This window comes from Streptomyces sp. NPDC047117 (assembly GCF_040643545.1).
Classification (GTDB): Bacteria; Actinomycetota; Actinomycetes; order Streptomycetales; family Streptomycetaceae; genus Streptomyces.
The window spans coordinates 114,077-168,389 of the sequence record NZ_JBEYUN010000020.1 but is presented as its reverse complement, the minus strand read 5'-3'; the positions used below and the strand labels follow the sequence as shown (position 1 = coordinate 168,389).

Here is a 54,313-nt window from a genome sequence, read left to right as displayed (position 1 = left end):
ACCGGCGTCGAGCGCCGTGGGGCCGTCCTCGCGCACCTCGACTTCGTAACCCTCACGGCGGAGTACCGGACTGCTTCGCTTTACGTCCGGTACCCCACCCGCTGCGGCCCGTCCCCTCCCGTCGGTGGTGGGTGGAAAGACAAAAGCCGGGGCCGTCGGGGTGCAGCCCCCGTTTCAGTCTCGGGCCAGGCCCCACCGGGCCCGCAGCCCCACGCGCTCGTCCGTGTCCACGGCTGCCGCGCCGTCCGCCACCGTTTCGTACACCGCGAGGATGTCCGCGCCGACCGTCGACCAGTCGAAGCGGCGTACGTGGCGGCTGCCGCGTTCGCGGAGCTCCGCGAGCCGCGCCGGGTCACGCAGCAGCCGTACGGCCGAAGCGGCGAGCGCCCCCGCGTCCTCGTTGGTGAAGAGTTCGCCAGCCTCGCCCTGGTCGAGGACCTGCGCGAAGGCGTCGAGGTCGGACGCCAGGACGGGGGCCGCCGCCGACATCGCCTCTACGAGGATGATGCCGAAGGACTCGCCGCCGGTGTTGGGGGCGACGTACAGGTCGACGCTGCGGAGCAGGCGGGCCTTGTCCTCGTCGGTGACCATGCCGAGGAATTCGACGCGGTCGCGGAGTTCGGCGGGGAGGTTCGCCACCGCTTCCTTTTCGTCGCCGCGGCCGGCGACGAGGAGGCGCGCGTCGGGGACCTGGGCGAGGATCTCGGGGAGGGCCTTCATGAGGACGGGGAGGCCCTTGCGGGGCTCGTCGATGCGGCCTATGAAGCCGATGGTCCGGCCCTGCCACTCCTCCTTCGGCTCGGCGCGGGCGAAGAAGTCGACGTCGACGCCGTTGGGGATGACGACCGCGTCGCCGCCGAGGTGTTCGACGAGGGTGCGGCGGGCGTATTCGCTCACCGCGATGCGGGCGCTGATCTTCTCCAGGGCCGGCTGGAGGATCGGGTACGCGGCGATCATGGCGCGGGAGCGCGGGTTGGAGGTGTGGAAGGTCGCCACGATGGGGCCCTGCGCCGCCCAGCAGGCCAGGAGGCCGAGCGAGGGGGAGGCCGGTTCGTGGATGTGGATGACCTCGAACGCGCCGTCGTGGAGCCAGCGCCGTACCCGCGCGGCGGAGAGGAAGCCGAAGTTGAGCCGCGCGACCGAACCGTTGTACGGGACGGGTACGGCACGTCCGGCGGAGACGACGTACGGCGGGAGCGGGGTCTCGTCGTCGGCCGGGGCGAGTACGGAGACCTCGTGGCCGAGCCGGATGAGGTGCTCGGCGAGGTCGCGGATGTGGAACTGGACGCCGCCGGGGACGTCCCACGAGTAGGGGCAGACGATGCCGATCCTCACGAGGTCTCCGTCCCGCGGTCGCCGGCACCGCGCGGCTCCAGGTCGTCGAGCCACAGACGCTGCAGCATGTGCCAGTCCTCCGGGTGCTCGGCGATGCCCGAGGCAAAGGCGTCTGCCAACTCCTGGGTCATCGCGGCGGCCTTCTCCGTACGCGTACCGGTCTCGGGTACCTCGATCCCGGGGTGCACACGGGCCCGCATGACGGGCGTACCGTCGTACCACAGGGTGACCGGCAGCAGTACCGCGCCGGTCTGGAGCGCGAGCATGGCCGGTCCTGCGGGCATCTTGGCGGCCTCGCCGAAGAACTTCACCTCGATGCCGGAGGCGGACAGGTCGCGGTCGGCGACCAGGCAGATCAGGCCGCCGGCGCGCAGCCGCCGGGCGAGTATCCCGAAGGCCGCGCCGCCGGTGTGCGGCAGGACCTCCATGCCCAGGCTCTCGCGGTACGCGACGAACCGGTCGTAGAGGGACTCGGGCTTCAGGCGCTCGGCGACGGTGGTGAAGGGGACGCCGAGGGCGCGGGTGACCCAGACGCCGGCGAGGTCGTAGTTGCCCATGTGGGGCAGGGCGAGGATGACGCCGCGGTCGCTGTCCAGGGCCTCGGTGAGGCGGTGGACCTCCTGGACGTCCACGCCGTCGCGGACCCGGTCCAGGCTCCAGGCCGGGAGACGGAAGGACTCCATCCAGTACCGCATGTACGAGCGCATGCCGGTCCGGGACAGGCGCGTGAGGGCCTGCGGGGTGGCGTCCGGGACGACGCGGGCGAGGTTGGACTCCAGGCGCTGTACGCCCTTGCCGCGCTTCTTCCAGACGGTGTCGGCGATGCGTTCGCCGAGCCGTACGGCGACCGGTTCGGGCAGTTTCCTGACCGTGGCCCAGCCCAGTCCGTACAGGGCGTCGGTGAGCCGTTCCCTGTTGATCACGCGCTCTCTCCCCCCACGGTGTCCGCCTCGGCGGACTCCCGGCGTACGGTGACCACCCGCTGCCCGAGGGTGACCGCGCTGCCGACGGCCACGATCCACAGGGCGATCGGGAGCAGGTTCTGGATCCAGGGCACGCCGAACTTGTGCAGGCCGGAGAAGCCGCAGGCCACCAGGGAGATGACCAGGCGTTCGGCGCGTTCGATGAGGCCGTTGACGTTCACCGGGAGGCCGATGCTCTCGCCGCGGGCCTTGGTGTACGAGACGACCTGGCCGGAGGCGAGGCAGAAGATCGTCACGGCGCAGAGCAGCAGGTCGTCGCCGCGGCCCGCGTACCAGAGGGCGAGCCCGCCGAAGATCGCCGCGTCGGCGACCCGGTCCAGGGTGGAGTCCAGGAACGCGCCCCAGCGGCTGGACCGGCCCAGCTGCCGTGCCATGTTGCCGTCGACCAGGTCCGAGAAGACGAACAGGGTGATGACGACGGTGCCCCAGAAGAACTCGCCGAGCGGATAGAAGACCAGGGCTCCGGCGACCACCCCGGCGGTGCCCAGGACGGTGACCACGTCGGGGCTGATGCCGAGACGGATGAGCAGGGCGGCGAACGGCGTGAGAACACGCGTGAAGAACGCACGCGCGTACTTGTTCAGCATGGCCTTCCCGGAGGTTGTGTGCGGGCCGCGCGGTCAATGGGGCCACCGGCTGGCCCATCGTAGCCAGGCGTCCACGTCGCTTTGCGAACGCACCACGGCTCGCGGACGACCCGCGCACCCGCCGGGGCCTCCCCCGCCACCCGCCCGGCGCAGTCGCCCGGGACCGCCTTGGGGGCCATGAGCACAGCCGGCGGCGGCAGTTGGCGGCCGCACACACATGCCCGGACCACCCGTTCGGGCTTGTCCGGCATGCTCCCCGGACACCCCCAAGATCCCTTATCGTCCCTTGTGCGATGTATGGACGCACCATGACCTCGGTGGAAAGCTCGGAGCACCGCAGAGTGTCGACCTGGAGGCGAGACACATGGGCGACAAGACGAGCACACATCCAGGAGCCGCCGGCAGGGCAGCGGCGGTCGACCACCCCTCCTCCGTACGGAACGTGGTGCTGGTCGGCCACAGCGGATCGGGGAAGACGACCCTGGTCGAAGCCCTCGCGCTGGCGTCGGGCGCGGTCAACAGGGCGGGCCGGGTGGAGGACGGCGGCTGCCTCTCCGACTACGACGAGATCGAGCACCGCCAGCAACGCTCGGTACAGCTCTCCCTGGTCCCTGTCGAATGGGACGGAATCAAAATCAATCTGTTGGACACCCCCGGATACGCCGACTTCGTCGGGGAGCTGAGGGCCGGTCTGCGGGCAGCGGACGCGGCCCTCTTCGTTGTCTCGGCGGCGGACGGCGTGGACGGCGCCACCCGCATGGTCTGGGACGAGTGCGCGGCGGTCGGCATGCCCCGCGCCATAGTGATCACCCACCTCGAAGCGGCCCGCGCCGACTTCGACAGCATGACCGGAACCTGCGGCACGTCCTTCGGCGGCGACGATCCCGACGCCGTACTGCCGCTGTACCTCCCGCTGTACGGCGAGGCCGGTGCCGACGGCCACGCCCCCGTGCACGGCCTGATCGGGCTGCTCACGCAGCGGGTGTACGACTACTCCACCGGCGTCCGGAAGGAGCGTGATCCCGAGCCCGAGGAGCTGCCCCTCATCGAGGAGGCCAGGAACCGCCTGATCGAGGGGATCATCGCCGAGAGCGAGGACGAGTCCCTGATGGACCGCTATCTCGGCGGCGAGGACATCGACATCAAGACGCTCATCGGCGATCTGGAGACCGCCGTGGCCCGCGGCAGCTTCCATCCGGTGCTCGCCGCCGCGCCCGCCGCCGAGGGCAGCAAGGAGGGGCTGGGCACCGTCGAGCTGCTGGAGCTGATCACCCGGGGGTTCCCCACCCCCGCCGAGCGGGAGGCCCCCGCCGTCACCACCCCCGAGGGCGCGCCCCGGCCCGCCCTCACCTGCGACCCCGAGGGCCCGCTGGTCGCCGAGGTCGTCAAGACCTCGTCCGACCCGTACGTCGGCCGGCTGTCGCTCGTACGGATCTTCTCCGGCACCCTCCACCCCGACCGGACCGTGCACGTCTCCGGGCACGGGCTCGCCGACCGCGGGCACGAGGACCACGACGTCGACGAACGCATCGGCGCGCTGTCCGCGCCCTTCGGCAAGCAGCAGCGCTCGCTCACCAAGGCCGTCGCCGGCGACCTGGCCTGCGTCGCCAAGCTCTCCCGCGCCGAGACCGGCGACACCCTCTCCGCCAAGGAGGCGCCGCTGCTCATGGCGCCCTGGGACATGCCCGACCCGCTGCTGCCGGTCGCCATCCAGGCACACAGCAAGGCGGACGAGGACAAGCTCTCCCAGGGCCTGGCACGGCTCGTCGCCGAGGACCCCACGATGCGCCTGGAACAGAACCAGGACACCCACCAGGTCGTCCTGTGGTGCCTGGGCGAGGCCCACGTGGACGTGGCGCTGGAGCGGCTGCGCTCCCGGTACGGGGTGCAGGTCGACGCCGTACCGCACAAGGTGTCGCTGCGGGAGACGTTCGGCGCCAAGGCCGCCGGGCGCGGCCGGCACGTCAAGCAGTCGGGCGGCCACGGCCAGTACGCGATCTGCGAGATCGAGGTGGAGCCGCTGCCCGGCGGCAGCGGCATCGAGTTCGTGGACAAGGTCGTGGGCGGCGCGGTGCCCCGCCAGTTCATCCCGTCCGTGGAGAAGGGCGTACGGGCCCAGGCGACGCGCGGCGTCGCGGCCGGGTACCCGCTCGTCGACGTACGGGTGACGCTGCTGGACGGCAAGGCGCACTCCGTCGACTCCTCCGACGCCGCGTTCCAGACCGCGGGCGCCCTCGCACTGCGCGAAGCCGCCGCCGAGGCCCGCATCCACCTCCTGGAGCCGGTCGCCGAGGTCACCGTCCTGGTCGCCGACGACTACGTGGGCCCGGTGATGAGCGACCTGTCCGGGCGGCGCGGCCGCGTCGTGGGCACCGAGCAGTCCGGCGCGGGCCGCACCGTAGTGCGCGCCGAGGTCCCGGAGTACGAAATCGGCCGCTACGCCGTCGATCTCCGGTCACTCTCGCACGGCACCGGCCGCTTCCAGCGCCGCTACGCCCGGCACGAACCGATGCCTCCGCAGCTCGCGGCCAGGATCCGGGACGAGCGCGAAAAGCAGGAGAACGGCGGCTAGTTCGCACGTCCGAGGCCGGCGGCACGGCCGGCGTCCTGCCCCGGGGCGTACGCTCAACTCCCTTGGGCAGCACGCCGGCTGTACGCTGAGGTCCAGCTCAGCAGGTGTGCCGGGGGCGGCCGGCGGGAAGGGCGCCTAGGGGCGTCCTCCGGGAAGCGCGCCCACGGCAGGGGCAGACGGCGGCGAGGGGGCCTTGGTGACGACGATGGACGGCTTCGATTTCAGTCCGGGGGCACAGGTACCGATCGCCGGCGGCGCGGGCCAGACCGCCGCGACCCAGGCGCTGGCCTCGGCGGCCTACCGGGACAGTCCGCTCTCGGACATCTCCAAGGCCGACTCCGACACCGCCACGTCCGACATCAAGAAACCCAAGCTCTCGCTCTTCGAACCGAACCTCGGCGAGGCGTTCTCGCGCGCCGTCCAGGTCCGCATGCTCGGCGGCGGCCGCAAGGCGCTGATCCAGTCCTTCGGCATAGAGCCGCAGACCGTCGTCGAGCACTGCCTCGCCGCCAGCCGCATCCGCAAGGAGCGGGACACCAAGCTGACCATCCTCATGGTCGTCTTCGGGCTGCTCTTCCTGCCCGGCGTGCTCCTCTGGCTCGGCCTCTTCCAGCTCAAGCGGATCCTGGACAAGGCCACCCACAAGGGCAAGAGCGCACTCGGCACGGTGCTGCTCGTCGCGCTCGGCGGCATCATCCTGATCTTCCTGATCAAGCTGCCCTTCGACAGCTTCTGGATGATCTACGTCCGGCTGATGCTCGTCGCCCCCGTCATAGGCTGGTGGTGGGCCAAGCGGATCTGCGAGCGCACCGCCGTCGACCTCCGCGAAGCCTGGAGCGGCATCCTGGGCGGCGGCGGCATCGGCGCGAAGATCCCCGAGGCGGTGCCCCAGGACCCCACCCAGACCGCCGCCGAACAGCTCCGCCAGAACCTCGCCAAGCTCAGCGCCGAGCAGAACAGCAACGTCGTCTTCTACGCCGGCCCCAAGGGCATACTCGGCATGGGCACCCGCTGGGGCAGCTGGCAGCTCGCCGAGGAACTGCGGCCCGCCGAAGAAGGCTCCGAGATCCACCCCTTCCGCAGCTGGGACGTCATCCGCGTCATCCACGACCGGCTCAAGCTCCTGGAGCGCAGCCCGCTGCACACCGGCGGCTTCGGCCAGGCCCCCTCCGTACGCCACTGGATCGTCGTCCCCGTCGCCGAGGGCGCCGACGCGGTCGCCCGCCCCGAGGGCACCGACACCGACGCGTACCAGATCCGCCCGCACGAGATAGAGCGGATCTGCAACGAGCAGCAGTTCGGCGCCGGCAACCGCCACTACCTCGGCGTGCAGTTCGTCCTCTGGGACGGCCAGCTCGTACTGACCCTGCTGATCACCGTCACCGTGCTGCACGAGACGCTGCGCATCGAGGTCACCGGCCACGCCCTCGGCCCGGTCAACGGCCTCTTCCTCGGCAAGCCCAGCCCCAAGACCGTCACGGTCAACAAGACGGTGAAGTTCTGGGAGACCAGGACCTCCACGCTGCCCCTCATCGACACGAGCGAGGTGGTCCGCCTCGCCGCCCGCGCCCCGCTGACCTGGTTCCCTCCGGTCCTGGACTTCCTCGGCGGCAAGCTCGCGCTCCCCGAGCCGTTCGGGCTGCGCCACGTCTGGGCCGACAAGCCCTGGCGGCACCGCTTCATGGCGGACGACGCGCTGCGCGCCGCCACGCCCGTGCTGCGCGTGGTGCACTCCGCGGCGATGAGCGTCCTGCAGGAGAACGGCGTGGACATCACCCGCTTCGACAACCGCTCGCTGGTGCTCAGCGGGGCGGTGCAGGACCCGATGCCGCGGAAGGCGGACGCGTACGACGCGTGAGCACGGCACACACGGCATGACGGTGGCCGGTACGGATTCCCGTACCGGCCACCCTCATGCTCGGTGGTGCCGCGTCAGGCCGCCGGCCAGGCGTCCGCCAGCATCGCGCGGGTGTCCGCCAGCAGCTGCGGCAGCACCTTGGTGTGCCCCACGACCGGCATGAAGTTGGTGTCGCCGCCCCAGCGCGGGACGACGTGCTGGTGCAGGTGCGCCGCGATGCCCGCACCGGCGACGCCGCCCTGGTTCATCCCGATGTTGAAGCCGTGCGCGCCCGACGCCGCACGCAGCGCCGCCATCGCCTGCTTCGTGAGCTTCGCCAGCTCCGCCGTCTCGGCGTCGTCCAGCTCGGTGTAGTCGGCGACGTGCCGGTAGGGCACGACCATCAGGTGGCCGCCGTTGTACGGGTAGAGGTTGAGCACCGCATAAACGCGCTCGCCGCGGGCGACGATCAGCCCGTCCTCGTCCGACTTCGCCGGGATCGTGCAGAACGGACAGCCGTCGTCGGCACCCGGGCCGGTCGGCTTGTTCTCACCCTGGATGTAGGCCATCCGGTGCGGCGTCCACAGGCGCTGGAAGGCGTCCTGGGTCCCGACTCCGATCTGCTGCTCCGGCTCAGTCGTCATGTTGAGCAGCATATGACTTCACCCGTCGACGTGACGTCGGCGGGTCCGGACAGCAGAAGGCCCCCGGAGGACGCGGGGCGCGCTCCGGGGGCCGTCGGCGGCGGTTGCGGATCAGACCTGGGCCCGCTCCTCGACCGCCTTGAGGATCTTGGCGATGGCCTCGTCCTTCGGGATGCCGTTCTCCTGCGAGCCGTCGCGGTACCGGAAGGAGACTGCACCGTTCGCGACGTCCTCGTCACCCGCGATGATCATGTACGGGACCTTGGACTTCTGCGCGTTGCGGATCTTCTTCTGCATCCGGTCCGAGGAGGAGTCGACCTCGACGCGCAGGCCCTTCTTCTTGGCCTCGGCCGCGAACTCCTCCAGGTACGGCACGTGCGCGTCGCCGATCGGGATGCCGGTCGCCTGCACCGGGGCCAGCCAGACCGGGAACGCACCCGCGTAGTGCTCCAGCAGGACCGCGAAGAACCGCTCGATGGAGCCGAACAGCGCCCGGTGGATCATGACGGGCCGCTGCTTGGAGCCGTCCGGCGCGGTGTACTCCAGGTCGAAGCGCTCCGGCAGGTTGAAGTCCAGCTGGACCGTGGACATCTGCCAGGTACGGCCAATGGCGTCCTTGGTCTGCACGGAGATCTTCGGGCCGTAGAACGCGGCGCCGCCCGGGTCCGGGACCAGCGGCAGGCCCTGCTTCTCGGCGACCTTGCGCAGCGTCTCGGTGGCCTCTTCCCAGACCTCGTCCGAGCCGACGAACTTCTCCGGGTCCTTGGTGGACAGCTCCAGGTAGAAGTCGGTCAGGCCGTAGTCGCGCAGCAGGTCCAGGACGAAGGTGAGCGTGGCGTCCAGCTCGTCCGCCATCTGCTCCTTGGTGCAGTAGATGTGCGCGTCGTCCTGGGTGAAGCCGCGGGCGCGGGTCAGGCCGTGCACCACGCCGGACTTCTCGTACCGGTACACCGTGCCGAACTCGAAGAGACGCAGCGGCAGTTCACGGTACGAGCGGCCGCGCGCGTCGAAGATCAGGTTGTGCATCGGGCAGTTCATGGGCTTGAGGTAGTAGTCAATGCCCTCGTCGAGCTGCATGGGCGGGTACATGCCGTCGGCGTACCAGTCCAGGTGGCCCGACTTCTCGAACAGCTTGCCCTTGGTGGCGTGCGGGCTGTAGACGAACTCGTAGTCCGCCTCCTCGTGGCGCCGCCGGGAGTAGTCCTCCATGACCCGGCGGATGATGCCGCCCTTGGGGTGGAAGACCGCCAGGCCCGAGCCGATCTCCTCCGGGATGGAGAACAGGTCCAGCTCCGCGCCGAGCTTGCGGTGGTCGCGCTTCTCGGCCTCGGCGAGGAACTCCAGGTACGCCTTGAGCTCGTCCTTGGTCGGCCAGGCGGTGCCGTAGATCCGCTGGAGCTGCTTGTTCTTCTCGCTGCCGCGCCAGTAGGCGGCGGCGGAGCGCATCAGCTTGAACGCCGGGATGTTCCGGGTGGTGGGCAGGTGCGGACCGCGGCAGAGGTCCTTCCAGCACAGCTCGCCGGTTTTGGCGTCGAGGTTGTCGTAGATGGTCAGCTCGCCGGCGCCGACCTCGACGTCGGCGCCGTCGTCCGAGGACGCGTTGCCCTTGAGACCGATCAGCTCCAGCTTGTACGGCTCGGCCGCCAGCTCCTCGCGGGCGTCCTCGTCGGTGGTGACCCGGCGCGAGAAGCGCTGGCCCCGCTTCTGGATCTCCTGCATCTTCTTCTCGATGCGCTTGAGGTCCTCGGGGGTGAACGGGGTCTCGACGTCGAAGTCGTAGTAGAAGCCGTCCTTGACCGGCGGGCCGATGCCGAGCTTGGCGTCCGGGAACAGCTCCTGCACGGCCTGCGCCATCACGTGCGCGGTGGAGTGCCGCAGGATGTTCATACCGTCCTCGGAGGTGATCTCCACGGGCTCGACGGTCTCGCCGTCGGCGACCTCGTACGCGAGGTCCTTGAGCTCTCCGGCCACCCGCGCCGCGACGATGCTGCGCTCGCCCTGGAAGAGGTCGGCGGCCGTAGTGCCCGTGGTCACCACGCGTTCTTCCCGCTCGGAATCGCGTTGGATGGTCACACGGACGTCTGACACCGGTCTCTCCTGACGTATGTCTGCTGGGCGGCAGCGATCGCTGCGCTCCCCGAATCGTACCGAGCCACCGGGCCGCCTCGCGAAACGGTATTCCGGCGGCGCCTCCCCCGCCCGGCGCGTTCCGCCGCGCGCCGGGCGAGACCGCCCCTACCGTCGGGCCATGACCATCCTCTGGAACGACAGGTTGACGGAGCAGCTCGACTGGCACTGGCGGCACCAGCTGCGCGGGCGCCTGGCGGGGCTGACCGACGAGGAGTACTTCTGGGAGCCGGTGGCGGACGCCTGGAACGTCCGGCCGCGCGGCACGGGCAGCGCGCCCGTCCAGGCGGGCGCCGGCGCGTTCACGGTCGACTTCGCCTTCCCCGAGCCGGTGCCCGCGCCGGTGACGACGATCGCCTGGCGGCTGGCCCACATCATCGTCGGGGTCTTCGGGATGCGCGTCGCGAACCACTTCGGCGGGCCGACGACGGACTACGAGAGCTTCGCGTACGCGGGCTCCGCGCAGGGCGCGCTGGAGCAGCTCGACGCGGCGTACGCGGCCTGGCTGGACGGCGTGCGCGGGCTGGGCGAGGAGGGGCTGGCACGGCCCTGCGGCCCGGCGGAGGGCGAGTTCGCCGAGTCGCCGATGGCCGAGCTGGTGCTGCACATCAACCGGGAGACGATCCACCACGGCGCGGAGATCGCCCTGCTGCGCGACCTGTACGCGCACCGCTGAGGGATTCCGGCGTACGAAAGCGGGGCGCGCCGCGGCCGAGGGCGGCGCGCCCCGCCGGCTCACTCCCCGCCGCACGCCTCCTCGAAGTGGTCCAGGTTCTCCTGGAGCGACTTCAGCAGCCGGTCCCGCTCGGCCTCGTCGACCTGGACGGGCGTGACGTCCCGGGCGCCCGTTATCCGGCGGAAGCCGCCGCGGCTCTCCAGCCGGCCGCTCACCCGGACCGGCAGCCCGAGGAGGTGCGCATGGCCCGCGATCCGGTAGTCCTCCTCGCCGAGCGCGACCCTGACCTGCGCCACGTCGGCCCCCGCCAGGACCCGCAGCCGTACCGCGCCCGGGCCGTCGGGCCGGTCGCGGCGCATCCGTACGACCGTGCCGGTCACCCGCACGGCCAGCGAGGGCTCGTCCCGTACGTACCGCTGGGCGGCCTGCTGCAGCGCGGGCAGGTCGCCGGGGGTGAACTCGACCGGTTCGGGCCGGGCCGGGCAGCCCGGCGGCGGGCCTTCGGCCGGTGACCAGGCGAGGGAGATGCGGACCCCTTCGGCGTCGCGCACCAGGGAGATCAGCGCCTCGGTCAGCTCGTGGCAGACGCCCAGCTCCACGGCCGCCTCGTAGGCCTCCATGCCGCCCGTGGCGCGCTGGTAGTCGGTGGCGTCGCGCGCCGCGTGCAGCGCCCGCTGGAGTCCGGCGACGGAGCCGCGGCCCGCACGGACCGGTACGTACGCGGTGAGCCGGCGGCCGGCGGGGGCCGGGCCGACCAGCACCTGGTCGAGGAACGCCTCGGCCTGCCGCTTGTGCCGGGCGCCGTAGTACCCGGCCTTTCCGTACGTGCCGAGCGCGCCGGCGACAAGCAGGGAGCGGGCCGCGGCGCGCAGCCGTTCCTGTGCGGTCCACAGGGTCGCGCCGGAGCCCTCGTCGGGGGTGTCGCGTTCCCAGCGCACCTCGTCGCTGGGCAGCGCGAGGCCGACGAGGACCTCGCGGGCCGAGGGCGCGGCGCTGCGGGAGAGCGCGTCCAGCGCCTCGGCGAGCAGGTCGGCGCCGTCGGGATAGCCGGCCGCCCCGGGCACGAGGAGGCTGGTGCCGCCGGCGCCGCCGGGCGGGGTCCAGCGCGCGTACCGGCCCTGGGGGCCGCCCCGGCGCCGCCAGCCGTGCCGCGCCAGCAGGGCGGTGAGGACACCCGGGTCGACCCGGGCGGGGTCGGGAACGGGGAAGGGGTGGTCTTCGGTCGGCCGGTACATCAGGGTCTCCCTCCCGCCCCGACCCGCGTCATGATCTCGCTGAGCGCGCGGTCGTCGAAGACCCGCGTGGTCGGGATCCGCACTGTGGTCTTGCGCCTGCCGGTGGCCTGCCGGCCCGCCAGGTTGATCCAGTAGCAGCAGTGCCGCAGCTCGAGCCGGTCGTGGCTCGCCAGCAGCCAGTCCTCGGGGCTGCGCGGTACGAGCATCACGACGAGGATCTTGTGCACCGCCACGGGTGTCCGGGCGAGCTTCACGAGGTGCTCGTTGTCCAGCGTGAAGCCGAAGCTCGCCCCAGGGGGGCGCGGCCGGACCTGGTAGGTGCACTTGAGCTGCACCTTGATGGTCACTTCGTCGTCGATGGTGTGGCCGGGCGCGCTGTGGCTGACGTGCCAGTCGATGCCGTTGTCCGGGAAGGGCTGGGCGAGCGAACAGCCCGCGGCGGCGGCCACGGCGTGGAGGTAGCCCACCTGGAGGGTCTCCATGGAGGCGGTGGTGGCGAGCTGGCCGCGCAGCGGTACCGGACCCCCTTCGGGCCGGGGGTACCGCCCGCCTGCGGCTGACAGCCCACCCGGTTCGGGCTGCGCGAGCGTCATCGCTCCTGTGCCTTCCGGGCGTTGCGGTGGTGCGGGTCGGGTGGGTGGAAGGGAGTGGCCGGGCCGCACGGCGGTCCGGCGGACCGCGGCTGAGGCGGCGGTCCCCTCTGTGTTGTCTCCGTGTCAAGTGGTCCGCAAACAAGGGCGGTTCGACAACCGTGAGGGCCGGGTATCACCAGCTCGGGCGGCCCGGGGCAGGCCACCCGCCGCAGGAGCGCGAGGAGTTGGGACAATGCCGAGCTGGTTCGACGGGCCACTTGCCGCCTTCGACACGGAGACCACGGGGATCGACGTGGAGCAGGACCGCATCGTCTCCGCCGCCCTGGTCGTCCAGGAGACGCCCCGCTCGACTCCGCGGGTCACGCGCTGGCTGGTCAATCCCGGTGTGGACATCCCGGAGGCGGCGACGGCGGTGCACGGCCTGACGGCCGGGCATCTGGCGATGAACGGCCGGTGGCCTGCGCCGGTGATGGAGGAGATAGCGCGGGCCCTGGCGGAGCAGGCGATGGCGGGGCGGCCGCTGGTCGTGATGAACGCGCCGTTCGATCTGACGCTGCTGGACCGCGAGTTGCGGCGGCACCGGGCGTCGTCGCTGGCGACGTATCTCGGTACGCAGTCGCTGTGCGTGCTGGATCCGCGGGTGCTGGACAAGCACCTGGACCGGTACCGCAAGGGCCGCCGGACGCTGACGGACCTGTGCGAGCAGTACGGCGTCGAGCTGTCGGGGGCGCACGAGGCGGCGGCGGACGCGACGGCGGCGCTGCAGGTCGTACGGGCCGTGGGGCAGACGTTCGCGACGCGCCTCGAAGGGCTGAGCGTGGCGGAGCTGCACGCGCTGCAGGCGGTGTGGCACGCGGCGCAGGCGCGGGGCCTGCAGGCATGGTTCGCCCGCAACGGCACGGAGGAGCCGGTGGACCCGCACTGGCCCCTCCGCCCGGACCTGCCGGCGGCGGCGTGAGCGGACACGCATGAACAAACGCGGGTGAACAAACGCAGAAGGCCGGACCGTTGATGCCGGACCGGCCCTATCTGCGGGGGGGGGGCGGGTGGCGAAGCCCCCGCCACGCGTGGCGCAGCCACGTAAAACACGACGAGGGCGAAGCGGCTTGCACTGTTGGCAAGCACGCTTCACCCTCGCACTTGTGGGCGATACTGGGTTCGAACCAGTGACCTCTTCGGTGTGAACGAAGCGCTCTCCCACTGAGCTAATCGCCCGGGGTTCTTGGGGTGTCCCCCGCGAACGAGCTGAACAATACAGGTCGCGGGGCCCTGCGTTCAAATTCCTTGCCGGCCGTCGAGCCAGGCGGCCAGTCCGCGCCGGCCGGCCCGCATCATCAGGGCGTGGTTGAGGCGGAAGAACGGGCGCCCGGGGTAGGCCAGCAGGCGCATGAACGGCCTGCGCACCTCGACCTCCTGCTCGTAGAGCGCGCGGGTGCCGGAGCCGTGCGGGCCGACCGTCCAGCGGGCCCAGCCGTCGATGTCGCCGTGCAGCTCCGCCTCCAGGACGCCGGCCGTCCGGTCCAGGCGGGCCTCGCGGGCGGCGATCCGCAGGCTGAACGGCAGCGCGGAGCGGATGCGGGCGGTGCCGGAGTGCTCGCCGGTCCGCTGCACCTCGGCGACCTGGGGCCACCAGCGCGGGTAGGTCTCGGGACGCTCCAGGGCGGCGAGGACGGCGTCGGGCGGCGCGTCCAGCAGCCAGACGCTGCGGAAGCGGTAGTGGTGCGGGCGGACCGGCCGGTCGGGCATGGGACCAGTGTGCCGCGCGGGAGGCCGGGAAACGCCAAGAACCCGGAGGTACGAGACCTCCGGGTTCTTGATCCGGGTGGGCGATACTGGGTTCGAACCAGTGACCTCTTCGGTGTGAACGAAGCGCTCTCCCACTGAGCTAATCGCCCGGGGCGCCGGTGCCTCTCGGCCTAGCGCACCGCCAACATTACCGCATGTCAGCGGGGCTCATGACCACGGTCACCGACCGATCTTCCAGGGCATGACGAAGCCGAACTGCCACACGTACCCCGCGAGGGCCGCGACCACGATCACGACGGCGATCGTGGTGAGGATGATGTTGCGGCGGCGGACCTTCGGATCGAGGGCCCGGTGGGCGGCCTCGGTGACCTTGCGCTTGGTCCAGCGCAGGACGAGCTGCGCCCAGACGAACTCGGTCGCCCAGATCGCCATGCCGGCGAAGATCACCAGCCAGCCGGGGCCCGGCAGCGGCAGCATGATGATGCCGCCGACGACCACCGCGAGCCCGACGATGAAGATCGCCACCTGCCAGCTCATGTGGAGGGTCCGGGAGCGCTTCACGAAATGCGGCGCCTTGGACCCGAGCTTCTGCGGGACTGCCGTCGCACCTCCGGTGCTCGCGCCACGGCCCCCGTCACTCTCCGCATTCATACTCGCAAACCTACCCGACGCTCCACTCCCCCGCATGAACGCTCGGGAGGATCCGGGACTCCGCCGTAAGAGGTACTCGAAGCCACCCAAAACAGTCAGAGGGGTTTACAACGCCACCGTAGGTGGCATGTCGATTTCGCCGACGTGCGAACCCCCGAGCGCACACTGAGCGAAAGGCCCTGGCGTATGAACACCACGGTCAGCTGCGAGCTGCACCTGCGCCTCGTTGTGTCGAGCGAGTCCTCACTGCCTGTACCTGCGGGCCTGCGGTATGACACGGCCGATCCTTATGCCGTGCACGCCACCTTCCACACCGGAGCCGAGGAGACGGTCGAGTGGGTATTCGCCCGTGATCTCCTCGCCGAGGGCCTGCACCGGCCCACCGGCACCGGCGACGTCCGCGTCTGGCCGTCCCGGAGTCATGGTCAGGGCGTCGTCTGCATCGCCCTGAGCTCTCCGGAGGGCGAGGCACTGCTCGAAGCCCCGGCGCGGGCTCTGGAATCCTTCCTGAAGCGCACGGATGCCGCGGTTCCGCCGGGCACCGAGCACCGTCACTTCGATCTCGACACGGAGCTCTCCCACATCCTCGCGGAGAGCTGAGGAGACCCGCGGCCGCAAACCGCGTCAACCCGCTCACCACTCGCGCCGTCCGACTCGGGGAGACGGCGCAGGACGGACAAGTTCATACGGCAAGCACCGGCGCCGCCGCCGCGGAATCCACCGTGGCGGCGGCGCCGTCCGCGCTGACCGGCCCGGACGCCGCGCCCCGCACACCGCGCACGCCTCCGCCGCCGTGTCCGCCCGGCCTTGTTGGAAGCGCTAGAGTCGGCGACCATTCGGCACAAGGGGGTGGCCGGCCGATCGCTGCGGATCGCCGGCCACCGCCCATTGATCCCGGGGGCGGCAGGGCCCGCCCCTCCCGGCCTGGGAGCAACCGTGATGATCACCCACGACAGCCGGTGCGCGCTGGAGGCGGTCGTCGACCTCCTGAACACCGCGCCCGAGGACGGGGCCCCGGCGGCCCCCGACAGGCTCAGCGACGTGGCGGAGCTGAGGGAATTCGTCGCGCGCAACAGCATCAGCGACGTGGGCACGCTCGGCGAACGGGACCTCGCTTCCCTGCGGTCGGTACGGGCGCGCTTCGCCGAGGTCTTCGCGGCCGACGACGACCGGTCGGCGGCGGAGCTGCTGAACGCGCTGGTCGCGGCGGCCGGGACCACCCCGCGGCTGACCGACCACGACGGGTACGACTGGCACGTGCACTACTTCGCGCCGGGCGCCTCGGTGGCCGACCACCTCGCGGCGGACGGCGGGATGGCGCTGGCGTTCCTGGTCGTCGCCGGGGAGCGGGAGCGGCTGCGGCGCTGCGAGGCACCGGACTGCCGGCACGCCTTCGTCGATCTCTCGCGCAATCGCTCGCGCCGCTACTGCGACAGCCGGACCTGCGGAAACCGCCTGCACGTCGCCGCCTATCGGGCGCGCCGCCGGGAGGCGGCGGGCTGAGCCGGCGGGGCGGGACCCGGCCGCTCGCGGCCCCCGCTCGTCACGGTCCGCTCACGGCCTTCACAGCCCTCACAGCCAGAAGAGGTCGTGCACGGCGCCGATCATGAGCAGCACACCGATGACGGTGAGGAACAGCATCAGGGGCGGCTGGGACAGCGCGAACAGGCAGCCGCGGGACGGAGAAACTGGGTCGGTGGCCCGGGGAGTGTTCTCCCGGGGCAGGGCGCACTCGTCGTTCATCTCGCGGAGATCATGACCCAGCAGGTCTCCGCGAGCGGCGGGCAGTTCCCCCGGGAGAGGGGGACTTCCTCAGATCCCGTGCTTTTTCAGGATGGCTTCGATATCGGAGAAGTCGTCCTCGCCGCCGCCCTGCCGGGCCGGCTCGGCGGCGGGCCGGCGGGCGGGCTCACGTCCGGCGCCCAGGGACGGCGCCGAGGCGCCCGGGGCCACCGCGGCACCGGGCTGCGCCGCTGCGGCCGCCCGGCGTTCCTTGCGCCGCCCGGAGTGGCGCTCGGCGAAGCGGCTCACGAGGAACAGCAGGACCGAGAGCGCCAGCAGGCCGAAGCCCGCCCACACGGTCGGCTTGAGCACCAGCCCCGTGATCCAGTCGATGATGCCGGTCATGACCAGCCCGGCGGGGATGAGCGCGAAGGCGGCGATGCGCGTCGCGGCCAGGAAGCGCCTGCGGAAGGCGGTCAGCGCGGCGATGCCCAGGCCGGCCACCGACAGAGCGGCGCAGACGGTCGAGGTCAGCATCGGATCCTCCTGCTGTGATGCGGTTTCCCCTCCATCGTGCCCCCTCGCACGCCGTACCGGCCATGGTCCGGGGCGTCCTCGGGGACATCTCGGGGTCCGGATCCTCCGCAGGTGCCGGTGGGCCGCCGCCTCGGGGGCTGTACGGCCGGGGCCGCGGGGGCTGGAAGACTGGCCCCATGAACGACGCCCCCTCCCCCGCCGAGGCCGCCCTCCCCATCGTCCTGGACGTCTGGTGCGAGCTGCAGTGCCCGGACTGCCACACCGCCCTCGCCGACCTGCACGCGCTCCGTGCGCGCTACGGCGACCGGCTGGACATCCGGCTGCGCCACTTCCCGCTGGAGAAGCACAAGCACGCCTACGCCGCCGCGCAGGCCGCCGAGGAGGCCATCGAGCAGGGCCAGGGGTGGCCGTACGTGGAGGCCGTGCTCGGCCGTACCGCGGAGCTGGCGAAGCAGGGCGAGAAGCTGCTGGTGAAGGTGGCCGGGGAGCTGGGCCTGGACGCCGAGGAGCTGGACACCGCGCTGATCGACGGGCGGCATCTGCTGATCGTCGACGCGGACCAGGCCGAGGGCAAGGCGATCGGCGTGACCGGCACGCCCACGTACGTCATCGGCGGCGAGCGGCTGGACGGCAGCAAGAGCCAGGAGGGGCTGCGTGCCCGCGTCGAGGAGATCGCGGACCGGCTGCTGGCGGCGGCCGAGTAGCGCCGCCCCCGACCGCCCGGCCGCTCACAGCAGCGGCTTCCACAGCAGGTGGTCCGTGGTCCGGTACCCCAGGGACTCGTACAGCCGGCGCGCCACCGCGTTGTCGGAGTACACGTTCAGCCCGAGTACGCGGTGCCCGGCGGCCAGGCACTCCCGCTCGGCGATGCCCATGAGGGTGCGCCCGTGGCCGTGGCCGCGGTGCCGCGGGGCGACCTGGACGTCGTACACGTAGCCGCCCGCCTCCCCCGGTACGACGAGCGCGGTCCACAGCGTCCCCACGTCCGTCCCCTCGTGGCTCAGGACGCGCAGGCTCTGCCCCGGCGTACGGACGCCCTCGGGCAGCAGCCGGCGGTGGCTGTCGGCCACCAGCTCCGCGACCCGGTCCGCCGGCTCACCCTGCGCGGCCATGACGCGGACGAACTCGGCCTGCGCCGCATCGCGCCAGGCCGGGTACTCCGCCTCGGCCAACGGCCGGTCGGTGCTGCCGGGCGGCAGCGCGGGCGGCGTGGTGAGCGCCTTGCGCATCCGGCGGGAGCGCTCGGTGTAGCCGAGCGCCGTACTGAGCCGCAGCGCGGGCGTGGCGTCGACGGGCACGAAGAACTCGATGCGCCGGCAGCCCCAGCCGCGCAGCACTTCCTCGGCGGCCAGCGCGGCGACGGTGGCGCGGCCCCGCCGCCGGTCGGGCTCGTCGATCCACAGGTCGGCGAGGCGGCCCGTGGGCAGCGCCGACCGCGGGTCGGTGGCGAGCCGGAGCCGGCCGACAGGGCGGCTGTTGACGCAGACGTCGAACGTACGGGCCCGGGCGCCGTCCTTCAGATGCTCGTCCGGGCCGGTGGGGCGCAGCGTTGTGGTCACGGTGTTGTTCTGTCCCCGCGCGCGCCCGCTCAGACATCGGCCTGGTCAGGCGGGCCTCAGCGCGGGTCGAAGTCGGCCGCCGCGCGTTCGGTGAAGATCCGCATGGCCTTGGCGGTGACCGGTCCTGGGGCGTCCCCGAGCTGCCGGCCGTCGTTGCGGGTGACGGCCTGGACGTCGCGCAGGGTGGAGGTCAAGAAGATCTCCTCGGCCCGCTCCAGGGCTTCCAGCGGCAGGTCGGTCTCCTTGGCGCCGGTCCATTCGACGGTCAGCGCGCGGGTGATGCCGGCCAGGCAGCCGGACTCCACCGGCGGGGTGTGCAGTTCACCGTCGAGGACGACGAACACGTTGGAGCCGGTGCCCTCGCACAGCTGCCCCACGGTGTTGGCGAACAGCGCCTCGCTGGCGCCCTGCTGGCGTGCGCGGGCCAGCGCGACGACGTTCTCGGCGTACGAGGTGGTCTTCAGGCCGGTGAGCGCGCCGCGTTCGTTGCGGGTCCAGGGGACGGTGATCGTCGCCGTGGTGTCGGGCCGGCGCGTGGTCTCGCCGAGCGCGACGACGAGGGTGGGGCCTTCCTCGCCGCGGTCGGAGCCGAGCGGCGAGTGGCCGCCGGTGTAGGTGACGCGCAGCCGGCCGAGCGGCATGGGGTTGGCGGCCAGGACGGCGTCGCAGGCGCGGCGTACCTCGTCCTCGTCCGGGTCGGGCAGGCCGAGGCCGCGGGCCGAGGCGGTCAGTCGGTGGAGGTGCCGGGTGAGCGCGAAGGCGCGGCCGTCCTCGGCCTTCAGGGTCTCGAAGACACCGTCCCCGACCGTCAGTCCGTGGTCGAAAACGGAGACCCGGGCGCTGTCCGCGTCCCGCAGTTCCCCGTCGAGCCAGATCTTCATCGCGTCGTTCCTCCAGTCGTTTCGTACGTCTCCGACGCTACCGCCAGCAGCCGGGCCGCCTTCAGTTCGGTCTCGTCCCACTCGCGGCCGGGGTCGGAGCCCCAGGTGATGCCGGCGCCGGTGCCGAAGCGCAGGACGGGGCCCGCGGCGGCCTGCCGGTCGACCCAGAAGGTGCGGATGCCCACCGCCAGCTCGCCGGTGCGCCGGTCGGCGTCCACCCAGCCGACGCCTCCGCAGTACGGGCCGCGGGGCGCGGTCTCCAGGGTCTCGATGATGTCCAGGGCGCTGCGCTTGGGCGCGCCGGTGACGGAGCCGGGCGGGAAGGTGCCGACGAGCAGCTCGGGCCAGCCCGCCCCTTCGGCCAGCTCACCGCGCACGGTGGACACGAGGTGCACCAGTCCGGGGTGGGGCTCGACCGCGCACAGGGCCGGCACCGTCACGGAGCCGGTGGCGCACACCCGGCCCATGTCGTTGCGGACCAGGTCCACGATCATCACGTTCTCGGCGTGGTCCTTCTCCAGCAGGTCCTCCGCCGTGCGCCCGGTGCCCTTGATCGGGCCGGACTCGACCGTGCGGCCGGTGCGGCGCAGGTACAGCTCGGGCGAGGCGGTGGCGACCTCGACGCCGTGCGCGGGCAGGCGAACCGTTCCGGCATACGGCGCCGGGTTCCCGCGGGCCAGCAATGCGGTCAGCGCGTCGACGTCGGCGCGCTCGGGGTCGGGCAGCGGCGCGGAGAGAATTCGGCACAGGTTCGCCTGATAGACCTCGCCCGCCGCGATGTGCTCGCGTATCCGGCGGACGCCCGCGGTGTAGGCGGCCCGGTCCATCGAGGAGGTCCAGGCCTCGCGCGCGGGCCCGCGCCACGCGCCGCGGGGGCCGTTGCCGGGGTCCTCCCGTACGTCGCCGAAGCGCGCGCACACGAGGCGGCCCTCGAAGTCGGCGACCACGGCCCACCAGCCCGCGGAGTCCAGGGCGGCGGGGTCACTGGTGACGTCGCGCAGGTCAGTGGCGATGAGGCCGCCGAAGCGGGCCAGCGGAGGCAGGTCGGGCACGCCGTCGAGTCTAGGACGGCGCCCCCGGCACCGCCCCGGTCGAACGAGTACGCAGCACGCTGCACAAACGCGTTTTTGTACTGGCCCAGGAATCCGCTAGAGTTCAACACGTCGCCGGGACGCGGAAGCGAAAAGCGGAAGCCGACCGAAGACAGCAGCTCTCAGGCGTTAGTCTGAGGGAGGCACCTGCGGACATAGCTCAGTTGGTAGAGCGCAACCTTGCCAAGGTTGAGGTCGCGAGTTCGAGCCTCGTTGTCCGCTCTGAGTGGGGGATCTTCCCGAACCCCTACGCTCCTGGTGGAGTGGCCGAGAGGCGAGGCAACGGCCTGCAAAGCCGTCTACACGGGTTCAAATCCCGTCTCCACCTCCAAGGACGATTAGCTCAGCGGGAGAGCGCTTCCCTGACACGGAAGAGGTCACTGGTTCAATCCCAGTATCGTCCACTGGTCCGCAAGGACCGTCCCGCGCGATTAGCTCAGCGGGAGAGCGCTTCCCTGACACGGAAGAGGTCACTGGTTCAATCCCAGTATCGCGCACGCAGTGCCCATGACTCACTTCGCGGAGTGACCATGGTCCCGAGGACGATTAGCTCAGCGGGAGAGCGCTTCCCTGACACGGAAGAGGTCACTGGTTCAATCCCAGTATCGTCCACACGAAGACGAAGGGTCGGAGCGAAAGCTCCGACCCTTCGTCGTTGCCGTGGCGGCAGCGCCGGGCGCCCGGCCCTCCAGGGGCCGGGCGGGCACCGGCGATCAGGAGGAGAAGAGCATCCGGCCGAAGCTGCGGTGGCCGTGATGACCATGGTGGCCGTGGTGACCGTGCTGTCCGTGGTGCGGGGCGCCCCAGGCCGGCGCCGCCGGGTAGGCCTGCGGGGCGGGCGCGGGCGCAGGCGGGGGCGGCGGGGCCTGCTGCGACCACTGGGACTCCAGCCGGGTCAGCGACTCCAGCTCGCCGTAGTCCAGGAAGATCCCGCGGCAGCCCGAGCACTGCTCGATCTGGACCCCGTTCCGGTTGTACGTATGCATCGGCGCATGGCACTTGGGACACTGCATGTCGGCTCAACTCCTGTGATCGCACGGCGGCGGCAACGAACCTCCGTCCACCGTTGGTGTGTTCACCCTACGACGCAAAAACGCACCTCAACTGCCCCGGTACGTAACAGCTTGTCACCAGACCATCCGCGCGCAGGACTCGACGAGAGCGCTCTCCACCTCGTCCAGCGGGCGGCCCTCCGGGGCGGCCTTGGCGAGGGCGAGGGCGGCGGTCTGGACCGTCAGGGCGCGGGCGGGGACGTCCAGTTCCGGCCATGGATCACCTTCGGGGCGTACGGCACGGCCGCCGGCGGCCCGGTACGCGCCGAGGAAGCGCGCCCAGACGTCCCCGGCGAGCAGCCCGCTCGCGAACCAGGCCGCGGGCCGGGCGAGATCCCACCCCGGCTCCCCCAGACCGAGATCGTCGACGTCGATGAGCAGCCAGCGCCCGTCGGGCACGGGGTGCCGGACGAGCTGGCCCAGGTGCAGGTCACCGTGGCAGAGCAGCCCCGGCCCCGGCGCGGGCGCCTCGTCGCGGGCCCAGGCCGGCAGCGCGGCCCAGCCGGCCGCCACCGTGCGGGCCGCGGCGGCCAGCGACGGCACGGCGTCGGCCGGCGCGGCCCGCATCCGGACCAGCGCGCGGGCGGCCTTGGCGGGACCGCGCATCGGCGGCACCGGGCCGGGCAGCGTCGCCGGGTCCACGGCGTGCAGCCGGGCGAGGAGCCGGGCCGCGTCCTCCCAGGGCGCGCCGTCCGGGTCGTCCGGCGCGACCGGGAGGCCGTACGGCCAGCGGGTGAGGGGACGGCCGTCGTCGTGCCGAACGAGGTAGCCGTCAGGGCCGGTGACCGGCAACGGGGGCAGCAGCGTGCCGTGCAGGGCCGGGTGGGCGGCGATGCGCAGCCGGACGGCGAGCGCGGCGGCGTCACAGTCGGCCGCGTGCGCCTTGGCCACGGCCCGCCCGCCGCGCACCACGGTCCCGTCGGGACGGTCGGCGAGGACGATGGGGGGCGAGGGGGCGTCGGGGGTGTCAGGGGCGTGGGAGGCGGCGGGCGCCGGAGAGGCCGTGGGCACCCCGGGTGTCGTGGACGCCATGGACGCCTCGGAGAGTGCCGCCAGGCGGCGTATCAGGGCGCTGGACATCGTTCCCCCTCGGTTCGTACGGACCCGGCTCGCGCAGAGCGCACCGGCCGGCTCCGCCGCTCGGATCGTACGCACCGCCTGCGCGGCTGCCCGACCCGCCCCGGACGCGCGAAGGCCGGGCATCTCCCCAGATGCCCGGCCATTCGTGCCGTCCGCCGTACCCCCGTCCCCACGGGGTCAATCGGCCGGAGACTTGTCCCCGGAGCGCTGTGAGCACCCCGGTCCCGGACCGCTCTTCCGGGACCTGGGCCTCAGTGCCCCAGCAATCCGGCCACGGACGACGCTTGTGTGACGACGGCTTCCCAGCCGCCGAAGACGACGGCCAGCAGCACCGCCAGCGGCAGCACCATGGCCACCGCCACCAGCGGGTGGCGGGTGCCGGAGGGCTGGTGCCCGCCGAACGCGGTGGCCGCCCTGCGCCCCTGCGTACGGAGAACCGTCCGTCCCGCCGTGTCGGCCATCGCCCCGCTCCCCTCGTTCCGAAAGCGGTGGGCGTCCGACCTCGGGGGACGAGTACCGTGCCCACCGCTTGACCTCCACATTAGGCAGCGAGCGGCCGCGGGGCGTCAGCCCGACGTACTGATCCACCGGCCTCCAGGAGGATGACGGGAGACCCCGCCATCTACTCCCCTGGGTGGAGACCCGGCACCGGCATTCAGGGAGATCCCGGACGGGACGGCTCGCAGGGAGGCTGCCGGGAGACCGCCGGATGCCGCCGGTGGACCACTGGATGCCGCCGCCCGGTCGTCCGTACGCCCGGGCCGAGGCCGGGGCGCCGGTACGCCCGTCCCCGTGCCCGGATGCCCGACTGTGTCCCGGGACCGCCGCTTCGCGTGACTTCGGTCACTTCTGCCACTCCCTCGCGCGCCACCGGCCGGGGCCGGTCGGCGGGCCTTCGCGGGACGCCGCCGCGCCCGCCCCGGTTCCGCTGCGGCGGCCGCCGCCCTCGCGACGCCGCCCGCCGGCCGCCAAACCCCGTGCCGTCGCCGACCCTTGGGCGCGGGCCGCGGAACTCCGCACGTACGCAGGCACATTCCGGCTGCGCGGCCCGCGCCGTACCCGCGTCGCCGACAATCCATGGCCGACGCATGCGCGGCCTGACAGCGCAGCGCGCCGTCAATCCGTAAGCTGTGGCACGTCAGACGGATGCAGCGGAGTGGGGCCTCCCCACCGCAGGTAGGGGACGGACATGGCGATGATGCGGCTCCGGCGCGAGGATCCGCGGGTCGTCGGCTCGTTCCGGCTGCACCGGCGGCTGGGCGCCGGCGGGATGGGCGTGGTCTACCTCGGGTCCGACAAGCGCGGCCAGCGGGTGGCCCTCAAGGTGATCCGCCCCGACCTGGCCGAGGACCACGAATTCCGCTCCCGCTTCGCGCGCGAGGTGCAGGCGGCACGGCGCATCCGGGGCGGCTGTACGGCGCGGCTGGTGGCGGCCGACCTGGACGCGGACCGCCCGTGGTTCGCCACCCAGTACGTCCCCGGCCCCTCGCTGCACGACAAGGTCAACGACGAGGGCCCGCTGCCGCCGACGCAGGTCGCCACGATCGGCGCGGCGCTCTCCGAGGGGCTGCTCGCCGTGCACGACGCGGGCGTGGTCCACCGTGACCTGAAGCCGTCGAACATCCTGCTGTCCCCGAAGGGCCCGCGGATCATCGACTTCGGCATCGCCTGGGCGACCGGCGCGAGCACGCTCACGCACGTCGGTACGGCCGTCGGTTCGCCCGGCTTCCTCGCGCCCGAACAGGTGCGCGGCGCGGCCGTCACGCCCTCGACGGACATCTTCGCGCTCGGCGCGACGCTGGCGTACGCCTGTACCGCGGACTCGCCCTTCGGGCACGGCAGTTCCGAGGTCATGCTCTACCGCGTGGTCCACGAGGAGGCGCAGCTGGCCGGGGTGCCCGACGCGCTGGTGCCGCTGATCGAGTCCTGCCTGGCCAAGGACCCGGCCGAGCGTCCCAGCACGCTGTCGCTCTCGCTGCGGCTGAAGGAGATCGCCGCGCGGGAGGCGCACGGGCTGAGCGACGGTCCGGTGGACGGGCTGCCGGGTGAGGCGCTGGTACGGACGGACCGGGGCACGCCGGACCGCTCCTCGGGCCGCCGGGCGGAGGAGTTCGCACGCCAGCGCGGGGACGAGCGGCGCACGCCGGGCCAGGGGCCCAGTACGCCGCGTCCGCAGTCCTCCTCGCGGCCTTCCGTGTCCCGCCCGGCCGGTTCCCGTTCGGCGGGCACGGGTGGCGGCTGGCCGTCGGCCCCGGGCCAGAGCGGCGGGCGGCCCTCGGCGGGCGGCAGCGGTGCGCGTTCCGCGTCCGCGGCTCCCCCGTCGTCCTCCCATGGGCGTTCCGGTGCCGCGGCATCGGGCTCCAACGGCAGGTCGGCGCCCGCGAGCAGCAACGGGCGCTCTGCCGCCGGGTCGAACGGCCGCTCCGCGCCGGCAGGCTCGAACGGCCGGTCGGCGTCCGCTTCTCAGGGCCGGTCCGGCGCCGCTTCGGCCGCCGGTTCCGGTTCCCATGGCAGGTCCGCCGGGCCGCACTCCGAGGGGCGCTCGGGGGGCCGTGCTTCGGGACGCGTGCCGGGCGCGCGTTCGACTGGGCGAAACGGTTCACGCCCGGCCGCACGCTCCACGTCGGGCGGCCGCCGCCCGGCGGGCCCGGACCGCCGGCTGCTCCGTCAGCGGCTCATCGTGTTCGTGACGGTGACGCTGCTCGTGGCCCTGGGCATCGCCGCGGCCCAAGGCTGCCAGGGCCCCACCCGCGGCTCGGCCCACGACCGGGGCGCGCAGGGCACGCACACGGTGGGCGCGCGGGCGGCGGGTACGCAGGGGGTACACGTACGTGAGGCGCCTGCGCACGAGACTCCGGTGCATGAGGCCCATGGGCGTGGGGCCCATGCGCATGAGGCCCACGCGCGTGAGGACCACGCGTCGCTTGAGGTGCGTGGGACGGGTGCGGATGACCTGGCGGGGGCTTCGACGGGAGCGTTGACGGGGGCCGAAAAGCGGCCGTAGGGGCAGGCCCTCCCCCCCGTTCTGAGGCAGTGCCCCGTTTTCTCAGGCCGTGCCCGGGCGGCCCGTGGCGACCGCGTAGAAGGCGACCGCCGCGGCCGCGCCGACGTTCAGTGAGTCGACGCCGTGCGCCATCGGGATGCGCACCCATTCGTCCGCAGCGACCAGGGCCTGCCGGGACAGTCCGTCGCCCTCGGCGCCGAGCATGAGCGCGGCCCGCTCCAGCCGGTACGGCGCGGCCTCGTCGATGGCGGTGGCCTTGTCGTCTGGGGTGAGCGCGAGCAGCTTGAAGCCGGCCTCCCGTACGGTCTCCAGGCTCCGCGGCCAGTGCTCCAGGCGCGCGTACGGTACGGAGAAGACCGCGCCCATGGAGACCTTCACCGACCGCCGGTAGAGCGGGTCGGCGCAGTCCGGCGAGAGCAGCACGGCGTCCATGCCGAGGGCCGCGGCGCTGCGGAAGATCGCGCCGATGTTGGTGTGGTCGTTGACCGCTTCCATGACGACGACACGGCGCGCGGACGCGAGCAGCTCGCCGGGCTCCGGAAGCGGCTTGCGCTGCATGGAGGCGAGCGCGCCGCGGTGTACGTGATAGCCCGTCACCTGCTCGGCGAGCTTCGGGTCCACCGCGTACACCGGGGCCGGCACCTCGTCGATGACGTCCCGCATGACGTCGACCCACTTGGCGGAGAGCAGCATGGACCGCATCTCGTACCCGGCCTGCTTGGCGCGCCGGATCACCTTCTCGCCCTCGGCGATGAAGAGTCCCTCGGCCGGTTCGCGCCTGCGGCGCAGTTCCACGTCGGTGAGGCCGATGTAGTCACGCAGCCGGGGGTCGTCGGGGTCGTCGACGGTGATGATGTCTGCCACGGGTCGATGGTGCCTTGTCGTCGTTGTGGTTCCCATGCCGGGAGCCGGATTTGTTACCTACGGTTACGGCCGGCCCGCCGTACGGGGGCGGGTCGGCCTGTGGACAACCCGCTGCCGTCCGCCACGCCCCTGTATAACCCCAGCAAAGGGGGGCCAGGTGGCGAAGCGTCACTTCACGCCGTGAGGCGGCCGCCGAGGGCCCCACAGCGCCGGGGCCGGGGCGAGGGGCCCGGCGTGCCGCGAAGGACCACGGGCCCCGGAGCTCACGGCGTACCGGCCACGGCGCGGAGGCCCAGGGCTCGGGGGTCCAAGGCGCGAGCCGTCACGCCTTGGACCTCGCGCCTTACGGCTTGAAGGTCTTTGCTGCGTTGACCACGTCGCCGATGACGATGACGGCGGGCGGGCGGACGTCCTCTTCCTTGACCCGTGCCCCGACCGTCTCCAGCGTGGCGTCGACGCGGCGCTGGGTCGCCATCGTGCCCTCCTGGATCACGGCGACCGGCGTGTCGGCGCCGCGCCCGTGCTGCACCAGGGCCGCGGCGATGGCGCCGATCTTGTCCACGCCCATCAGGATCACCAGCGTGCCGCGCAGCTTCGCCAGCGCCGCCCAGTCGACCAGCGAGCGCTCGTCGTCGGGCGCGACATGGCCGCTGACCACGGTGAACTCGTGCGCGACGCCGCGGTGCGTGACGGGCACGCCGACCGCGCCGGGGACGCTGATGGAGCTGGAGATGCCCGGCACCACCGTGCAGGTGAGGCCCTCGGCGGCCAGCGCCTCGGCCTCCTCCATGCCGCGCCCGAAGACGAACGGGTCGCCGCCCTTGAGGCGCACCACGGCCTTGCCGGCCTTGGCGTGCTCGATGAGCGCGTTGTTGATGGCCTCCTGAGCCATGAACCGGCCGTACGGGATCTTCGCCGCGTCGATGACCTCGACGTGCGGCGGCAGCTCGTCCAGCAGGTCACGGGGACCGAGCCGGTCGGCGATCACGACGTCGGCCTCGGCCAGCAGCCGGCGGCCGCGCACGGTGATCAGGTCGGGGTCGCCGGGACCGCCGCCGACCAGGGCGACGCCCGCCGTACGCCGCCGGTGCTGCGGCGCGGCGATCGTGCCGTCCCGCAGGCCCTCGACGATGGCGTCCCGGACCGCAGCGGCCCGCCGCGGGTCGCGGCCGGCGGAGTCGGTGTTGAGGACGGCGACGGTGACGCCTTCGCTGCGGCCGGTGGCCGGCGTCCAGGCGGTGGCCGCCTCGGCGTCGTCGGAGCGTACGGCCCAGACGCGGTGCTCCTCGGCCTCCTGGGAGGCGGCGGTGTTGGCCGCGTCGTCGTCGGTGGAGATCAGCGCGTACCAGGCGGCCGCGAGGTCGCCGGGCCGGTACGTACGCCGCTCCCAGGCCAGCTCGCCCGCGTCGGCCATGGCCTCGACGGAGGGCGTGGCCGACGGCGAGATCAGCAGGATGTCGGCGCCGGCGGCGATCAGCGCGGGCAGCCGGCGCTGGGCGACCTGGCCGCCGCCCAGCACCACGACCCGGCGGCCGGTCAGGCGCAGGCCGACGGGATAGGCGGCGTGCTCGGAGGGAACGGCCATGGCGGTACGGCTCCTTGTGCGGGTGATGCGGGGCCGCTTCGGCACTGGAGCGGCGTGAGGGTGGTGGTGCGGCCGGTACGGGCGGCCACGCATTCCGGCCCACAGCCTATTTGGCCGCGGCCCCGGGGTCATGCGCGGGCGGCCCTGAGGCGGTCCCATGGGTGTGCTGAGGGGGCCCATAGGTGCGCCGACGGGCCGTGCGGGGGTGCGCCGACGGGCCCGCGGGTGTGCCGGCGGGACCCGGGAGGAACGAGGTTCCGGGGCGGGACGGGAGGGCGCCAGCCCGGCAGGCGCGACGCGGCCTGCGTGTGTGGCGGTGGTGAGGGCGGCGGCCCGGCTCGGTGCGGGTCTCGGTGAGATCCGTACCGGCGGGCCGTCGCCCTCCCCGCGGGCGGTCAGCCCTTCTCGGTGACTCCGGCGGCGTCGAACGTGGCCACCTCGTGCATCGCACGCGCCGCGCTCTGCACGATCGGCAGGGCGAGCAGCGCGCCCGTGCCCTCGCCGAGGCGCAGGTCGAGGTCGACCAGCGGGCGCAGGCCCAGCTTGGTCAGGGCCGCGACGTGCCCCGGCTCGGCGCTGCGGTGGCCCGCGATGCAGGCGGCCAGCGCCTCGGGGGCCACGGCTCGCGCCACCAGTGCGGCCGCGCCGGCGCTCACGCCGTCCAGGATCACCGGCGTACGCAGCGACGCGCCGCCGAGGATCAGGCCGACCAGCGCGGCGTGCTCCAGGCCGCCGACGGTCGCGAGGACGCCGATCGGGTCGGCCGGGTCCGGCTGGTGCAGTTCGAGGGCGCGGCGGACGACGTCGACCTTGCGGGCGTGCGTCTCGTCGTTGATGCCCGTGCCACGCCCGGTGACCTCGGCGGGGTCGCTGCCGGTGTAGACGGAGATCAGCGCCGCGGACGCGGTGGTGTTCGCGATGCCCATCTCGCCGGTGAGGAGCGCCTTGTTCCCGGCCGACACCAGGTCGCGGGCGGTCTCGATGCCCACCTCGACGGCCTTGAGGACGTCCTCGCGGGACATCGCGGGCCCGGCGGTCATGTCGTCCGTACCGGGGCGCACGTTGCGCGGCAGCAGGCCGGGGGTGGCCGGCAGCTCGGACTTCACGCCGACGTCCACGACGCAGACCTCGGCGCCGACCTGGTTCGCGAAGGCGTTGCAGACCGCGCCGCCGCCGAGGAAGTTGGCCACCATCTGGCCGGTGACCTCCTGGGGCCACGGGGTGACGCCCTGGGCGTGCACGCCGTGGTCACCCGCGAAGATCGCCACGGCGGCGGGCTCCGGGATGGGCGGCGGGCACTTCCGCGACAGGCCGCACAGCTGCGCCGAGATGATCTCCAGCATGCCGAGCGCGCCGGCCGGCTTGGTCATCCGCTTCTGCCGCTCCCACGCGTCGCCGAGCGCCTTGGCGTCCAGCGGGCGGATGCCCTGCAGGGTCTCCTGGAGCAGGTCGTGCGGCTCGGCGCCGGGCAGCGCGCGGCGCCCGTACGTCTCCTCGTGCACGACCCAGGACAGCGGGCGGCGCTTGGACCACCCGGCCTGCATCAGCTCGGGCTCCTCCGGGAACTCGTCGACGTACCCGACACACAGGTACGCGACGATCTCCAGGTGGTCGGGCAGGCCCAGCTCGCGGACCATCTCGCGCTCGTCGAAGAAGCTGACCCAGCCGACGCCGAGGCCCTCGGCGCGGGCGGCGAGCCAGAGGTTCTCCACGGCGAGCGCGGAGCTGTACGGGGCCATCTGCGGCTGGGTGTACCGGCCGAGCGTGTGGCGGCCGCCGCGGGTGGGGTCGGCGGTGACGACGATGTTGATCGGGGTGTCGAGGATCGCCTCGATCTTCAGCTCGCGGAACTGCTTCGCGCGCGCTTTGGGCAGCGACTTGGCGTACGCCTCACGCTGCCGCATCGCCAGCTCGTGCATCCGCTCGCGCGTCTCGGCGGACCGGATGACGACGAAGTCCCAGGGCTGGGAGTGGCCGACGCTGGGGGCGGTGTGGGCCGCCTCCAGGACGCGCAGCAGTACGTCGTTGGGGATCGGGTCGTTGCGGAAGCCGTTGCGGATGTCGCGGCGCTCGCGCATCACGCGGTGTACGGCGGCACGCTCGTCGTCGCCGTAGCCCGCTGCGGGGTCGACGGGCCGGAGGGCCTCCGCGTCCGTGTCTGTGTCCGCTTCCGTGTCCGCGTCCTGGTCTCCCGCCGCGTCGGCGTCGGGCGCTACGGCCTCGGAAGCTTCGGCCTCGGCCGTGGGCTCCTCGGCACCGTCCTCGGCGACCGGGGCGGGCTCGGCGGCCGGGGCTTCGGGCACCGGTACGGCTTCCGCGTCGGCTTCGGGAGCAGGCGCCGCGCCGGACTCGGCTTCGGGCGTCTCGCCTTCGGCAGCGGTCTCGCCGTCAGGGGCGGTCCCGGCCTCGTGCTCGGCGTCGGAGTCGGCGGCGGCCTCGGGTGCCGGTGCCGTTGGCGTCTCCGCCTCGGCAGCTGCGTCGGTCCCGGTCGGCTCGGTCACGGACTCGGCGGGCTCGGCAGCGTCGGCCTGTGCGGGGGCCGCCTCCTCGACGGTCGCGTCCTCAGCGGGCGCCTCGTCGGCGGCCGTGGCTGCCGTCTCCTCGACGGTCGCGTCCGTGGCTGCTGCCGCATCCGGCGAAGCCGGGGGCTCGTCCTGCGAGTCCTCCGACCCGTCGCCGGCGTCGCCCGCATCGCCCTCGGGAGCGGGCGTCTCAGCGACCTCAGGAGTCTCGACAGCCGCAGGCCCCTCCACCGCCTCCGGGGCCGTCTCAGCAGCAGCCTCCGGAGCGGCCTCGGGCTCGGCAGCAGGAGTCGCCTCGGCCACGCCCTCCTCAGGAGCAGCCTCGACCGGCCCGGCGGCCTCGACCGGCCCGGTGGGCTCAGCCGGTACAGGGACATCCACCGGTGCAGCGGCCTCCGCCGGTAGGACAGGCGTCGGGTCCGCAGCGAAAGCGGCGTTGATCGCGGCCTGCGTGGCCTTCGCCTTGGCCGACCGCGCCGACCGGGCGCGGGGCACCTTGGCGCCGGCCGTGTCCTCCGCGCCGTCCTCACCGAGCTGCACCAGCTCGGCGGCGTCCTGCGGGGCGGGCTGCGCCTCGGCGGGCGCGGCGGCCTGGACCGGCTCGGCTTCGGCGACGGGTGCCTGCGGCTCGGTCACGGCCTGTTCTTCGTTGTGCACGTGTTCCTCTGCTACGGGCTCCGCTTCGGGCTGCTCCGCGGCTGCCGGTACGGCCTCGCCGGTACCGTCCGCGGGGCCCTGCTCGCCCTCGGTGTCGTTCTGCTGCGCGGCGGCTCCGGCGTCCTGCGCCCCGGCCTCGGCAGCGGGCTCCGGCGTCGCGGGCGCGGCGGCCTGTGCCTCGGCCCCCTCCTGGCCCGGAGGGACCTGAGCCGCGGCGTTGTGTTCCGCCGCGTCGGCCTCGGGAAGCGGTGCGGCGACACCGTGCTCCACGGCCTCCTGCTGCTCGACAGCGGCCTGGGCCTCAGGAGTCTGGGCCTCAGCGGCCTGCGCCTCCTGAGCGACCTCAGCAGCATCCGCCGCGGCCTCAGCAGCGTCCGCCGTCGCCTCAGCGGCCTGCGGCTGCTCACCGGCCTCGGCCACCTCCCCGGCACCAGCAGTACCGGCAGTGCCGCCCACCGGCTCGGCGCCCCACGCCGGCATCTGCGCCGGAATGCTCACGCCACCGTGCTCCGGCGCCGGTGCGGGCTGCGCGGCCGGCGCAGCCTGCGCCTCGGCCGGAGCCTGGGCGCCCTGCTCAGCCTGGACGTCCTGCCCGGCCTGCTCCACCTGCTCCGGCTGCTCACCGGGAACACCCTGCTCAGCAGTCTGGCCCTGCTCAGCGGACCCACCCGGCTCAACCGACTGATCCGCCTGCTCCCCCTGAACCGGCTCAACCTCCGGCATAGGCATCGGGGCCGCCTGCTGGGCCGCCGGCTGGGCGCCGTCCTCGGGGAGGGGGCCCGGGGCCGCCTCCGGGAGCGGGCCCGGCTCGTCGCGCGGGATGTCGAGGTACTCGGGGCCCACGGTCGGCGGGCCCGCGTGGCGCTGGGGCGGCTGCGGGGTGCCGGCCGGGCCGCGGTCGGCGAGGGAGCGGACCACGCCGCCGGTGTGCGCCTCGGGCACGGGCGGGCCCATGTGCAGCGGGCGGCGCGCGGGCGTGGCCTGCTTCGGCATCGCGGCCTGGCCCGGCATGGCCCCCGGCGGCGTCGCACCGGGCTGCGGGGCACCCGCGTGAGCCGTGTCCGGCTGCGACGGGGCGGCCTCGGGCATCCGTACGCCGCCGACGTCGACGGAGCCGGTGTCCCGGCCGCCGTGCTCGTGCGCGCCGGGGGACGTACCGGCGGCGGGAGCCGCGGCGGCGGGCTGCGCGGCCGCCGGGCCTGCCGGCTGCTCCTCGGCGTACGCCATCGGCTCGTACGGCGTCGGGTCATAGGCGGCCACCGGGTCGTACACCGCGCCCCGGCCCGGGGTGTAGTCGGCGTACGAGGCCTGCTCGGCGGGGGCGGCCTGCTGCTCGCTGCCCCAGGCGCCCTGGGCGCCCGGCATCAGCAGGTCGTCGTCCTCCGCCTGCTCGGCGGTGTCGAGGTAGGCGTACGCGTCGTGCGGCTGCTGGCCGGCGTCGGCAGGGGCGGGAGCGGCCGCAGGCAACGGCCCTCCGGGATGTCCGCCTGCGTTCTCCGGCAGTCCCTCGCCCGGGACCTGGCCGGTGTCGGTCATGCGTACCCCTCGCCCATCGGTAGTGCTCCTTCCAACCGCTCGTCCGACGCGCTCGACCGCGGCACGCGCCGACCGCCCCCATAGCTAGAACGAGCGAGCGCGCCTCGCGGCACGTCCGCCCTCAAGAGCATCTTGTGCGGTCAAAACCTCGGACTTTTCCGGATATTGACCCACGACTCCGATCGCGGAACGGCGGCGCAACGATCCGCCAGCCTACCTCCCACGGGTGACCGTTCGGGTCAGGGGTGATGCACGCGGTAACCGCACACGAGGAAGACGACGGCCCGCTCCCGCTCCACCCATACGGAGGTGTCCAGTTCGACGGACTGGAGCAGCGCGCACTCGACTTCGTACCCTCCGTCGGCCAGCGCGCGGCCGAGCGCCTCCGCCTCGTCGCGGGTGGCGGCGTGGGTGACGATGCGTTCGGGGCGGCGGGCCGCGCAGGCGGTGACCACGGCCGTGCCGCCGCCCCCGATGCGGACGACGTCCGGCTCGGGCAGGTCTTCGAGCGCCTGCGGCGCGCGGCCGTGCACGACCTGGAGCTGTACGCCGTACCGGCGGCCGACGGCGGCCGTACGGGCGCAGGCGTCCGCGTCGGAGTCGACGGCGATGACGGCGGCGCCGAAGCGGGCGGCCTCCACCGCGGCGGCGCCGGAGCCGGCCCCGATGTCCCAGACCAGGTCGCCGACGGTGGGGCCGAGGCGGGCGAGTTGGGCGGTGCGCAGCTGGCCGGACTCGCCCTCGGTGAGGCCGCCGCCGTACGCGCTGTCGGAGAGGCCCCAGCCGCGCGGTCCGGAGGGGTAGCCGATCTCGTGGGCGGCGAGCCAGGGGCTGCCCTGGGTGGCGGCGCTGCCGCCGCCGGCGACGATGACGACGTTGGGGTCGCGCCAGACATGGTCTGCGGCCTTGTCGGACGTGAGGACGGTCACCTGCTCCTGAGTGGTGCCCAGCGCTTCGCAGATGACGAAGGTGCGGTGCACGTCGCGCAGCAGGAGGGCCAGTTCGGCGGGGCCGGCGCCGGGCGAGGTGAGGACGGCGACCTTGGTGTGGGCGCGGCAGACGTTGACGGCGCGGCGCAGGTCGCGGCTGTGGGCGACGACGATCTGGGCGTCGTCCCAGGGCATGCCGGCGCGGGCGAAGGCGGCGGCGACGGAGGAGACGGCCGGTACGACCTCGACTTCGAGGCCGTGTTCGGGGGCGCGCAGGGTGCGGACGACGCCGAAGAAGCCGGGGTCGCCGTCGGCGAGGACGACGGCGGTGCCGCGGTGCTGCGCGATGCGGCGGGCGGCCAGTTCGACGCTGCCGAGTCTGATCCGTTCGGCGGCGGGCGGCACTTCTTTGAGCGCCAGGTGGTGGGCGGCACCGGCCACCAGGGTCGCCGCGCCCAGTGCGGAGCGTGCGGCGGCGGTCAGAGGCGAGCCGTCCCACCCGATCACGGTGACGCGGTCGGCCATCTGCAGCTGTCTCCCTGGTCTCGTCGTGCGGTTGTCCGTGCGGCCGCCGGTTGTCCGTGCGGCTGTACGTGCGGTCGTCCGTGCCTCGTCCGTACGGCCGGGCGGTGGTCCGGTCCGTGCGGGCGTCCCGTCGTGCGGGGGTGGATCAGGTGAGGGTACCCCGAGCGGCCGGGCGTGCCGCCGGGTGCGGACGGCGCGGGCCGGGGCCCGGCACCGGTGTCCGGCCCCTCAGTTCCAGTCCGGGTAGGTGAAGCCGTTTTCGTCCGCTGTCGGCTCCGGGGGGCCGTCGAAGTCCTCGGGCAGCAGGCTCCAGACGATGAGGTCGGTACGGATGTCGGTCCAGCCGCCGTCCTCGGTGCGGGAGCGGGCTATCCAGGCGTTGCGGAGCACGCCCTCGCTGATGCAGCCGAGCTTCTGGGCGACCTGCTGCGCCGCGGTGTTGTCGGCGGCCGTGCGGAGCTCCAGCCGCTCGAACTTCTGGTCGCGGAAGAGCCACTGGGCGACGGCCAGCGCGGATTCGCATGCGTAGCCCTCGCCGCGGGCCCAGGGGGCGGTGATGTAGGAGAGCTCCGCGCCGCGTATCCGCCAGTCGGTACGGTCGATGCGGACGGTGCCGACCAGGCGCTGGGTGAGGAATTCGGTGACGGCGAAGACGAGGCCGTGGCCGGCGGTGCGGACGGCCGGGGCGCCGGTGGCGACCCACTCCTCGGCGTGCGCCGTGGTGAAGGGGAAGGGCTGTGCGGTCCAGGCGACGACGGCTTCGTCGTTCATCATGTCGCCGAGTGCGGGGATGTCCGTGTCGTCGAAGGGCCGCAGCACCAGACGCTCCGTGCTGATGGAGATGTCCGGAAAGGTGGATGTCATGCAGCCTGCTCCCACGCCGTGGACGTAGAGCTCCGCGAAGCGCCGTTCGGCTTCGCGCAGCTCCGTGCATACGTTCGGGCTTCTGCCCGTCTTTGAGTGCACAAGCATGCAGCATCTGCCTGCGAATGTGCCAAGTATGACGGCCCGTATCTGCACTGATAAGGCAGGTACGGGCCGTCGTACGGGGGTGTGGCGGGTCAGCTCGCCTTGCTGAAGGAGGGCAGCACGGAGCCGTCCTTGTACTTGGTCTCGATGAACTTCTTGACCTGGTCGGAGTTGAGCAGCTTCGCGAGCTTCTGCACGCGCTCGTCGTTCTTCTTGCTCTTGTCGACGGCGAGGAAGTTCGCGTAGGGGCTGTTCTTGGCCGACTCCAGCGCCAGGGAGTCCTTCTTCGGGCTCAGCTTGCCGGCGATGGCGTAGTTGCCGTTGATCACCGCCGCGTCGTAGTCGGGCAGCGTCGGCGCCAGCGTCTCGGCCTTCGCCTCGGTGATCTTCAGGCCCTTCTTGTCACCGATGTCGTTCAGGCCGGGCACCGCGGGGGCGTCGGCCTTCAGCTCGATGACGCCCTCCTTGTCGAGCAGCTTCAGGGCGCGGGCCTGGTTGGGCGCGTCCGAGGGCACGCCGATGGTGTCGCCGGAGCCCAGGTCGGAGATGGCCTTGTGCTTCTTGGAGTACAGGCCCATCGGCTCGACGTGGACGTTGGCGACCGGGACGACGTCGCCGTCGTTCTTCTTGTTCCAGTCGTCGAGGAACTCCTTCGTCTGGAAGTAGTTCGCGTCGAGGGTGTTGTCCTTGGTGGCCGGGTTGATGAGCTGGTAGTCGTCGTAGATCTTGACGTCCAGCTTCAGCTTCTCCTTGGGCGCCAGGTCCTTCTTGACGTACTCCAGGATCTCGGCGTGCGGGACGGAGGTGGCGCCGACGACGAGCGGGCTGCTCGCGCTGTCCGACCGGTCGACGTCCGGGTCGGAGGGGGCGCTGCAGGCGCCGAGGGCGAGGGTGAGCGCGGCGGCGGCCGCGACGGCGCCGGTGAGCTTGACGGTGTTACGCACGAAGAGTGCCTTCCTTACAGGTGGTGTTCCGCCCGGCAAAGGGTCCGGGCTCCAGGGGGTCGGTGGCTCAGGCGGCCTCGTCCGCGGTCTCGCGGACCTTGGCCGTGTCGGCGCGGGCCTCGGGCTCGGGGTCCGGTGCCGCGGTGCGGGACTTCGGCGACTTCAGGAGGCGTACGGGGGCCGAGGCACGGGAGCCGCGGGCGCTCAGCCGGCGGACCACCAGGTCACCGATCAGCTGGATCACGGTCACGATGATGACGATCAGTACCACGGTGACGCCCACGAAACGCATGTCGTTGCGCTGCTGGCCGTAGGTGATCGCCACGCTGCCCAGGCCGCCGGCGCCGACCGCGCCGGCCATCGCCGAGTAGCTGATGAGCGTGACGATCGTGTTGGTGAGGCCGGCGACCAGCGAGGGCAGCGCCTGCGGCAGCAGCACCTTGAAGATGATCGTCCAGGTGCCGCCGCCCATCGACTGGGCGGCCTCCACCAGACCGCCGTCGACCTCGCGGACAGCTGTCTCGACCAGGCGGGCGAAGAAGGGGATGGCGCCGATCGCCAGCGGGACGACGGCGGCGCTGGGGCCGCTGGCCGTGCCGATCAGGTACCGCGTGAAGGGGATCAGCGCGAGGACCAGGATCAGGAAGGGGATCGAGCGGCCGACGTTGACGATCGCGCCGAGCACCTTGTTCACCGGGGAGTTCTGCAGCTGCCTGCCCGGACCGGTGAGGACCAGCAGGAGGCCGATCGGCAGGCCGCCGAGGACAGCCCACACCGTGGACCACCAGACCATGAACAGGGTGTCCAGGGTCGCGATGGACAGCACGTCCCGCATCGCGTTCCAGCTCACTTCGCGACCTCCTTGGTCAGCACGGCGGCGGCGGACTCGGTGGCGCCGTCCCGCCCGACGATGTCCACCTGGAGGCCCTGCTCCCGCAGGAAGCCGATCGGTACGACGTTGTCCTCGAAGCGGCCGGGCAGCTCGATGCGCATCCGGCCGATCTGCTTGCCGCCCACGGTATCCATGGCGGCGCCGAGGATCGACACGTCGACGTTGTAGGTCCGCGAGAGGGTCGAGATGACCGGCTCGGTGGCCGCCTCGCCGTGGAAGGTGACGTCCACGACCGTGCGGTCCTCCGCCGAGGCCTCCCCGGTGACCGGGAACAGCTCCGTGGCCAGCTCCGAGCCGGGCGTGGCCAGCAGCTCCGAGACGGTCCCCTGCTCGACGACGCGGCCGCCCTTCATCAGGGCAGCGGAGTCGCAGATCGACTTCACGACGTCCATCTCGTGGGTGATGAGGAGGACGGTGAGGCCCAGCTGCCGGTTGAGGTCGCGCAGCAGCTGGAGGATGGAGCGGGTGGTCTCCGGGTCCAGCGCGCTGGTGGCCTCGTCGGAGAGCAGCACCTTCGGGTCGCCGGCGAGCGCGCGGGCGATGCCGACGCGCTGCTTCTGGCCGCCGGAGAGCTGGGCGGGGTACGCCTTGGCCTTGTCGGCGAGGCCGACCAGGTCCAGCAGCTCCAGCGCCTTGCGGCGGCGCTCGCGGCGGGAGACCTTCAGGATCTCCAGCGGGAACTCGACGTTGTCCAGGACGGTGCGCGAGGACAGCAGGTTGAAGTGCTGGAAGACCATGCCGATGTGGCTGCGCGCGGCACGCAGCGCGGGGTTCGCCCGCTGGCCGCTGCCCGCGAGCGCGGTGAGGTCCTGGCCGGCCACGGTGACCGTGCCCGAGGTGGGGCGCTCCAGGAGGTTCACGCAGCGGATGAGCGTCGACTTGCCGGCGCCGCTCTGGCCGATGACGCCGTACACCTCGCCCTCGCGGACGTGCAGATCGACGCCGTCCAGCGCGGTGACCTCGCGGTCGCCTGAGCGGTAGACCTTGGTGAGGCCTGTAGTGGTGATCACAGGGATATCCGTCACGGTTGAGTGCTCGGCGGCTCGTCCGCCGGGCACGGGGCATTCATTGCGGAGTGCGGCATGAGGATCGCGGAGGCACACGGGCGGCGGGCGCCCGGGTCCTGGGTCCGGTGACGCGGGGCGGCCGGCGGTACTGCGTACGGAGGCCCGGCGTACGGGAGGTACGGGGCGCGTCTGTACGGGTCGTCCGGCGCATGGGAGCGGGTCTCGCTTCGGGGCGCGAGGCTCAGGCGGGGGCCCTCAGCGGTCACACATTCGACACATGCGACGAGCACCGGACGCTTTGTGCGCCTCGGTCGCGGGGATGCGGCAGCTCGTCGTGGTCATGATGGCCAGTAAACCAGACAGGCGTACGGGCCGATCAAGCCAGTCCGGATTCCGGAAGGCTCTGATCAGTCCGTGGACAGCGGCTCAGCCGGCGGTCGTGATCTCCACGCCGTCCGCCGTGGCCTGCGCGGACACGGCCGACAGATCGGGAACGATCACGTCGGCCACCAGCTCCTCCGCCGGGGCCGTTGTGGTCAACGCCACGGTCGTGGCGCCGGCCGCGCGGCCCGCCGCGAGACCGGCCGGCGCATCCTCGAAGACGGCGCAGCGGGCCGGGTCCACGCCCAGGTGCTGAGCGGCGAGCAGGAACGGCTCGGGGTCGGGCTTGCCGCGGGTGATCTCGTCCGCGGTGATCAGGTGCTTGGGGCGGATGCCGACGGCGGCGAGCCGGGCCTCGGCGAGCTTGCGCGTCGCGGAGGTGACCACGGCCCAGCGGTCGGCCGGGAGCGAGTCCAGCAGCGCGCGGGTGCCGGGCAGCAGCACCACGCCGCTCACGTCCTGCGTCTCCAGCTCCTCGATGCGGGCCAGCGCCTCGGGGACCCGCTCGGCGGGCAGCAGGTCGGCGACGATGTCGGCGGCGGGCCGGCCGTGCAGCTCGACCTCGGCGAACGCCTCGGTGACCCCGTACTCCTCGGCCCAGCGGCTCCAGCAGCGGTGCACCGAGTCCATGGAGGAGACGAGGGTGCCGTCGTTGTCGAACAGGAGGGCGTCAACGGAGAGCTTCATGGTCACCGAGGGTACGGGGCGTGCGGGCCCCGCTGCCGGGCCGGGGCCGCGCGCGGGGCCGCCGCGGGCGCCGATTAAAGTCGGGGGCATGCCCCACAGCCCCACCGCGCGCAGCCGCGCCGCCGTGCGGAGGTCCCGGTGATCGACGCGCTGACGGTCGCGGTCGGCGTGACCGCCCTTGCCCTTGCCGCCTGGTGCGGCTTCGCCGCGTACCGCGACGAGCCGACCAAGGACTGGCACTTCATCGGAATGGCCGTCGTCTCCCTGCTCGCCCTCGTGCAGCTGGTGATCGCCGTCGTGAAGCTGGCGGGCGGCGAGAAGCCCGACGACGGTACGGCGATCTTCCTCGCCTATCTGATCGGCGCCGCGGCCTGCGTGCCCGCCGCCGGGTTCATGTCGCTGTCCGAGCGGACCCGCTGGGGCTCGGTGACGGTGGCGGCCGGCGGCGTGGTGCTGGCCGTGCTGGAAGTGCGGCTGTACGACATCTGGGGAGGCGGCCATGGCTGAGCCCGCGACGACCACCACGAAGGACACCTCCGCCGGGGGCGGCCGCCTCTCGCTGGGCTCGGGCCCCGGCCGGCTGCTGGTCTGGCTGTACGGCGTCTTCACCGTCGGCGCCGCCTCGCGGGCGGCGTACCAGCTGATCGCCCAGTACGACCGGGCGCCGCTGTCGTACATCCTGTCCGCGGTCTCCGCCGTGGTGTACGCCGTGATCCTCTTCTCGCTGGTGCGCGGCGGGGAAGCGGCGCGCCGGGTGGGGCTGGTGTGCTGCTGCCTGGAGCTGCTGGGCGTGCTCGGCGTCGGCACCTGGACGCTGCTGGAGCCGTCCGCCTTCCCCGACGCCACGGTCTGGTCGGGGTACGGCTACGGCTACCTCTTCATCCCGGTCTTCCTGCCGGTCACCGGGCTGCTCTGGCTGCGCCGCGGCCGCCGCGCCGGCTGATTTCCGTACGGACACGGCCGCGGGCCCCGTACGTGCGGCTGCACGTACGGGGCCCGCGGCGCAGGTACGGGAGGGCTCAGGCGCTCGCGACGTACGCCTGGGCCGAAGCGTCCTTCTCCAGCGTGATCAGGCTGAGCCGGCGGCTGACCTCTTCGGTGCCGACCTGGGCGTAACCGCGGCTGCGGTACAGCCGGAGGTTGCCCTCGCTGCGGTGCCCGGTGAGCAGCCGGAAGCGGGTCACGCCGTGCTCGGCGGACAGCCGCTCCTCGACGGCGGCGAGCAGCCGGCTGCCGAGCCCGTGCCGCTGCATCCGCGGATGCACGATCAGCTTGTCGATGCCGCCCACGCCGTCCGCGTCGACCGCGCCCCGCACGGAGCCGACGACCTCGTCGCCGAGGCGGGCGACCACCACGCAGCCGTCCCGCATCTCGGTACGCAACTCATCGAACGTCTGCGTGAGCGGCTCGATCGAGTAGTCGTCGTACAGCGCGGCCTCGGACTGGTAGCACAGGTACTGCAGCTTGAGGATCTGCTCGGCGTCCCTGTCGGTCGCCGCAGAGATGGTCACGCTCATGCCCATGCGTGCTGGCCTCCCCTTTTCGGTTCGGTGAGCCCGGCCGCCATGAGGGTGTGGTGCGGCGCCCGGACGGATCTGCCCTGACTTGATGGCACCACGGGATGCGCGGCGCCGCCATGGCGGGGTCAACGCTCCTTTCCCCGGAGTTCAGGAACTCCAACCTCCGCCGTCAGCATTCTGCGCAGACATCCCAGACAACGGGAACGGAGTGGCCCCATGCTCCCCTGTGACATTCCCAACTCAGATGAGATCTCACGGTAGGTCGGATCCGTCCCGGACAACAGAGCGCGTACCAACGCCGGGCAGCGTCCGGGGAGTTGTCCGGCCACGGCGAGCAGCGCGCGGCGCCGCTCGGCGTCCAGCGCGAGCGGCTCGGCGACCGCACCGACCCACGGCTGGGCACGGGTCGGGTCGTAGGGGATCTCGCGGCGGGTCCGCCGCAGGGCGCAGCGGACCTCGGCCCGCACGGCCCGGCGCAGCCAGCGCGCGGGGTCGGCCGGCGGACCGGCCATTCGGGTGTACCGGAGCAGGCGCGCCCACACGTCCTGCTCGATGTCCTCGGCGTCGGCCCCGGCGGCGGGCGCCTCGGCCGCCGCCTCCGCGGCGAGGAGCGGGCGCAGCGCGGTGATCAGTGCACGGTCGCGGTCCGTCATACCCGCGCCGACAGCGCCGCGCGTCCCCGCGGTTTCGCCGCGTCAACGCGGTCGCGTCACGCGTGGGTGCACGGCGACGGCCGGGCGACGCGCGGGCCGGGGACACCACCCCTCGCCCGCCCGTCGCCCGCCCGTCGCCGGGCCGCCGCCGGAGCGGTCAGCCCTTGCGGAACTCGGCCGCGGCCAGCAGCGCGGTGTCCGGGTTGTCGGAGAAGAGCCCGTCGATGCCGGTCGCGAAGAGGGCCTTGAAGTAGGCGAGGGAGTCGCCGTACGCGTTGGGGTCGCTGCCCTTGCGCAGGTCCACCGGCAGGAAGGTGTTCTCGTTGCGGACCGTGTACGGGTGCAGGACGAGGCCCGCGTCGTGCGCGTCCTGCACCACGGCGGACGGCTCGCCGAGCTTGCCGTCGGCGGTGCGCGGGATGATCACGGTGAGGTCCGGGCCGATGCCCTGCGCGAAGGAGGCGATCCAGCGCAGCCCCTCCGGCTTGACCAGGTCGGCGACGGTACGGGGGTCACCGGCCTCCTTGAAGTCCCAGGGCTGGGTCTTCAGCGTGCCGAGCAGCACGACCTTCGGGCAGTCGACCAGCTTGTCCAGCCGCTGGATGCTGGAGGGCTCGAAGGACTGGAGGAAGTTGGGGGAGTTCTTCTTGTGCCGGTCGTAGCGGCGCAGCAGCTTGGCCAGCCGTTCCTCCAGGCCGAGGCCCAGCTTGCGGAAGTAGGTGGGGTGCTTGGTCTCGATGTGCAGCCAGATGCGGCGGCCGCGCCTGCGGCCCTCGCGCTCGGCCCACTGGAGGACCTCCTCGAACTCCGGCACCTGCCAGCGGCCGTCGTAGAGGGTGTTGTGCTGCCGGGTGCCCGGGATGCGCTCCTTGGCGCGCAGCGTCTTCAGTTCGGCGAGCGTGAAGTCCTCGGTGAACCAGCCGGTGAGCTTCACGCCGTCGACCGTCTTGGTCGTCCTGCGGCCGGCGAACTCCGGGTGGTCGGCGACGTCGGTGGTGGCGGTGATGTCGTTCTCGTGGCGGCAGACCAGGCGGCCGTCCTTGGTGGGGACGAGGTCCTGCTCGATGACGTCGGCCCCCATGTCCAGCGCGAGCTGGTAGGAGCCGAAGGTGTGCTCGGGGCGGTAGCCGCTCGCGCCGCGGTGGCCGACGACGAGCGGGAAGGGCAGTTCGCCGCCGCCGTGTCCGCCGTGTCCGCGCCCGGCCGCGACGGCCGTACCGGCCCCGCCGCCCAGCACCGCCGCTCCGGCGCCGAGCGCCGCAACGCTCAGTACGGTCCGTCGCCCGGGTCGCTGCGCCTTGTCCATGTGTCCCCGACTCCTCATGGTTCTGTGATGTGCCGCACCTGCCGGTGCCGGGCCGATGTTAGGCCCGTACACCTTTCCGGTGGGAGACATCCGACCGAACACCAGGGTGAACGCGAGTGACGTATGTGCGCTTTTGGGATCACCTGGAGGCGCATCGGCCCCACAGCGAGGCCGCAGGGTGTGCGGCATTCCACAGGTCCGGAGCGCCCTTCCGCGGCCACTCGCGGATCTTCGTACGCATCCTCGGTCCCGCAGGCGGTGTAGTCGCGGCCCCTGCGTTCTTCGCATGGCGGGCCGGTTAACCACCCGTGACGCACAGGAAGGGCGTGTCAACTCTGCGTATCGAATCCGTGAACCCGATGTGCGATCGAGGTTGGGCCGCGAGTATCGTCCTCACCTGCAGACTCCTGCAGTGCACTGACCAGTCGACCCGGAGGACCCGTTGTCCCGCTTGCTGCTGAAGGCGATTCTCGGATTCGTCATGCGTGTCCTGTTCCGCCCGAAGGTCGAGGGACTCGACGGCATTCCGGACAGTGGTCCGGTGATCCTGGCCGGCAACCACGTCACCTTCATCGACTCGCTGTTCCTGTCGCTGATCGTGGAGCGGCGGACCAAGCGTCAGGTGTACTTCATCGCCAAGGACGAGTACGTCAAGGGCAAGGGCGTCAAGGGCCGCCTGATGGCTTGGTTCTTCACCACCGCCGGCATGATCCCGGTCGACCGGGACGGCGGGCACGGCGGCGTCGCGGCGCTGATGACCGGCCGCCGCGTCCTGGAGGAGGGCAAGCTCTTCGGCATCTACCCCGAGGGCACCCGCTCCCCCGACGGCCGTCTGTACCGGGGCCGTACGGGCATCGCCCGGCTGACCCTGATGACCGGCGCGCCGGTCGTCCCGTTCGCGCTGGTCGGCACCGACAAGGTGCAGCCCGGCGGCAAGGGCCTCCCCCGCGTCGCGCCGGTCACCTGCCGCTTCGGTGCGCCGCTGGACTTCAGCCGGTACGACGGCATGGACCGCGACCGCTACGTCCTGCGCGCCGTGACCGACGAGGTGATGAGCGAGGTCATGCGTCTCTCGGGCCAGGAGTACGTGGACGTGTACGCCACGAAGGCCAAGGCCGCCTGACGCACCGACAGCTTTTCGGGCCCCCTGCCGCAGTCGGCAGGGGGCCCGTCGCGTGTGCGGTCAGCGGCCGCCCAGCGGGGCGCGGCGGGCGAGGACCTTGCGGTGGCTGATGCGCCAGCCGTCGTCGGTGCGGACGACGGTGTCCTCGTAGGTGACCGTCCCGGAGGTGCCGTCGGCGTTGACGCCGATGCCCTTGGACAGGGCGTGCACCCCGCTGCCGTCCGGCAGTTCGGCGAGGACGACGTTGGTGACGTGGTGGGCCACCGGGTTGGCCTCGCCGAGCGCGAGCGCCGCCTCGCGGATCGCCGTCACGCCCTTCAGCGGCGGCTGCCCGAAGTCGGTGACGTCGTAGACGACGTCGTCGGTGAACAGCTCGTCCAGGCGGTGCAGCTCCCCCGCGTCGAACAGGTGCCCGTGCAGTGAGAGCAGATCGGCGATGGCGGCGCGGTCCTCGGCAGCCAGTGCCATGACAGCCTCCTCCGGAAGCGGTGGATGTCCCGACACGGCGCAGGCTACCGGCGCGGGCGCGCACTCCGGCACGGGGCGCGCCCCGTGCCGCCGTCTCCCCGTACGGCGCGCCCCGGGCCGTCAGCCCTCGCCGCCCTCCAGCCGGTGGCCGCGCAGCAGTATCCAGGCGGCGGCAGCGGCGGACAGGGAGATGACGCCGCCGACCACGGCCGCCGCCTCCATGCCGTCGGTGAACGCCCCTTGCGCGGCGTGCAGCAGCGCCTCGCCCGCGCGGTGCGGCAGGTCGCCCGCCGTCTCCACCGCGCCGCCCAGCGACTCGCGGGCCGCGCCCACCGCGTCGCCCGGCACCCCGTCGGGCGCCGTGAAGTTCCGGTAGACGCCGGTGACCACCGAGCCGAGCAGGGCGATACCGAGCGCGGAGCCCAGTTCGTACGCCGTCTCCGAGACCGCCGAGGCGGCGCCCGCCTGCTCCTTGGGCACGCTGGAGAGGATGACGTCGGCGGTGACGGTGAAGGAGAAGCCCGCGCCGACGCCGACCACGAAGAGGATCGTGCCGAGCACCGGCGTCGCGGTGGTGGCGCTCACCCAGGCGCACGCGCCGAGCCCCAGCCCCACCAGGACCAGTCCGCCGGAGACCACCGCGCGCACCGACAGCCGGCGCGCGACATGGCCGGCGGCCAGCCCCGCGCCCATCGCGCCGACGGCGGCGGGCAGTTCGACCAGTCCCGCGTTGAGCGGCGACCGGCCCTGCACCATCTGCAGGAACTGGGACAGGAAGAACAGCAGCCCGGCCAGTCCGAGAATGGTCAGCAGGTCGGCGAGCACGGCGCCGGAGAAGCCGCGGTTGCTGAAGAGCTTCATGTCCAGGAGTGGCGTGGTCAGCCGCAGTTGCCGTCGTACGAAGCCGACGAGCGCGAGCACGCCGATGACGCCCGCGACGGCGACGCCGAGCCCGATGCCGTGCGCCGCGGCCTCCTTCACCGCGTAGACCACACCGATCATGCCGACCAGCGACAGCCCGACGCTGGCCAGGTCCCACGGCCCCGGCTTCGGGTTGCGGGACTCCGGCAGCACCTTGATGCCGACGGCGACCAGCACCACCATCACCGGCAGGTTGATCAGGAAGACCGAACCCCACCAGAAGTGGCCCAGCAGGAACCCGCCGAGCACCGGGCCGACCGCGGTGCCCGCGGAGGCCGCCGCACCCCAGACGCCCACGGCCAGGCTGCGCTCGCGCGGGTCGTGGAAGAGGTTGCGGATCAGCGCGAGGGTGGACGGCATCAGCGTCGCACCGGCCACGCCCTGCAGCGCCCGCGCCGCGATCATCATCTCCGGGGTCGTCGCGTACGCCGCCAGCGCCGACATGGCACCGAACGCCACCGAGCCGGTCAGCAGCAGCTTCTTGCGCCCGATGCGGTCGCCGAGGCTGCCCATCGAGACCAGCAGACCGGCGATGACGAACGAGTAGACGTCACCGATCCACAGCAGCTGGGTGCCCGACGGGCGCAGGTCCTCGCTGAGGTACGGCGCCGCCAGGCCCAGCACGGTGGCGTCGACGCCGACCAGCAGCACCGCGAGGACCAGCACGCCCAGCGCGAGCCAACGCCCCGGGCGCGGCTGTTCCGCCGTCCCGCTCCTGGCCGCCCCCACGGCCGTCGCCCCGCTCATCGCTTGCCTTCCCTTCGTACGCCGCCGAGCAGCAGCTCGGCGATGGAGTGATTACGGTCGGCGCGGGCCAGCCGGCCCTCGTGCACCGACCAGGCGCCCGCACAGATCAGCCCGTACAGCGCCTCGGTCAGCCAGGCGGGGGTGAGGTCGATGCGGAAGGTCCCCTCTTCCTGGCCCCGCCGGAACAGCGCGTGTATCCGGGCGTCGAGCCCCGTCCACCCCTCGTTGATCTCTTCGCCTTCGAAGAGCTGGTTCTCGGTGTAGAGGAACGCCAGCACCCCGGCGACCGGCTCGATCTCGGCGATGAGCCGGCGCAGCGCGGTCGCCGCGTCGTCCTCGTCCGGCCGGGCGGCGTCCAGCGCCTGCCCGGTCTCCCTGATGCCCAGCTCCTCCAGGGCCCGGATGAGCGCGTCCCGCCCCGCGAAATGGCGGTGCAGCGTCGCCCGGCTGATCCCGGCGGCCCGCGCGATGTCGTCCATCGAGGCGGTGCTCTTCCGGGTGAGCAGGGCGGCGGCGTCTTTCAGTACGCGATCTCGATCCACGGCCATGAGACAGATCGTACGCTAATGAGACATGAATGTCTCATCGAATTCTTCGCAGTCTCATTTCCTGTCGACAGCGACGACAGCACAGCACGACAAAGCGGCCGCCGCCCGGTCGGGGAGACCGGACGGCGGCCGCTGCCACCTGCTGGGGTTACTTCTGCTTGGCCGTGGCCCACGCCTGCTGCGTCGCCAGGTCCGCCTTGACCTCGGCGAGCTGCGCGGCGACCGCGGAGGGGGCCGTGCCGCCGCGGCCGCTCCGCGAGGCGAGCGCGCCGGGCACGTTCAGGACGGTCCGCACCTCCGGCGTCAGGTGCTCGGAGATCTTCGCGAACTGCTCGTCGGTGAGCTGGTCCAGCTCGATGCCCTGCGTCTCGCACTCCTTGACGCACTCGCCCGCGACCTCGTGCGCCACCCGGAACGGCACGCCCTGCTTGACCAGCCACTCCGCGATGTCGGTGGCGAGCGAGAACCCGGCCGGGGCCAGCTCCTCCATCCGCTCGCGGTTGACGGTCAGCGTGGCCATCATGCCGGTGAAGGCGGGCAGCAGGAGCTCCAGCTGGTCGCAGGAGTCGAACACCGGCTCCTTGTCCTCCTGCAGGTCGCGGTTGTACGCGAGCGGCAGGGCCTTCAGCGTGGCCATCAGGCCGGTCAGGTTGCCGATCAGCCGGCCGGACTTGCCGCGCGCCAGCTCGGCGATGTCCGGGTTCTTCTTCTGCGGCATGATCGAGGAGCCGGTGGAGAAGGCGTCGTGCAGGGTCACGAAGGAGAACTCCTTCGTGTTCCAGATGATGACCTCCTCCGCGATCTTGGAGATGTCGACGCCGATCATCGCGGTGATGAAGGTGAACTCCGCGACGAAGTCACGGGACGCGGTGCCGTCGATGGAGTTGCCCACCGAACCGTGCTCGAAGCCCAGGTCCGCGGCGACCGCCTCGGGGTCCAGGCCGAGCGAGGAGCCGGCCAGCGCGCCCGAGCCGTACGGCGAGACGGCCGTCCGCTCGTCCCACTGGCGCAGCCGCTCGGCGTTCCGGGACAGCGCCTGGACGTGCGCGAGGACGTGGTGCGCGAAGAGGACCGGCTGGGCGTGCTGGAGGTGCGTACGGCCGGGCATCGCCACGTCCGGGTGCGCCTCGGCCAGCCCGACCAGCGCCTCCTGGAGCTCGGCGAGCAGCCCGCCGATGGCCCGGGCGCGGTCCCGCAGGTACATCCGGAAGAGGGTCGCCACCTGGTCGTTGCGGGACCGGCCGGCCCGCAGCTTGCCGCCGAGGTCGGCCCCGAGCCGCTCCAGCAGCCCGCGCTCCAGCGCGGTGTGCACGTCCTCGTCGGCGATGGTGCCGACGAAGCTGCCGTCGGCGACGTCGCTCTCGAGCTGGTCGAGGCCGGCGATCATGCGCGTCAGCTCGTCGTCCGTGAGCAGCCCGGCCTTGTTCAGCACGCGTGCGTGGGCTCGCGACCCGGCGATGTCGTACGGCGCCAGCCGCCAGTCGAAGTGGACGGACGCGGACAGCTTGGCCAGCGCCTCGGCGGGGCCGTCGGCGAACCGGCCGCCCCAGAGCCGGACGTCACCGCTGTTGCCGTTGCTCACTTGCTGCTCCTCGTAGGTGATGAGAGTACGACCGGCCCGCTTCAGGCCAGGTTCCGTCGGGCTATGCCCGCAGATCGCGCCGGGCGGCGATCTTGCTCGACATGCCGAAGATCTCGATGAAGCCCTTCGACAGCGACTGGTCGAAGGTGTCACCGGAGTCGTAGGTCGCCAGGTTGAAGTCGTACAGCGACTGCTCGGACTTCCGGCCGGTGACGACGGCCCGGCCGCCGTGCAGGGTCATCCGGATGTCACCGGAGACGGCCTGGTTGGCCTCGGCGACGAAGCCGTCCAGGGCGCGCTTGAGCGGCGAGAACCACAGGCCGTCGTAGACCAGCTCGCCCCAGCGCTGCTCGACCTGGCGCTTGTAGCGGGCCAGCTCGCGCTCGACGGTGACGCTCTCCAGCTCCTGGTGGGCGGTGATCAGGGCGATCGCGCCGGGGGCCTCGTAGACCTCGCGGGACTTGATGCCGACCAGCCGGTCCTCGACCATGTCGATCCGGCCGACGCCCTGGGCGCCGGCGCGCTCGTTGAGCTGCTGGATGGCCTGCAGGACGGTGACGGGCGTGCCGTCGATCGCGACCGGCACACCTTCCTTGAAGGTGATCACGACCTCGTCGGCCTCGCGCGGGGCGGCGGGGTCGGCGGTGTACTCGTACACGTCCTCGATCGGCGCGTTCCAGATGTCCTCCAGGAAGCCGGTCTCCACGGCCCGCCCGAAGACGTTCTGGTCGATCGAGTACGGCGACTTCTTGGTCGTCGCGATCGGCAGGTTCTTCTCCTCGCAGAAGGCGATCGCCTTGTCCCGCGTCATCGCGTAGTCCCGTACGGGCGCGATGCACTTGAGGTCGGGGGCGAGGGAGGAGATGCCGGCCTCGAACCGCACCTGGTCGTTGCCCTTGCCTGTGCAGCCATGGGCGACGGTGGTGGCGCCGTGCTTCCGCGCGGCGGCGACCAGGTGCTTGACGATGGCCGGCCGGGAGAGCGCGGAGACCAGCGGGTACCGGTCCATGTAGAGGGCGTTGGCCTGGATCGCCGGGAGGCAGTACTCGTCGGCGAACTCGTCCTTGGCGTCCGCGACCTCGGCCTCGACCGCACCGCAGGCGAGCGCGCGCTTGCGGATGACGTCCAGGTCCTCGCCTCCCTGGCCGACGTCCACCGCCACGGCGATGACCTCGGCGCCCGTCGCCTCGGCGATCCAGCCGATGCAGACGGAGGTGTCAAGACCGCCCGAGTAGGCGAGTACGACGCGCTCGGTCACGGGGCCCTCCTCAATCCATGCGTTGATGGGTATAACTATGCAGTGTTCCGTATGCTTCGTCAACGCAGCAGGTCAGAGAGGGTGCGCGAGGCGCTCAGGAGCCGTGCCGGAGCACTTCCCGCAGCACCGTCACATGACTGAGATCCAGCTCCTTGGTCGCCGTCAGCAGGGTGACCGGCCCGTCCGCCGCCATCCCCCGCAGCCGCTCCAGCGCCTCGCTCCCCGGCTCCTCGGCCAGCTCCGCCCGGTACCGCTCGGCGAACTCCTCGTACGCCTCGGCCCGGTGCCCGTACCACTTGCGCAGCTCGTTCGAGGGCGCGACGTCCTTCAGCCATTCGTCCAGCCGCGCCGCGTCCTTCGACAGCCCGCGCGGCCACAGCCGGTCCACCAGCACCCGGGCCCCGTCGTCGGGATCCACCGCGTCGTACACACGCCGCATTCGTACCGTTACGCGCTTGCTCATGGCCGCATTCAAACACCGCGGGGACCGCGCGCCCGCGACCCGCACCGCACCCCGCCCACCCCCGGTTTTGGATTCCGGGCCGCGGACAGGTATTTTTCTTCTGCACGCACCGACCGGGCCCGCCCGGACGGACGGCGAGCACCGGGACGTGGCGCAGCTTGGTAGCGCACTTGACTGGGGGTCAAGGGGTCGCAGGTTCAAATCCTGTCGTCCCGACGGTGTTTTTGCAGCTCAGGGGCCATCTTCGGATGGCCCCTGAGGCGTTTTCGGGGCTGCTTCGGCGGGGTGAGCCGGTCAGTCACGTACGCGGATGAGGCCCCACACCCCCTCCGACAGCGCCCAGCGCAGCACGCCGCTGCGGTACGCGTAGTCGCCGGGCCCGGCGGCCGTCAGCTCCAGGGTCCGTACGCTGCCGGGGCTCAGTGCGCCGAGGGAGCCGACCCGCGGCTGCCGCAGGTGTTCCTCCATCGGCCAGGTCGCGCCGTGCACCTGGAAGCTGTGGTTGCGCGGCTTGTCCGTGCCGAACACGACGTGCAGCCGGACGCGGTCGCCCGCCCGGCACTCCAGCAGCGGTGTCGGCGGCCGCGGATCGGCCAGGGACGGCCGGGACGGCACCAGATGGGCGCTGCGGTAGTTGATCCCCTTCTGGCCGGCGTCCTCCGGATCGTTCTCCAGGTCGCGCACCGGCTGGTCGGGGTCGCCGTCGTGGTAGTGCCGCATGCCGTCCTGCACGACCAGCACCAGCTCGTGCACCCGCGGACCGTCCGGTCCGCGCAGCAGGGTCAGCGCCCCGGTCCATCGCTCGGGCGTCACCCCGGGCGGCTCGACGATCAGCGCGCCGACCAGACCGCGGTGGCGGTGGGTGCGCAGATCGGCGCGGTCCTGGAGGAGGACGGCGCCGGGCGTGTCGGCGTACCAGCGGTACACGATCTCGTCGCCCGGGCCCACCGTGCCGTCGGGGTTGCGCCCGATGTGCGCCCCGTCGCCGGTCCGTACGTCGTAGCGGACCAGGCCGCCCGGGTGCAGGGACACCCGCTGCGAGATCGCCCGGGACGCCGGGTCGTCCTTGGCGGGCAGCGGCGGGTCGAACGGCGTGGGCGTCAGCGGCACCGCCAGCTCGTTGCGGAGCCGGATCTCCACCCACTCGCCGACGCGGCAGCGGATGATCAGCGGTTCGCCGTCCGGCTGGCCGTCGGTGCGGCACTCCACGCCGTACGGGTCCGACCGCTGATCGCTGTAGTGGATCTCCGCACTCCGGGCGCGTACCCGGTAGCGCCGGGCCCGCGAGGCGCGGAACGGCGGCAGCGGATCGCCGGTACGGCGGCCCGGCAGCGGCGGCAGGTCCGGCTGTTCCTCCGCGTGCAGCCGGAAGAGTCCCCAGCACCCCATCCAGGTGTCGTCGATGCCGGCGAAGTGCCACAGGTAATCGCCAGGCCCGCGGTGTTCGTCGAGGTGGAAGCTGAACGCCTCGGAGATGCCCAGCGTCTGGTGGTCGCGCAGCGGCGACCCGGGGTCGTCGCGCCAGGCCCGCCAGCGCATGCCGTGCACCATCAGGCCGTGCTGCTCCTCGTGGGAGCCCTGGTACAGCCGCAGCCTGACCGGTTCACCGGGGTAGCCGCGCAGCAGCGGCGTACCGGGGTCGCCGTGCTTGTCGCTGGAGAACCAGTCGGCCGGTTCGTCCCCGCGTTCGTGCAGCGGCTCGCAGCGGTAACCGACGGCCATCGCGCCGTGGTCCTCCAGCTGGCCGGGGAACTCGGGCGGGTTGACCGGATCGTCGTGGCCGTCCTTGCGCTCGAAGAGCGGTACGAAGTCCGCGACGCCGAGGACCTGTTCGCGGAACGCCGTGCCGTCCGGGAGTCGCACCACTGCCTGGTTGCCGTTGCGCACCTCCCGGCCGTGGTCGTGCGGGTCGACCCATACCGCGCCCTCCGGTTCGGCGATCATGCTGCCGAACAGGCCGTGCCGCTGCCGCTCGTTGGCGAGGAGGTGGTCGTGGAAGAAGACGACGCCGAACTCCTCGTCGCAGTACCAGCGGTACATCCAGGAGCGGTAGCGCGCGAAGTCCTCCGCGCCCTGGTCGGTGGTGGTGGTGCCGGAGAGGTAGTTCCAGCCCACGCTGGCGCCGTCCGCGACCAGCGGATCGAACTTGACCAGGTGTACGTGCAGGCCGCACTCGGGCTGGAAGGGCAGGACCTGGTCGAAGGCGGTCTCCTCCTGGCAGCCGACCGGCAGCGCGTTGGTCAGCGTGAACTCCAGCACCTCGCCCTTGCGTCCGCGGATCGCGATCGGCTGGACCTGCCGGTGCCCCTCGGCGAGCTGCCGCCGGAACTCCTCGACCCCGCCGGCCTCGTCGATCTCCTCCTGCAGCGCGAAGAGGTGGCCGCGCGGGTCGTACCACCGGCTGCCGTGCCCGGCTTCCCCACCCTCGTCCTCGTCGCCGTCTCCGTGGCCGTCGCCGCCGTCGAAGTACGTGACCGGCGCCTCCAGCACCACCAGGTGGTAGCGGCGCACCGGCGGGGTGACGCCCGGCGGCGTCACCCTGGTGAACGCCTCGCCCGGCTGCGGGTCGTCGACGAACGCCGCGCGCTCCAGGTCGGTGGGCTCGCGGCCCATGCCCTCGGGCATGTGCGGGGTCCGCGGCGGGCGGGGTGACTTCTGCGGGAACTCGGCGGGGATGAAGGCGGGGTATCCCGGCCGCTCGGCGGTCGGCGGCTGCGGCTGGTCCGGGTTGCCGGGCAGCGGCCGCAGGGCCGTGATCGGCGTGCCGTCGGGGTAGCGCCCCGATCCGTCCTGCAGCTTGTCGAAGATCCGCCAGATGCCCCACATCCCGGAGTGGAAGTGCGGATACAGGTGGCAGTGGAAGATCGCGTCGCCGAAAGCGCGTTGGGCCGACCCGGCGGTCGTCTCGATGGTGAAGGCCTGCTGCGGGCCGATGGAGATGGAGTCGATCAGCGGCGAGTCGTCGTTGCCGGGGACCGCCCGCCACTGGTGCAGGTGCAGGTGGAAGACGTGGGTCTCCTTGACGCCCGCGTGCACCAGCCGGATCCGCGCACGGTCCCCGCGGTAGGCGCGCAGCAGCGGGGTCGACGGGTCGCCGAACAGCCAGGAGCTGTGGTGCTGTTCCTCGCCGACGATCTGGTCTCGCACCGGGTCGATCTCCCCGTCGGCGAGCATCCGCTCGTACGCGAAGGCGCGCCAGCCCATCGGTTCGGTGCGGTAGCTCATCAGCATCATCGACGCGGCGTGCGCGTCGTCGTGCCCGCCGTGTTCCGGGTCCTGGTCGCCGAAGATGTCCGGCGCCAGCCGTTCGCCGCCCGCGGCGACGGAGTGGGTGTGCGGACGCGGCAGGTCGCAGTGGTATCGCGGGTGCGGCGGCAGTACGGGGTTGTGGTTGTGCGTCTCGTCGTGCATGAACACCGCGTACTCGCGGAAGCTCGGCGCGCCGGGCACGTGGACGTCGGCGTACAGGCCGGACGCGAGCGGCCCGCCGGTGACCGGGTCGGTCCAGGTCGCGCCGCGCGGCTCGACGATCAGTGCGCCGAACAGGCCGTGCGCGTTCGAGCCGTGCTCGGCGCCGCGCAGGTCGGCGAGGTCGCCGAAGAAGAAGGTGCCTTCCTCGTCGCACCGCCAGACGTAGCTGCGGCGGCCGCCGTCCGGGGCGGCGGCCGAGTCCGGGTTTCTGCCGACCTTGCCGCCGTCCGCGTCGAGGACGTCGTAGCCGACGCCCTGGGCGTGGATGCCGGCGCGCTGCGGCAGTTCGTTGCGGAACCGCACCACGACCTTGTCGCCGACGTTCGCGCGCAGGACGAGCGGTCTGACCAGCGGGTGGGGTTTCGGGAGCCGGTCCGGCTCCTCGACCGGGTGCGGGAACGGGTCCGGGAACTGCTCCCGTATCCTGCGCAGCTCGGGCTCGTCCGCCGCGAGCGTGTAGATCATGCCGTCCGGGTCGTGGTCCCCCCACGTGTCGTACACGATCGGGACTTTCAGCGCCACCACATCGTATGTCCGTAATGCCATGAGGCATCCCCCTGTGATGTGAAGTGCCATACGGAATATGACATGGGGCTAGACGTCCCTCTCTTCACCCGGGGTTGCTCACGGACGGACGGCACCGGGAGCCCGGGAAGCACGACGGCGCGCCGCGGCGCGGTCCCTCCGTTGCGGTATGCCCCCCTGTGCAACGGGAGGAGCGGTACTCCGCCCTTGGACCACGCCGGCGCGCCCCTCCGTGCCCGGCCGCCTCCCGGTCAGTCCCCCGGTTCCCGGTCCGCGCGGTGCATCAGGGTGGTGGCGCCGCCGGGGAGGTGGCCGGCG

At 72.5% G+C, this 54,313-nt stretch carries 48 protein-coding genes and 8 tRNA genes (1 of these 56 only partly in view); 17 read left to right on the top strand and 39 right to left on the bottom strand.

Annotation, left to right across the window (positions count from 1 at the left end; genetic code table 11):
* Positions 1–174 precede the first annotated feature (174 nt).
* Genes ABZ840_RS31240 through pgsA form a run of 3 tightly spaced genes read right to left on the bottom strand, consistent with a single transcriptional unit; the run spans position 175 to position 2,905 of the window.
* The gene (locus ABZ840_RS31240; RefSeq protein ID WP_361565209.1) at positions 175–1,335 is read right to left on the bottom strand and encodes a glycosyltransferase family 4 protein; all 1,161 of its coding nucleotides are present in this window, start codon (positions 1,333–1,335) and stop codon (positions 175–177) included.
* Positions 1,332–2,258 carry a phosphatidylinositol mannoside acyltransferase gene (locus tag ABZ840_RS31235; protein WP_361565206.1) on the bottom strand — a complete coding sequence of 309 codons (927 nt, stop codon included), beginning with the start codon at positions 2,256–2,258 and terminating at the stop codon, positions 1,332–1,334. Before ABZ840_RS31235 ends, ABZ840_RS31240 begins: the two co-directional genes overlap by 4 nt.
* Positions 2,255–2,905 carry a phosphatidylinositol phosphate synthase gene (gene pgsA, locus ABZ840_RS31230; RefSeq protein ID WP_361565203.1) on the bottom strand — a complete coding sequence of 217 codons (651 nt, stop codon included), beginning with the start codon at positions 2,903–2,905 and terminating at the stop codon, positions 2,255–2,257. Before pgsA ends, ABZ840_RS31235 begins: the two co-directional genes overlap by 4 nt.
* 364 nt (positions 2,906–3,269) lie before the next feature.
* On the opposite strand from pgsA, the gene ABZ840_RS31225 reads away from it, so the two are divergent.
* Together ABZ840_RS31225 and ABZ840_RS31220 are read left to right on the top strand one after the other, a co-directional pair.
* Positions 3,270–5,477 carry an elongation factor G-like protein EF-G2 gene (locus ABZ840_RS31225; RefSeq protein WP_361565200.1) on the top strand — a complete coding sequence of 736 codons (2,208 nt, stop codon included), beginning with the start codon at positions 3,270–3,272 and terminating at the stop codon, positions 5,475–5,477.
* Positions 5,478–5,682: 205 nt separating this feature from the next.
* A complete protein-coding gene (locus ABZ840_RS31220; RefSeq protein WP_361565233.1) occupies positions 5,683–7,335 on the top strand; it encodes a hypothetical protein in 1,653 nt (550 codons plus the stop codon).
* 74 nt (positions 7,336–7,409) lie between these two features.
* Here the strand turns inward: ABZ840_RS31220 and ABZ840_RS31215 are convergent, their stop codons facing one another.
* On the bottom strand, positions 7,410–7,970 hold the full coding sequence (locus ABZ840_RS31215; protein WP_361565197.1) for an HIT domain-containing protein: 561 nt from the start codon (positions 7,968–7,970) through the stop codon (positions 7,410–7,412).
* A 99-nt stretch (positions 7,971–8,069) separates the two neighbouring features.
* A complete protein-coding gene (gene thrS, locus ABZ840_RS31210) occupies positions 8,070–10,046 on the bottom strand; it encodes a threonine--tRNA ligase (RefSeq protein ID WP_361565194.1) in 1,977 nt (658 codons plus the stop codon).
* A 160-nt stretch (positions 10,047–10,206) separates the two neighbouring features.
* Between thrS and ABZ840_RS31205 the strand changes: the two genes are divergently transcribed.
* On the top strand, positions 10,207–10,761 hold the full coding sequence (locus ABZ840_RS31205) for a DinB family protein (protein WP_361565191.1): 555 nt from the start codon (positions 10,207–10,209) through the stop codon (positions 10,759–10,761).
* A 59-nt stretch (positions 10,762–10,820) separates the two neighbouring features.
* On the opposite strand, the gene ABZ840_RS31200 is transcribed toward ABZ840_RS31205, so the two are convergent.
* A complete protein-coding gene (locus ABZ840_RS31200; protein WP_361565189.1) occupies positions 10,821–11,996 on the bottom strand; it encodes a hypothetical protein in 1,176 nt (391 codons plus the stop codon).
* Positions 11,996–12,589: a DUF4365 domain-containing protein gene (locus ABZ840_RS31195; RefSeq protein ID WP_361565186.1), complete on the bottom strand. Its 594-nt coding sequence runs from the start codon at positions 12,587–12,589 to the stop codon at positions 11,996–11,998. Before ABZ840_RS31195 ends, ABZ840_RS31200 begins: the two co-directional genes overlap by 1 nt.
* 232 nt (positions 12,590–12,821) lie before the next feature.
* Between ABZ840_RS31195 and ABZ840_RS31190 the strand changes: the two genes are divergently transcribed.
* A complete protein-coding gene (locus ABZ840_RS31190) occupies positions 12,822–13,547 on the top strand; it encodes a 3'-5' exonuclease (protein WP_361565184.1) in 726 nt (241 codons plus the stop codon).
* A gap of 185 nt (positions 13,548–13,732) precedes the next feature.
* Here ABZ840_RS31190 and ABZ840_RS31185 read toward each other — a convergent pair.
* The 4 genes from ABZ840_RS31185 to ABZ840_RS31170 form a co-directional block, all read right to left on the bottom strand.
* Positions 13,733–13,804, bottom strand: a tRNA-Val gene (locus ABZ840_RS31185).
* Positions 13,805–13,864: 60 nt separating this feature from the next.
* Positions 13,865–14,335: an SRPBCC family protein gene (locus ABZ840_RS31180; RefSeq protein WP_361565182.1), complete on the bottom strand. Its 471-nt coding sequence runs from the start codon at positions 14,333–14,335 to the stop codon at positions 13,865–13,867.
* Between the two features lie 77 nt (positions 14,336–14,412).
* Positions 14,413–14,484, bottom strand: a tRNA-Val gene (locus ABZ840_RS31175).
* 70 nt (positions 14,485–14,554) lie between these two features.
* A complete protein-coding gene (locus ABZ840_RS31170; RefSeq protein WP_361565179.1) occupies positions 14,555–14,986 on the bottom strand; it encodes a TIGR02611 family protein in 432 nt (143 codons plus the stop codon).
* Positions 14,987–15,172: 186 nt separating this feature from the next.
* Between ABZ840_RS31170 and ABZ840_RS31165 the strand changes: the two genes are divergently transcribed.
* Both ABZ840_RS31165 and ABZ840_RS31160 read left to right on the top strand, forming a co-directional pair.
* Positions 15,173–15,586, top strand: a complete 414-nt coding sequence (locus ABZ840_RS31165) for an SsgA family sporulation/cell division regulator (protein ID WP_003959770.1) — start codon at positions 15,173–15,175, stop codon at positions 15,584–15,586.
* 336 nt (positions 15,587–15,922) lie between these two features.
* A complete protein-coding gene (locus tag ABZ840_RS31160) occupies positions 15,923–16,489 on the top strand; it encodes a CGNR zinc finger domain-containing protein (RefSeq protein ID WP_361565176.1) in 567 nt (188 codons plus the stop codon).
* A gap of 69 nt (positions 16,490–16,558) precedes the next feature.
* Here the strand turns inward: ABZ840_RS31160 and ABZ840_RS31155 are convergent, their stop codons facing one another.
* Positions 16,559–16,729 (bottom strand): hypothetical protein, encoded by a 171-nt coding sequence (locus ABZ840_RS31155; RefSeq protein ID WP_361565174.1) that lies wholly within the window; start codon positions 16,727–16,729, stop codon positions 16,559–16,561.
* Between the two features lie 69 nt (positions 16,730–16,798).
* On the bottom strand, positions 16,799–17,245 hold the full coding sequence (locus ABZ840_RS31150) for a hypothetical protein (protein ID WP_361565172.1): 447 nt from the start codon (positions 17,243–17,245) through the stop codon (positions 16,799–16,801).
* Between the two features lie 176 nt (positions 17,246–17,421).
* Here ABZ840_RS31150 and ABZ840_RS31145 point away from each other — a divergent pair, with 176 nt between their 5' ends.
* A complete protein-coding gene (locus ABZ840_RS31145) occupies positions 17,422–17,949 on the top strand; it encodes a DsbA family protein (RefSeq protein ID WP_361565169.1) in 528 nt (175 codons plus the stop codon).
* A gap of 24 nt (positions 17,950–17,973) precedes the next feature.
* Here the strand turns inward: ABZ840_RS31145 and ABZ840_RS31140 are convergent, their stop codons facing one another.
* From ABZ840_RS31140 to ABZ840_RS31130, 3 genes are read right to left on the bottom strand one after another with little or no spacing between them, the layout of a single operon-like run.
* Positions 17,974–18,804 (bottom strand): GNAT family N-acetyltransferase, encoded by an 831-nt coding sequence (locus tag ABZ840_RS31140; protein WP_361565166.1) that lies wholly within the window; start codon positions 18,802–18,804, stop codon positions 17,974–17,976.
* A 56-nt stretch (positions 18,805–18,860) separates the two neighbouring features.
* A complete protein-coding gene (locus ABZ840_RS31135; RefSeq protein WP_361565163.1) occupies positions 18,861–19,685 on the bottom strand; it encodes an aminodeoxychorismate lyase in 825 nt (274 codons plus the stop codon).
* A complete protein-coding gene (locus ABZ840_RS31130; RefSeq protein WP_361565160.1) occupies positions 19,682–20,737 on the bottom strand; it encodes a chorismate-binding protein in 1,056 nt (351 codons plus the stop codon). The genes ABZ840_RS31135 and ABZ840_RS31130 overlap by 4 nt, the downstream gene beginning before the upstream one ends.
* Before the next feature lie 188 nt (positions 20,738–20,925).
* Between ABZ840_RS31130 and ABZ840_RS31125 the strand changes: the two genes are divergently transcribed.
* The 5 genes from ABZ840_RS31125 (at position 20,926) to ABZ840_RS31105 (ending at position 21,388) form a co-directional block, all read left to right on the top strand.
* Positions 20,926–20,998, top strand: a tRNA-Gly gene (locus tag ABZ840_RS31125).
* A gap of 35 nt (positions 20,999–21,033) precedes the next feature.
* Positions 21,034–21,107, top strand: a tRNA-Cys gene (locus ABZ840_RS31120).
* A 1-nt stretch (position 21,108) separates the two neighbouring features.
* Positions 21,109–21,180 (top strand) — tRNA-Val (locus ABZ840_RS31115).
* A gap of 21 nt (positions 21,181–21,201) precedes the next feature.
* Positions 21,202–21,273 (top strand) — tRNA-Val (locus ABZ840_RS31110).
* Between the two features lie 43 nt (positions 21,274–21,316).
* Positions 21,317–21,388 (top strand) — tRNA-Val (locus ABZ840_RS31105).
* A 101-nt stretch (positions 21,389–21,489) separates the two neighbouring features.
* On the opposite strand, the gene ABZ840_RS31100 is transcribed toward ABZ840_RS31105, so the two are convergent.
* The 3 genes from ABZ840_RS31100 to ABZ840_RS31090 form a co-directional block, all read right to left on the bottom strand.
* Positions 21,490–21,789 (bottom strand): zf-TFIIB domain-containing protein, encoded by a 300-nt coding sequence (locus ABZ840_RS31100; protein ID WP_361565157.1) that lies wholly within the window; start codon positions 21,787–21,789, stop codon positions 21,490–21,492.
* Between the two features lie 114 nt (positions 21,790–21,903).
* Complete coding sequence (locus ABZ840_RS31095; protein WP_361565154.1) at positions 21,904–22,908, bottom strand: aminoglycoside phosphotransferase family protein; 1,005 nt, start codon at positions 22,906–22,908, stop codon at positions 21,904–21,906.
* A gap of 251 nt (positions 22,909–23,159) precedes the next feature.
* The gene (locus ABZ840_RS31090) at positions 23,160–23,369 is read right to left on the bottom strand and encodes a hypothetical protein (RefSeq protein ID WP_361565151.1); all 210 of its coding nucleotides are present in this window, start codon (positions 23,367–23,369) and stop codon (positions 23,160–23,162) included.
* 728 nt (positions 23,370–24,097) lie between these two features.
* Between ABZ840_RS31090 and ABZ840_RS31085 the strand changes: the two genes are divergently transcribed.
* Positions 24,098–25,912 carry a protein kinase gene (locus ABZ840_RS31085; protein WP_361565148.1) on the top strand — a complete coding sequence of 605 codons (1,815 nt, stop codon included), beginning with the start codon at positions 24,098–24,100 and terminating at the stop codon, positions 25,910–25,912.
* Positions 25,913–25,954: 42 nt separating this feature from the next.
* Here the strand turns inward: ABZ840_RS31085 and ABZ840_RS31080 are convergent, their stop codons facing one another.
* The 9 genes from ABZ840_RS31080 to ABZ840_RS31040 all read right to left on the bottom strand — a co-directional run bounded on the left by ABZ840_RS31080 (position 25,955) and on the right by ABZ840_RS31040 (position 39,410).
* Positions 25,955–26,776, bottom strand: a complete 822-nt coding sequence (locus tag ABZ840_RS31080; RefSeq protein ID WP_361565145.1) for an RNA methyltransferase — start codon at positions 26,774–26,776, stop codon at positions 25,955–25,957.
* Positions 26,777–27,119: 343 nt separating this feature from the next.
* Complete coding sequence (cobA, locus tag ABZ840_RS31075) at positions 27,120–28,361, bottom strand: uroporphyrinogen-III C-methyltransferase (protein WP_361565142.1); 1,242 nt, start codon at positions 28,359–28,361, stop codon at positions 27,120–27,122.
* A gap of 395 nt (positions 28,362–28,756) precedes the next feature.
* Complete coding sequence (gene cobT / locus ABZ840_RS31070) at positions 28,757–33,076, bottom strand: nicotinate-nucleotide--dimethylbenzimidazole phosphoribosyltransferase (protein ID WP_361565139.1); 4,320 nt, start codon at positions 33,074–33,076, stop codon at positions 28,757–28,759.
* 239 nt (positions 33,077–33,315) lie between these two features.
* Complete coding sequence (cbiE, locus tag ABZ840_RS31065; protein WP_361565136.1) at positions 33,316–34,530, bottom strand: precorrin-6y C5,15-methyltransferase (decarboxylating) subunit CbiE; 1,215 nt, start codon at positions 34,528–34,530, stop codon at positions 33,316–33,318.
* Between the two features lie 228 nt (positions 34,531–34,758).
* Positions 34,759–35,394: a GNAT family N-acetyltransferase gene (locus tag ABZ840_RS31060; protein WP_361565133.1), complete on the bottom strand. Its 636-nt coding sequence runs from the start codon at positions 35,392–35,394 to the stop codon at positions 34,759–34,761.
* A gap of 197 nt (positions 35,395–35,591) precedes the next feature.
* Positions 35,592–36,443: a MetQ/NlpA family ABC transporter substrate-binding protein gene (locus ABZ840_RS31055; RefSeq protein ID WP_361565130.1), complete on the bottom strand. Its 852-nt coding sequence runs from the start codon at positions 36,441–36,443 to the stop codon at positions 35,592–35,594.
* Positions 36,444–36,510: 67 nt separating this feature from the next.
* Complete coding sequence (locus ABZ840_RS31050) at positions 36,511–37,293, bottom strand: methionine ABC transporter permease (RefSeq protein ID WP_361565127.1); 783 nt, start codon at positions 37,291–37,293, stop codon at positions 36,511–36,513.
* A complete protein-coding gene (locus tag ABZ840_RS31045) occupies positions 37,290–38,345 on the bottom strand; it encodes an ATP-binding cassette domain-containing protein (protein ID WP_361565124.1) in 1,056 nt (351 codons plus the stop codon). The genes ABZ840_RS31050 and ABZ840_RS31045 overlap by 4 nt, the downstream gene beginning before the upstream one ends.
* A 423-nt stretch (positions 38,346–38,768) precedes the next feature.
* Complete coding sequence (locus tag ABZ840_RS31040; RefSeq protein WP_361565121.1) at positions 38,769–39,410, bottom strand: HAD-IA family hydrolase; 642 nt, start codon at positions 39,408–39,410, stop codon at positions 38,769–38,771.
* 138 nt (positions 39,411–39,548) lie between these two features.
* On the opposite strand from ABZ840_RS31040, the gene ABZ840_RS31035 reads away from it, so the two are divergent.
* Together ABZ840_RS31035 and ABZ840_RS31030 are read left to right on the top strand one after the other, a co-directional pair.
* On the top strand, positions 39,549–39,917 hold the full coding sequence (locus ABZ840_RS31035) for a hypothetical protein (RefSeq protein ID WP_361565118.1): 369 nt from the start codon (positions 39,549–39,551) through the stop codon (positions 39,915–39,917).
* Complete coding sequence (locus ABZ840_RS31030) at positions 39,910–40,353, top strand: hypothetical protein (protein WP_361565115.1); 444 nt, start codon at positions 39,910–39,912, stop codon at positions 40,351–40,353. Before ABZ840_RS31035 ends, ABZ840_RS31030 begins: the two co-directional genes overlap by 8 nt.
* A 76-nt stretch (positions 40,354–40,429) precedes the next feature.
* Here the strand turns inward: ABZ840_RS31030 and ABZ840_RS31025 are convergent, their stop codons facing one another.
* The 3 genes from ABZ840_RS31025 to ABZ840_RS31015 form a co-directional block, all read right to left on the bottom strand.
* A complete protein-coding gene (locus ABZ840_RS31025; RefSeq protein ID WP_361565112.1) occupies positions 40,430–40,933 on the bottom strand; it encodes a GNAT family N-acetyltransferase in 504 nt (167 codons plus the stop codon).
* A gap of 122 nt (positions 40,934–41,055) precedes the next feature.
* A complete protein-coding gene (locus tag ABZ840_RS31020) occupies positions 41,056–41,583 on the bottom strand; it encodes a sigma-70 family RNA polymerase sigma factor (RefSeq protein ID WP_361565109.1) in 528 nt (175 codons plus the stop codon).
* A 157-nt stretch (positions 41,584–41,740) separates the two neighbouring features.
* Positions 41,741–42,889 (bottom strand): glycerophosphodiester phosphodiesterase, encoded by a 1,149-nt coding sequence (locus ABZ840_RS31015; protein WP_361565106.1) that lies wholly within the window; start codon positions 42,887–42,889, stop codon positions 41,741–41,743.
* 442 nt (positions 42,890–43,331) lie between these two features.
* Here ABZ840_RS31015 and ABZ840_RS31010 point away from each other — a divergent pair, with 442 nt between their 5' ends.
* Positions 43,332–44,012: a lysophospholipid acyltransferase family protein gene (locus ABZ840_RS31010; protein WP_361565103.1), complete on the top strand. Its 681-nt coding sequence runs from the start codon at positions 43,332–43,334 to the stop codon at positions 44,010–44,012.
* A gap of 60 nt (positions 44,013–44,072) precedes the next feature.
* Here the strand turns inward: ABZ840_RS31010 and ABZ840_RS31005 are convergent, their stop codons facing one another.
* The 6 genes from ABZ840_RS31005 to ABZ840_RS30980 all read right to left on the bottom strand — a co-directional run bounded on the left by ABZ840_RS31005 (position 44,073) and on the right by ABZ840_RS30980 (position 49,999).
* A complete protein-coding gene (locus tag ABZ840_RS31005; protein WP_361565100.1) occupies positions 44,073–44,480 on the bottom strand; it encodes a nuclear transport factor 2 family protein in 408 nt (135 codons plus the stop codon).
* 120 nt (positions 44,481–44,600) lie between these two features.
* The gene (locus ABZ840_RS31000) at positions 44,601–46,148 is read right to left on the bottom strand and encodes an MFS transporter (protein WP_361565097.1); all 1,548 of its coding nucleotides are present in this window, start codon (positions 46,146–46,148) and stop codon (positions 44,601–44,603) included.
* Positions 46,145–46,696, bottom strand: a complete 552-nt coding sequence (locus ABZ840_RS30995; RefSeq protein WP_361565094.1) for a helix-turn-helix domain-containing protein — start codon at positions 46,694–46,696, stop codon at positions 46,145–46,147. Before ABZ840_RS30995 ends, ABZ840_RS31000 begins: the two co-directional genes overlap by 4 nt.
* Positions 46,697–46,844: 148 nt before the next feature.
* The gene (gene argH, locus ABZ840_RS30990) at positions 46,845–48,278 is read right to left on the bottom strand and encodes an argininosuccinate lyase (protein WP_361565091.1); all 1,434 of its coding nucleotides are present in this window, start codon (positions 48,276–48,278) and stop codon (positions 46,845–46,847) included.
* 61 nt (positions 48,279–48,339) lie between these two features.
* Positions 48,340–49,536 (bottom strand): argininosuccinate synthase, encoded by a 1,197-nt coding sequence (locus ABZ840_RS30985; RefSeq protein ID WP_361565088.1) that lies wholly within the window; start codon positions 49,534–49,536, stop codon positions 48,340–48,342.
* A gap of 94 nt (positions 49,537–49,630) precedes the next feature.
* Complete coding sequence (locus ABZ840_RS30980; protein WP_361565085.1) at positions 49,631–49,999, bottom strand: DUF488 family protein; 369 nt, start codon at positions 49,997–49,999, stop codon at positions 49,631–49,633.
* Between the two features lie 142 nt (positions 50,000–50,141).
* Here ABZ840_RS30980 and ABZ840_RS30975 point away from each other — a divergent pair.
* Positions 50,142–50,215, top strand: a tRNA-Pro gene (locus tag ABZ840_RS30975).
* A gap of 78 nt (positions 50,216–50,293) precedes the next feature.
* Here the strand turns inward: ABZ840_RS30975 and ABZ840_RS30970 are convergent.
* Both ABZ840_RS30970 and ABZ840_RS30965 read right to left on the bottom strand, forming a co-directional pair.
* Positions 50,294–53,971, bottom strand: coding sequence for a multicopper oxidase domain-containing protein (locus ABZ840_RS30970; protein WP_361565082.1), 3,678 nt, complete (start codon positions 53,969–53,971; stop codon positions 50,294–50,296).
* 275 nt (positions 53,972–54,246) lie between these two features.
* Positions 54,247–54,313: the 3' portion of an ammonium transporter gene (locus ABZ840_RS30965; protein ID WP_361565079.1), read on the bottom strand. It continues 1,265 nt past the right edge of the window; 67 of the gene's 1,332 nt are visible here — the last part of the coding sequence; the start codon falls outside the window, past its right edge; it ends in the stop codon at positions 54,247–54,249.

What these genes read in the sequence shown, in the direction of transcription:
- pgsA (WP_361565203.1), bottom strand. Translation starts at nt 2,905, where the DNA reads ATGCTGAACAAGTACGCGCGTGCGTTCTTCACGCGTGTTCTCACGCCG.
- ABZ840_RS31225 (WP_361565200.1), top strand. Translation starts at nt 3,270, where the DNA reads ATGGGCGACAAGACGAGCACACATCCAGGAGCCGCCGGCAGGGCAGCG.
- ABZ840_RS31220 (WP_361565233.1), top strand. Translation starts at nt 5,683, where the DNA reads ATGGACGGCTTCGATTTCAGTCCGGGGGCACAGGTACCGATCGCCGGC.
- ABZ840_RS31215 (WP_361565197.1), bottom strand. Translation starts at nt 7,970, where the DNA reads ATGCTGCTCAACATGACGACTGAGCCGGAGCAGCAGATCGGAGTCGGG.
- ABZ840_RS31205 (WP_361565191.1), top strand. Translation starts at nt 10,207, where the DNA reads ATGACCATCCTCTGGAACGACAGGTTGACGGAGCAGCTCGACTGGCAC.
- ABZ840_RS31200 (WP_361565189.1), bottom strand. Translation starts at nt 11,996, where the DNA reads ATGTACCGGCCGACCGAAGACCACCCCTTCCCCGTTCCCGACCCCGCC.
- ABZ840_RS31195 (WP_361565186.1), bottom strand. Translation starts at nt 12,589, where the DNA reads ATGACGCTCGCGCAGCCCGAACCGGGTGGGCTGTCAGCCGCAGGCGGG.
- ABZ840_RS31190 (WP_361565184.1), top strand. Translation starts at nt 12,822, where the DNA reads ATGCCGAGCTGGTTCGACGGGCCACTTGCCGCCTTCGACACGGAGACC.
- ABZ840_RS31180 (WP_361565182.1), bottom strand. Translation starts at nt 14,335, where the DNA reads ATGCCCGACCGGCCGGTCCGCCCGCACCACTACCGCTTCCGCAGCGTC.
- ABZ840_RS31170 (WP_361565179.1), bottom strand. Translation starts at nt 14,986, where the DNA reads ATGAATGCGGAGAGTGACGGGGGCCGTGGCGCGAGCACCGGAGGTGCG.
- ABZ840_RS31165 (WP_003959770.1), top strand. Translation starts at nt 15,173, where the DNA reads ATGAACACCACGGTCAGCTGCGAGCTGCACCTGCGCCTCGTTGTGTCG.
- ABZ840_RS31155 (WP_361565174.1), bottom strand. Translation starts at nt 16,729, where the DNA reads ATGAACGACGAGTGCGCCCTGCCCCGGGAGAACACTCCCCGGGCCACC.
- ABZ840_RS31150 (WP_361565172.1), bottom strand. Translation starts at nt 17,245, where the DNA reads ATGCTGACCTCGACCGTCTGCGCCGCTCTGTCGGTGGCCGGCCTGGGC.
- ABZ840_RS31145 (WP_361565169.1), top strand. Translation starts at nt 17,422, where the DNA reads ATGAACGACGCCCCCTCCCCCGCCGAGGCCGCCCTCCCCATCGTCCTG.
- ABZ840_RS31135 (WP_361565163.1), bottom strand. Translation starts at nt 19,685, where the DNA reads ATGAAGATCTGGCTCGACGGGGAACTGCGGGACGCGGACAGCGCCCGG.
- ABZ840_RS31100 (WP_361565157.1), bottom strand. Translation starts at nt 21,789, where the DNA reads ATGCAGTGTCCCAAGTGCCATGCGCCGATGCATACGTACAACCGGAAC.
- ABZ840_RS31095 (WP_361565154.1), bottom strand. Translation starts at nt 22,908, where the DNA reads ATGTCCAGCGCCCTGATACGCCGCCTGGCGGCACTCTCCGAGGCGTCC.
- ABZ840_RS31090 (WP_361565151.1), bottom strand. Translation starts at nt 23,369, where the DNA reads ATGGCCGACACGGCGGGACGGACGGTTCTCCGTACGCAGGGGCGCAGG.
- ABZ840_RS31085 (WP_361565148.1), top strand. Translation starts at nt 24,098, where the DNA reads ATGGCGATGATGCGGCTCCGGCGCGAGGATCCGCGGGTCGTCGGCTCG.
- cobA (WP_361565142.1), bottom strand. Translation starts at nt 28,361, where the DNA reads ATGGCCGTTCCCTCCGAGCACGCCGCCTATCCCGTCGGCCTGCGCCTG.
- cobT (WP_361565139.1), bottom strand. Translation starts at nt 33,076, where the DNA reads ATGACCGACACCGGCCAGGTCCCGGGCGAGGGACTGCCGGAGAACGCA.
- cbiE (WP_361565136.1), bottom strand. Translation starts at nt 34,530, where the DNA reads ATGGCCGACCGCGTCACCGTGATCGGGTGGGACGGCTCGCCTCTGACC.
- ABZ840_RS31060 (WP_361565133.1), bottom strand. Translation starts at nt 35,394, where the DNA reads ATGACATCCACCTTTCCGGACATCTCCATCAGCACGGAGCGTCTGGTG.
- ABZ840_RS31040 (WP_361565121.1), bottom strand. Translation starts at nt 39,410, where the DNA reads ATGAAGCTCTCCGTTGACGCCCTCCTGTTCGACAACGACGGCACCCTC.
- ABZ840_RS31030 (WP_361565115.1), top strand. Translation starts at nt 39,910, where the DNA reads ATGGCTGAGCCCGCGACGACCACCACGAAGGACACCTCCGCCGGGGGC.
- ABZ840_RS31025 (WP_361565112.1), bottom strand. Translation starts at nt 40,933, where the DNA reads ATGGGCATGAGCGTGACCATCTCTGCGGCGACCGACAGGGACGCCGAG.
- ABZ840_RS31020 (WP_361565109.1), bottom strand. Translation starts at nt 41,583, where the DNA reads ATGACGGACCGCGACCGTGCACTGATCACCGCGCTGCGCCCGCTCCTC.
- ABZ840_RS31015 (WP_361565106.1), bottom strand. Translation starts at nt 42,889, where the DNA reads ATGGACAAGGCGCAGCGACCCGGGCGACGGACCGTACTGAGCGTTGCG.
- ABZ840_RS31005 (WP_361565100.1), bottom strand. Translation starts at nt 44,480, where the DNA reads ATGGCACTGGCTGCCGAGGACCGCGCCGCCATCGCCGATCTGCTCTCA.
- ABZ840_RS31000 (WP_361565097.1), bottom strand. Translation starts at nt 46,148, where the DNA reads ATGAGCGGGGCGACGGCCGTGGGGGCGGCCAGGAGCGGGACGGCGGAA.
- ABZ840_RS30995 (WP_361565094.1), bottom strand. Translation starts at nt 46,696, where the DNA reads ATGGCCGTGGATCGAGATCGCGTACTGAAAGACGCCGCCGCCCTGCTC.
- ABZ840_RS30980 (WP_361565085.1), bottom strand. Translation starts at nt 49,999, where the DNA reads ATGAGCAAGCGCGTAACGGTACGAATGCGGCGTGTGTACGACGCGGTG.